We start from the raw sequence: 57671 nt of genomic DNA on the forward strand, positions 1-57671 counted from the left end.
ACCCATAGACCCCGTGGAACTCCACCCACTGTTAGCGTTTTTAGTACGCCATGTGACAGGGTTATTTGTTAACAAACGCTGTTCATTCTTATTCATACTAAGATGTTGCTGAACTAAGTCTTTGTTGCGTCCATACATTTGTACTGGAAAATCTTGTTTATTGGTAGCATGTGGTTTGTATGCACTTGGATCCCAAATACCATACACACTTTGCTGACTAGGTAGCCCATAACGATCGTTTTCTGTATAAAAACGCCCTGTCCCAAATAGAACCATTAAACCTAAGCGACTAGGATGTCGTGTCACTGTTGGTGCAACAGTAATAGGTTGAGCATTCCCTTTAGCGTCTGTTGCTGTAAATAGTGGTCTTCCTCCAAAAGCAACAGCAAACTCAGCAGACTCTTGGCCTGTCTGGCGAGTAAAGTCGGTAGCCGCACTATTTAAATCAAAGCGCCAAATGTTGCCTTGCAAGTCACCCGCATAAGCAAAGTCTGCAACCCCATTACCATTCATATCAATTAACTTAGGTGTGGATAGCCCATTTTCAATACCTGCGGTGCCCTGTACTTCTAAATTAGCAACAACAGCACCACTGCTAATATCTAAAATAATCAGTGAAGCAGCACCGTTTAAGCTTGTACTAGCGGCATAACCATTACCCATAACCACGCCCCACTGACCCGAGTGCAACCTCGCTATGCTAGGTTGGACAGGGCCATACCCCAAGCCAACTTTATACTTTGCCAAATCATCTTGATCTAACTCCCACAACAACGAAATGCGCTTAGGATCTGTAATATCTAAGGCAAAAAGGCCTTTAGCACCAGCGCCTAAAGAGCTCACTAACACGGTGCGCCATTGATTTTTTATATATACATCAGCAATTTGTGGGGAGCCATCAACATAGTAAAAGTGTTTTCCCATGCCATAGTCTTTGGCAGTGAGTTGATTGAGCTTAGAAAACAGCATGCTAGGCACATAAGCAAAGATTTCTTCACCTGTATTAGCATTAAATCCATGCAACATGCCGTCGTTAGCCCCCACGTAAACTACAGGCGTTCTCTGTTCTACTTGTTTAATAAAACTTGCATAAGAACCTGATGGGGCTTTAGGTTCTAATAGCTCACCTCGACTACGTAGATAGCGAGCACCTCTCACTACTACAGGTTTAGAAGAAACAATATCACCAAGCACACTGGTTCTAAGACGGAAAGCTTTACCTTCTTGGCTACGATCACCCAAGATAAAATTTAAGCGTGCTTGTCCTAAACCATCTTCAGTACCACCAAAATGAGGCGCTGTGTTCAACTGACGCTGCTGGGTGTTAGATAGCGCTGACCAGTCTAATTTAGTTAACGTATCTGACTTATTAAAGTAAACATGAGCCGCACGCTGCCCCCAAGAAAGATGGTCCAACTTCTGCCTAGCTGACCATAGTTCTCGCTCTAATGGCGTATTATTAGTGATTGAAACAGCTTTAGCCTTTAAATCGCCTGACCAATTTTCATTTGGATAAAACAAGGCTTGGTAAGAGTAACCATTGCCATCATCTGAGCCAGAGGTAATGGCAGGACTAACAGTGATCTTATTATTAGTCGAAATAATATTAAATATTTTATTAAAGACCCCTTGCAGGCTTTGAGGGTCTTCAATACTAAAATATTCTCCACGTGAGTTGACTGCCATGTGCCAAATATCATAAGCATTTTCAGTCCAACTATTACCAATACCAGGCCAGTTTTTCCCATTAGTCCCTAGATTAAGCAGTTCATCTATATGGGCATAACTGGGATTTTCAGCATTGGCATCCCATGTTGGTGCGTTTTTTAGTTTAAGCGACCCACTAAGCCCTAAGCCTATAGTGTAGTTGACCATATGCAACCAAGTAGCAGGATCATTTCTTGGGTCCCAATACTGTGCTTCTGGATCATCATTCACATAATTAATTCTAGGTAAAACCTCATGCCCACCGTTATTGCCAAGCAAAGGTGTCGACCAATAATAAAAGGCCATATCAGCTAAAGAGCCTATATTTTTCTCGACATAAGGTCTTGTATAAGCGCTATTTGGATCAAACAGAGTGCCATCTGGCAGACGTTTTGAGTGTTTTAATGTTTCACCCTTTTCTGGCAACTTGCTCATTTGGGGCCATTCATTCCAGACACCATCTGTCATAAAAATATGATAGTTTGACTGGCACCTTGAAGGGCGACCTTTATCATCTAAAACATATGAACTTGGATTTTGCAGAAGTTTGCCTGCTCTATCTACAGCAGCATGTGAGGGTGTTCCACCTTGCCAGTTGACCTGCTCTATCCATTTGAAAAAATTATACCTATGTTTTCCAGAGAACTCTTGCAGCTTATTATTAAAACAACTTTTACTATTGGACCCAATATCACACTGGTAAAAAGCGCCCCAGGTCAACCTTATATTAGATTCTAGCTCTGCGAAGGAAAGAATGGCTGTTGTTTTAGAGGATAATAATCGTGTCCTATAAAAAGAGTACCAAATAGCAAAGTTCTCTTCTTGTTCTTTAGGAATTTCTTTAAATATATAGCAACTATCATGCGTATTAATATTTGTTTGATCACAGCTTTTTGAATACTCATAATAATAGGCGCGGTTATAGTATATTTTTGTGCCATCTTCCATAGAGAAGTAGTCATCACTACAATTCTCTAAACATTTTGCTGGCCCCCATTGGTCATATCCCCAAGAGACAAGATAGTTTTTTGACAAATCCAACCTTTCTTTAGGGTTGAATCCATCTTTTGGTGCATTGTAGAAAGAGGGCGTAGGATAATCAGATACTTCTATTTTGCCATTTTTATAATCTACCTTCTTAGGAACTATATATTTAGCTTTTGGATTATAATACTGTTTATTATATACATATGAACGGCCTGCTTTAATACTGTGCATGCCTGACATACTATCGGGTATAAAGCCCCAAGCCATAGATCCTGAATTATCCAGCGTAAATAGCACATTAGGTGCTACGCCTTCTTGCAAGTCCAATGGCATTTGCGCGGGATCTTTAATATCTGCAGCATAGGCTACTGAGTTTATTAACAAGTAACTGGTCAGTAATAAAAATCGTTCTTTATTATTCATAATAGACACCATTAGTTGTTAATTCCAACATATACATTGCTCAAAGTAGACTGCACTGCTACTTGGCCATTAGATTGCCCTGTAATCAAATAATAGTAAGTCCCTTTGCCTTCTAGCGAGGCTCCGTATTCAGGGTTAACATTAGCGTCATCGTCTTCATTCGATTTTACAAGATAGGCATTCCAATAGCCCTTATAAGCTACTTTTGAAGAATCTATTGGATCATATAAGTGGAGCGGATCTGTACCTACATAGGGCATCCATGCGATATTACGCATATTGTCAGCGTGGTCAATTGCGTCTACCTCTGCCACACCAAAACGATTGCTATTATTAATTAAAAAAGATATGGGGTTTAAGTAATATTCTGCGAGTTCGTTGTCTGTCATCTCTGTAAGCAAACATGGTTTATTTAAGTAACCATCTTTCAAGGTGTTATCTTTACGGCAGTGACTAAATTCTTTACTGGCAGGAATATCAATTTTATCTCGCAAATAAGATGGGCCGTAAAATCTGAACTCTGCCTCACGCAAACTTGAGTTCGCAATATCAATCATCTTTTCAAATTCAACACGATCATTAGTTACTTTTTGCTCTAGTAAAAAAGAACTCATGCCAGAAATAACGGTTAAAGAAACTAACAGTAATATTACAATAACAACAAAAAGTGAAACACCTTTATGATATGCTTTGTTCATGGAATTTTATTCCTCAAAACTTGTGCACCACTAGCCACTTGATAAATTCTTTTATTATCATTATTTAGCAAACGCTGCCTAGCTTGATTATTACTTACAAAATTATTCAACCAGTCGTCCAAGGCTTTAGATCTTTGGTTGCTCATATTTTTACTGCTCGCAAATAATAAATAAAAGTTAACACCTAAAATATCAGGCTTAGATGCTAATTTCTTATAGTCTGAAAATGAAATAAAGCGGTCAACTGAGCTGCCTGTGTCATCGCCCTCAGATACCCAAAATTGTAGTTTCCCGTCAGCTACATTACTAATAATAGGCGTGTACTCAGTTACACCTATACTTGAATTTAGATTTTTGCAAAGAATACTACCCTTATCTAAATCATTTTCTGGTTTAAACTTAATCGCTAGTATGACTAGCTCTGAGGTATCTGTTGGGACAAATGGAGTATCTATGCTTGAGTTTTCATTTACTTTAACCAAATTACCTTGGCAGTCACGCTCTAATCGAGAGGCTGGCTGATAACGAATACAAACTCCAATCCCAACTCCATTTTCAAATAACGGGGTAACTACTTGGTTTTCAGAAAACTCTTGGCATTCTTGGTTAGCAGCCGCATATGGGAATGCATACTTTGCTAGTTGGTCTGGTGCTCGCATATAGCCTGCTTGCCCTAGTAGGTCGCCAAACAGCAACTCTGATAAGCGTACACCAGATTGATTATTTAAACGCTCATCTTGAAACTTAGCAATAGCTTTAGTATTTATAAAGATAGAGACAACGCCCAGTATAATAAACACACCTAATAATAAAGCTACCATTAGCTCTACAATAGAAATACCTAATTGATGAACTTTAGTTTTCATAACTCTATCCTTGCACTGTAACGACATACATTATCTGCGCCACAAGTATCCTTTTCAGTTGCTTGCCAGACTAAAGTAATTTCTACCATCGAGCCTGTATAGTCGTCACCAGCACAGGTTCCAGACTTAAAACTTGGACAAATTTTTATTTCGTTTTTTAATTCCCTGGCACCAGGTAATTGCTCATACACACGATTAAGCCAACAGCTGGCTTGCGCTTTACCTTTTAATGGCTGGTTAAACGCTGGGCATTCTGATTCTGTAAATCTAATTTTTCCATTACGGTCAAAATAAATAGTTTCTGTTTTGATATCATCATAAAAAGGCTTAATTGGCGGATATATCTCAAAAATATTTTCTTTGTCTGCCGATAGTATTTCAAACATTTCATCAATTAATGAAACTGCTGTATTTCGATTGGTTATTTCATGTGTATACTTAATACTTTTTGCCTGTAACAGCATTAGACCGACAAGACCTATAGATACAATAATAATGGCAACCAATACTTCAATTAAGGAAAATCCTTTAGCTTTCATTTATCCTCCTAAAACTGGCAACTCGTAATGGCTTCACCCAGCTTATTTTTACCTGCCTCATGGGTATTAATTATACCTGTCTGCTCAAGGCTTATATAAATAGCTGATTGAACATCATTTTCTTTACATATTAAGAAATCAACATTACTAGTTACCCTTCCGCTATTAATAAAAGTAATATGATCAGCAGATAGATTATGGCTATATGTTAAATCATCCATTGTAATGAGACGCTCAACCGTATCACCTAACTTTACTTGCCATGCAGATTTGTCAAAAACTACAGTAATATTTTTCTTCTTAGTCAGGCTTTCTGTTCGCGCATAGCGTAGAAGAGCTACTAGCTCATCTGCTTTAGCTTTGACACTGTTAGCACGAATACTGTGTAAAAAGCTTGGAACAGCAATAGCAACAAGTACACCCAGCAGTATTACTACCACCAGAAGCTCAACTAAAGTAAATCCTTTTTTCGTTTTCATGATATCTATTTTTATCTAACTCTTTTTAAGGATAGATGCCCAGACAGAAACAACAATTTAGTGAGTAATTTTTTTATATTTCCGGCCTAGATTCAAGAAAAAAAGTCATACTCCCTACATCATATAGGGTTTTAATTATCAAGATATTTCCATTCAGCTTATATTCAGTGGATCATGTCTCATATATGCAAAATTTCTAAAATAAATAGCCCTAAATTGATGGTTAGCACCGAAATCACTGTAGTTAATGCAATAATACTTGCTGCCAATTGATGATTTGAACCTACTGCTTGCGCCATGACAAAGCTGGCGGCGGCTGTTGGGCTGGCAAAGTATAAAAATAAAATGCCCAGATCTTTACCCTCAAATCCATACAACCAAGCACCTGTAGTCGCTATTACAGGTAACCAGAGGACTTTCATTAAGCTTGAGCTAATAGCAAGCCTTCCCCCTTCTTTTAGTTGTCGCCAAGTTAATGCTGCGCCAATACAAATCAAAGCTAAAGGTAATGACATTTGTGCAAAACTTTTTGCTGAACTCATCAGCCATTCAGGAAACCCTACCTGAAAATAGGCAAAAGGAATAGCGCTAACCACCCCTATAATTAAAGGGTTTTTGCCAATACTTAAAGCAATACTCTTAAAACTTGTTGTATTTTTAGGGCTATAGATCTCTAAGATAATAGCTGAAAGTGTGTTATACAGCAGAATTACAATTCCTGCTAAAACTCCGCCAACAGATAAGCCATAATCACCATATAGGCTAGTGGCGAGCGCCAATCCAACAATGCCGTTATTCCCCCTAAAAGCACCTTGCACATAAACCCCTCGATCTACTTGAGGACAACGCCATAACGCCCAGCCCCAAGCAATAGTAAAGGTTGCCAGAGTCGCCAAACTAAAATAAATAATAAATGAAGGATTAAGTGCAACTGACAAATCGGCTTTGAGAATGGCTAAAAATAATAAGACTGGCAAGGTGCCTTTAAAAACCAGTTTAGACACACTCATTACAAAGACATCGTCAATCCAACGCCAGCGTTTGAGCAACACCCCTAATAACAGCATCATAAACACAGGTGCTGTTACATTCATCGTTTGGATAAATAAAGCAAACATCATTACTACCTTAGGCCTGAACTAACGATTCATGGGTATTTAAATCATCCCAAAGCAGCTTACGTTCGCTGTTAGGAAAATCATCATCTGTTATTTCAATAGTTACTTTTTGTTGATAAAAGTCCTTTGGCTGAAAAACCTGCTCTGGTGTGCTGCCTAGTCGATAAGTAACTTGATAAGGCTGAAACTTGCCATAAATAATAGGAATTTGCATAGTGGTAAAGCTATTAAAAATTCCGCCACTACCTAATATGCTAGTTTCTAGCTCCGTGAGTGAAGCAAAAGAGCGCAACTGTATTTCAGGAATATGACCACAATAATCTAATAATAAAAAGTCGCCCAGTACTGACTCATTACCTGTAAGCAACTGATTACGAGGTGTTATAAATGTACAGCTAGGCTCATGGTAAGTTGAGTAGTCATTGAGGGCATCATTGACCATACAAAAGCAAAGCGTTTTATAAATAAACGCTAAGTCGTAATCATGATCATCGTACAGCGCCATAACTCCACTTATTATCTGTTGTGTCACATCAGACAATAAGTACATGCTAATACGCCTGTAAATGATGTAGCGCTAAGGGCAACTCAGTGAGTGCCGTAATTTCAGCTGTAGGCTTCTGCTGCCCAGACCATAGTTGCTGTTGTGGGTTGTACCAAATATTGAACCAACCAGCTTGCTGTGCACCTAGAATATCATCTTGAATTTGGTCACCTACATGCACAATTTCATGCGCATCTACCGCTAAAGCACGCTGTACCAACTCAAAAGCACAAGGATCAGGTTTGCCAAAACCTATATTCTCGGCATTAAACGAATCAGTAAAATAAGCCCCCAATTCGGTAGTGTAAATATTGGCATTTCCATTACTAAAGGCCACTAATTTATAGTCCTCAGCTAGCTTACTTAACACGCTAGCAGCATCAGCAAAAGGTTGAACTTTTTGGCGCTGTGCAAAGTAGACCTGAAAGCCTTGCTTAGCTAAATCTACCGCCTCATTGTGACTATAACCTGCTTTTTCTAAACAGATTCTCAGCAAGGTACGCCGCATATCACTGACACGAAATGACAAGCTTTGATCGTCATTGAGTAGCTGTTGGCGAACATCTTGATACCAAAGGCTCCAATTACGCGCAAGCAAAGGGGCGTTTTCAACTAACCAAGATTGCAAAACCCACTCAGCGTTGGTTAACACAGGCTTAACTGCCCAAAGGGTGTCATCTAAATCGAAACTAACTACTTTAATGCTCATGATTTACGTTTTGCACGTGGATGGGCTTGATCATACACTTGCGCCAAATGTTGAAAATCAAGATGGGTGTATATTTGTGTAGTGCTGATATCAGCATGGCCTAACAATTCTTGCACTGCCCTTAAGTCATGCGATGATTCTAATACATGACTAGCAAAGGAATGACGTAACATATGCGGGTGAACATGTTGTCCTAAATTATTCACCCCTGCAAGACGGACGCGCTCGCGTACCAATTGTGGGCTAATACGCTTGCCCCGCACACCAATAAACAGCGCCTGCTCATCACCGGCTATATGTGCTAAGCGTAAAGGCAGCCATTGTTCAATCGCGTTAATGGCTTTGGTGCCTACAGGAACTATTCGCATTTTTTTACCTTTACCCAAAACTGTCGCCAGCCCTGCTTTTAAATCAATATCATGCAGATTTAATTGTGTCAGTTCAGATAAACGCAAGCCTGAGGAGTAAAACAACTCCAAGATGGCATGGTCACGAATGCCATTAAAGTCTTGCTCTAGAGGTGTATCTAATAGCTGCTGAGCTCTATCAACATCAAGCACTTTAGGCAGTTTGCGCGAGCTTTTCGGGGCTTTTACCCCTGTTGTAGGATCATGTTCGCATTGGTTTTCACGAATCAGATAATTAAATAAACCACGCAACGCTGAGAGTAGCCTTGCGAGGCTGCGGCTAGATAAGCCTTCTCGGTGCAATTGTGCAATAAGCACTCGTACTGTTGCCGTTTGCACTTCCTGCCAATGTTCGATGCCTTGCGTTAGCAAAATAGCTAAAATCTTTTCTAAATCTGACGCATAGGCTTCTAGGGTATGTTCAGAAACCTGTTTTTCATTTCGAAGATAACGCATATAAAGCGTTAGCTGATTATAAAGATGCTCGTCATTCATTATTTTACAATACGAACGGTAGCGCACAATTCAGGCAATAGGCGCGCAAAAACTTGGGCAATATAGCGTAAAAACAAAGTATCAACTTGACTGTTATAGTGGTTAGGATCAGCACTACCAATAGCAATCACACCATAAAGCTGCTGATACTCGATGGCAACCACTGCTGCAGAGCCTACCTCTTTGCCTTGCTCTTTACCAAATAAAAACTCTAGCTCTACTGGGCGCAGCAAACCGCACATACTTTTTTCCGTGCTATTAAGCACACTATTTATTGCCGCTTTTGCTTTCGCTAAACTTTCTGTACGCCCAACGGCCACCGGCTGTTCAGCAAATAAAATCAAACTAAAAAAGGGGACTTTAAAGATATGACGCATATGTTCATCAATGCAGCCTATCGCATCTTCTATACTTTGCGCATCCAGCATCTCTAACAATAAGCGGCGGGTTTTATCAAATAAGCGATCATTGTCACGTGCAACACGCATCAAATGGCTTAAACGCTTACGCATTTCATCATTGCGCTGTCGCAGTACTGTTAACTGGCGCTCTACCAAAGACACTGAGGTGCCACGCACATGTGGAATTTGCAGGTTCGCTAAGACGTCATCATGCTCAGCAAAAAAATGAGGATTTTGCAGTAGGTATTCGGCTACTTGCTCTGCGGTTAATGCCTTACTCATAAGCGAATATGCCCTTCATAAACTCGAGTTGCTGGGCCTGTCATATAAACAGCTTGCCCTTCTCCTTGCCACTCAATAGTTAGCCGCCCACCTGGCAGCTCAATATCAACTGGAGATTGCATCCAGCCTTGTTTAATGGCAACCACTGCAGCAGCACAAGCGCCGCTTCCACAGGCTTGGGTCTCACCTACGCCACGCTCCCACACGCGTAACTGAGCGCTATGCATACTATCGACCTGCAAAAAGCCTACATTCACTTTTTTAGGGAAAACTGGGTGTGTTTCCACTTGCGGCCCAATATGCGTTACAGCCGCTAATTCAATATTATCAACACGCATAACCGCATGTGGATTCCCCATAGACAACGCGCTAAAGGCAATGCTTTGCTGTGCTAGTTGTAAATGGTAGTTTGCCTGACGTGCGGGCATATTAAGAGGAATTTCCTCTAATTCAAAACGCGGCAGCCCCATGTTGACGCGAACATAACCATCGGCTCGTACGTGCAGTTCAAGAATGCCGCTTTTCGTTTCAACACGAATCTGTTGTTTAGTGGTTAAGCGCTTATCTAAAACAAAACGAGCAAAGCAACGTGCACCGTTACCACATTGCTCTACTTCAGTTCCATCCGCATTAAAAATACGATAACGAAAATCAACATCAGGGCGCGTAGGCACTTCAACCACGAGTAGCTGATCAAAGCCAACACCCGTATGGCGATTGCTCCATTGACGGATTAGACGGCTAGATAGGTGCGCATATTGCGTCACCAAATCTATCACCATAAAGTCATTACCTAAGCCATGCATTTTGCTAAAGCGCAACAGCATTGTTTTACTCCGGCAAGAGGCTCTCGTGAGTGAATAATTCTTCTAATTGTTCACGACGACGTACTTCGTACACTTTATCAGCATCAACCATGACTTCTGCCGCACGAGTACGCGTATTGTAGTTAGAGCTCATCACAAAACCATAAGCGCCTGCGGAACACACGGCTAAAAGGTCGCCTGCGGCCAAGGTTAAACTTCTGTCTTTAGCAATAAAATCGCCAGTTTCACAAATAGGTCCCACTACATCGTAGTTCTCTGCTGCGCCTTCCCGTTCAGCTACAGGCACTACATCCTGCCAAGCTTCATACAATGCTGGACGAATTAAGTCATTCATTGCGGCATCAATAATGGCAAAGTTTTTATGCTGGTTTTTTTTCAGATACTCAACCTTGGTTAATAACACCCCCGCATTGGCGCAGATATACCGTCCTGGTTCAAATATCAAGGAAAGATTACGTCCTGCAATACGCTCACGTACTTTGGCCATATATTCTGAAGCGCAAGGTGGCTGTTCATCACTGTAGCGCACGCCTAAACCGCCACCCAAATCCAGATGCTCAAGCATTATGCCTTGCTCAGCTAAACGATCAACTAACAGCAAAACGCGATCAAGTGCGTCTAAAAATGGGGCTAAACTGGTGAGCTGTGAGCCAATATGGCAGTCCACTCCAATAATTTTTAAGTTGGGCATTTTGGCTGCTTTCTCATAAACAGCGAGTGCCTTATCAATTTCAATGCCAAACTTGTTCTCTTTTAAACCTGTAGAAATATAAGGGTGGGTTCCAGCGTCAACATCAGGATTAACACGTAAAGAAATAGACGCTTTTAGTTGCATTTGGGCGGCAATGTCCTGCAAGCGTTCAAGCTCTGCTTCAGATTCTACGTTAAAGCAATGCACTCCGACTTCAAGCGCACGGCGCATATCATCCACTGTTTTACCTACACCAGAAAAGACTACGCGCTCTGGCTTACCACCAGCGGCTAAGACTCGCTCTAGCTCACCACGAGAGACAATATCAAAACCTGAACCTAAACGCGCTAGCACATTTAGTACTGCAAGGTTTGAGTTGGCTTTTACTGAAAAACAAACCATGGCCGATACACCTTCAAGTGAGTCGGCATAGGTTTTATATTGCTGTTCTAAATGCGCACGAGAATACACATAGGTTGGCGTACCAAACTCAGCTGCAATTTGGCTTAAAGCAACCTGCTCTACAAATAACTGCCCATTACGTCTTGAAAATACTTGCATAAATCTTAGCACCCTTAAAGTCCGTAGCGGTCTTTCTTATGTTTTTGTGCAGCTTCAGGATCATTAGGATCGTATAAATCGCCTTTTTGACCACAAGCCGTGATAGAACCAAACGCAATAATCAGGAGTAAAAATGGAAGCAAGATGCGCTTCATAATAAAATCCTTTGACTTAGCAAATAATTAACCGAGTATAACCAGCACTCATTCTCTTGCCTATGTGTAACTTGCATTGGTTACACACAAGTTGGCAAAAATCAGATAAGGAAACACCATGAGCCTCAGCGAAGCACAATTTCATGCACTAGTTGATAACGTTCAAACCACTATTGAAGACACCTTCGATGATAGCGGTATTGATGTTGATCTAATTAACAGCGGCGGAATTTTAACTGTTGTTTTTGCCAACAACTCGCAACTCATTATTTCTCGCCAAGAGCCATTAAAACAGATTTGGGTGGCCGCACGCAGTGGTGGATTTCATTTTGACTATAACTTACAAGAACAGCAGTGGTTTTGCTCTAATGCCAATGCAGACTTAGCGAGTTTTCTCAGTAAAGCAACGCAAGAACAAGCCAGTGAAACTATCCTATTTTATGATCTGTAACGGATTTACAGTTTTTTTGATCTACACCACTTGCTTATTTAAGCCGCTATGATAGTTTGTTGATTATCGAATTTAAACTTATCTGCAAAACCCCGTCTTTTTGGCGGGGTTTTGTCTTTTTTACTATTCAAACTTAGACATAAGTTTATAGGAGTCATACCTATGAGCGATAAACCAGCTATTACTATTACACGGCTAGACATGCAGCGCTTAGAAAAACTACTTGATAGCCTAGAGGATTTCACCCCAGCGGCCGAAGCACTAGAACAAGAGCTCGCACGTGCCAATGTGGTCAGCCATCAAGAGATTCCAGCAGGCATTGTAACGATGAACTCGCGTGTACATTGCCGTGAAGAAGCCAGCGGAAAAGATTACACACTCACTGTAGTCTATCCACAAGATGCTGGTAAAGAAGGCACTGTTTCGATTTTAGCCCCTATTGGCAGCGCCTTATTAGGTTTAGCGGTAGGCCAACAAATTGACTGGAACACGCCAGGTGGAAAGGTCATTAAGCTCACCTTGCTAAATGTTGAATATCAACCTGAAGCAGCTGGTGATTTTACCCTCTAACAAAAATGGCGCTTGATTAAGTTCAGCGCCATTTTTTGTTAGTGACTATCGCCAATAACTATTAAAAGCTGTACTACCAGCGCACAGGTTCACTGGGTTTAAAACGCGATCGGGTCACACACTTATCAGCAAATTCTGTTCGAATTCGCTTATCCATTTTTTCAATTTTTGCGGTTTCACAGTTTTCATCATTCACTTCTGGTGGTACTGGCTCAGCACAACCTACAAAGAATAAAGCACCTAAACTAAGTAAAATAATTTTTTGCATTTTTTAAGCATCCTTGCCTGAGACAGTATTTAAAAAAGTAAACGCCCAGATCAAACTGGGCGTTTAATAGGATTATTTTAGAATCTGGAGTAATGCGTGTACATGCTCTACCGCTTCAATCCCCAAGCTGGTTAACGTGCCGCCATCCACTTGATTAATAAGCCCTTTATCAAACAAACGCTGAGCCGCTGCTACAGTATCAGCGCCAGCGCTAGAGTGAACCTTAATACCATCTTGTACGCTATCAAGCCCGTATTGACTCAAAACTTCTAGTTCAGCCAAATATTCTGCCTTCCAGTTCATAAGATTCGCCTCAGTGATTACAGTAGATGCAGTAAAACACGTTTACTTCATTTACAGCAATCGCTTAATTCTGTGTTAGGTCAAGGCTTTAAACAATTACACCTTGTTAGCTAAGTACAGAATATTGGTAAGATAAGATGTCAGCTCATCCGTAACCTTATTTATCACATAATTCTCTAAATAAGACTGCGATTTTAGCTGTGCTTTTTGATTACTCAGGCCGCTCGGCACTGCTCCTGAATAACTAATAGACTGGTCTGATGAGTCCTTACTACGCAGAAAGTTTCTTGAATGCCTAACTTCACCAAAGGTATCTAAATTCAAAAAGAAGTCAGCTTGTTGTGTGAAATACTGTGTTACTTGCGTATAACTACGTGTCTTGCCTTGTTCATCAACATAGCTTTGCACTGTCGTTTGTGGGCTATTTCTACTTTCCTTATAACTTATGCCATACCTAATATCTAATGTAATATCACCACGCGAATTAGGCCGTAAGAGAAAATAACTTTCACTAAACGTAGCTGAAATTACTTTTTCTATTTGGCTGTGGGCTGTTGCATTACTTTTATTCACATCTGCTTCTATGATGTAGCCCACAGTAATGACGCCTCGCGCCCAGGATTGCTTCGCTAATTCAAGGGCATTGGCATTGCCGCCATAAGGTTTGTAGATATCATCGGCATAGATATACCACGCGCTAGCTTTGCGGTAATTAGCTTTTGTGGATGATGGCTGAGATAAGCTTCCTGCCGTTTGCAGTGCTTTATTCATTTCCTCCCCACGCCATGCTTTATCGTTCTTAATAAAACGGGCGTGACTGTCTTTATACTCGCCAAACTCTTTAAAAATTTCCTTTACTTTTGCTAGATGCTCTGCGGCTAACTTATAGTTTTTAGCCCGCTCACTGGCTAATGCATTTTGATATTCAATTTCTGCTGCCGCTAAAGCATATTTTTTCGCATATTCTTGGCTAAGCGCCTGCATATTGTTGTAATTAAAATACTTAGCTCCTGTTGCTAGCAAAAGTGCTTTTTCCTTGTATGCATAATGGCTGGTTTCAGGAACTTCCATTGCTTGCTGGTAATAGCCTTTAGCCACACTAGTTCGCAATCCCATTACGTCATAACTTTGCAAGAATATTTTAAATTCTGAGCTAAAAAATTTATTAGCTAACAGCGGATAAGCCTGTAATAACTGCTCATAACGAATAGTAGTTTGGCGCGCGGTTACACTGGGTAAGCCTTCAATGTGATCCAATGCGGTTTGCATAATGGCAACTGTTTTTTCTCGATGACGCTCTGAAGTAAAGCGCCCCTTTTTAGTTAGATCTGTCGCCATCACCTGTAGGCTATTGACATAGTTACCTTTTTCGATTTGCCGTTTGGCTGTGTAAGATGCACAACCACTACTCAGCAGCACCACTATAAACAGTAAAATAATGGTAAAAGGCTGTTTTAACTGTTGCATCACTTCATCCTTGAAAAAAGATAAGCGTTAACTAGGAAGCTCCGGTAGAGCCCTTAACGCAGCCTCATAAACAGCAAGATCAAAACTACGTTTCTGTTCTAGCATACTCGCAATTTCCCAGGCCAATACCTGCGACATCAATGAAATGCTTTCTTCTCGCTCATAGCCTACCAATGTCAATTTATTCAAGGTTGCTTGTACAAATTCAGGCTCGCCAGCAGCGAGTTGGTTTTCAATAGCCTGTATCAGCTCTTGTTCAACACCTTCGTCAGTATCTATCTCTGTTTGATTCATGCTAATTTGCCCTTCATCCAGTTGGCAGAGTACGCATTCACCGTCTGCCATTTGACTAGTTTCAACATAACGCACCCGACGAGAAGCATTTTGCCTGTCAGCAGTTATTTGAAAACGAGCATGACGCGATTGATTGCTCACTCTACCTCCTTGTTTTAACGTTCAGCGATGAGTTTACGGCCACGTTCAACCGCAAGACGTACTTGACGCGGCGCTGTTCCACCAATGTGGTCACGCGCATTCACTGAGCCTTCCAAAGTGAGTACTTGAAACACATCCTGCTCAATTTTATCGCTAAATTGACGTAATTCTTCCAAACTCATTTCTGCTAAGTCTTTGATGTTATCAACACCATACTTCACCGCATGCCCCACAATTTCATGGCAGTCACGGAAAGGTAAGCCTTTACCAACTAAATAATCGGCTAAGTCAGTTGCAGTTGAAAATCCACGTAAGGCGGCTTCACGCATAAAGTCTTTCTTTGGCTTAATTGCTGGCACCATATCCGCAAAAGCTCGCAGGCTATCACGTAAAGTATCAGCCGCATCAAACAAAGGCTCTTTATCTTCTTGATTGTCTTTGTTATATGCCAATGGCTGACCTTTCATTAAGGTTAATAAGCCCATTAAAGCACCAAACACACGCCCAGTTTTACCACGGACTAATTCAGGTACATCGGGATTTTTCTTTTGCGGCATGATGGAACTACCAGTGCAAAAACGATCAGGTAGATCAATAAAGCGAAACTGAGCTGAAGTCCATAACACCAATTCTTCTGAGAAGCGTGAAAGATGCATCATGGCCAAGCTAGCCGCAGAACAAAATTCAATGGCGAAATCCCTGTCTGAAACGCCATCTAATGAGTTACCTGAAATAGCTTCAAATCCAAGTAAATCACAAGTAACTGCTCGATCAATGGGGTAGGTTGTACCTGCCAATGCAGCACTACCCAAAGGCATACGATTTACACGTTTGCGACAATCTACTAAACGCTCATAATCGCGCGACAACATTTCAAACCACGCCAATAAATGATGCCCAAAGGTAACGGGTTGCGCTGTTTGTAAATGTGTAAAACCAGGCATTATTGTTTCAGCATTGGCCTCTGCCACATCAAGCAAACCTTGCTGTAAGCGTGTAATTTCAGCAAGAATAAGGTCAATTTCATCGCGTAACCATAAGCGAATATCAGTAGCCACTTGATCGTTACGACTACGACCTGTATGCAGTTTTTTACCGACAATACCAATACGTTCAGTTAAAACCGCTTCGATATTCATATGCACGTCTTCTAAATCAACGCGCCAATTAAACTTTCCAGCTTCAATTTCTTCACGAATAGCGTTCAAGCCTTGAACTATGCTGTCTCGTTCAGCATTTGTTAACACACCCACTTTAGCGAGCATGGTGGCATGCGCAATAGATCCCATAATGTCATGCTTATACATGCGCTTATCAAAATCTACAGAAGCTGTAAAACGGGCAACAAAAGCATCAACTGGCTCGCTAAAACGTCCACCCCATGACTGGTTAGTTTTTTCGCTACTCATGAATCAAGCTCTATTAAATGAAAGATAGCGCACATAATAACAAGCAAATGATGAAGAATCTTGTGCAAAATGCGATTTAGCCCATGCCACGTCTTGTCCTAGAAATAAAACAGCTTGAAGCTGTTTTACTAGGGGCATGCTCTATTTTTTTAATCTATTTATTTTCCTATTGCGCAAATACAACTAAGCTGTAAATTAGCTCACTTAAACCCAGCAAATATTATGACTTACAGCAAACCTACTCTAGCCTTTACGCTACCTGAGCTAGTCATTAGTTTAAGCATTATTATGTTAGTCGTAGTTTTAGCTACTTCAGCCATTAGTCAGTTAGTAGCAAACAAGCAAACTACTAACAGTATTGCTCGCCTTCAACACAGTATTTGGCAGGCTCGAACCTTAGCTGTTAAGCATCGCCAAACTATCGTACTCTGCCCCTCTGTAATAGAGAATACCTGCTCAACAACCACTAGTTGGGAGCAAGGCTGGATTGTAACCGATCTTAATAATAGCAAAGTTTATTGGAAAGAACGGGCACTACCTAAAACACAAAAACTAACATGGCGTGGGTTCTCCAAGCACATTAGCTTCCAACCAGATGGCCTCGCCAGTATCAGTAATGGTCATTTCATATTATGCCGCTCAAACAACATCAGCTACCAAGCTACTGTCAATCGCCAAGGCCGACTAAAGCAAATATCGAAGAGATCAACAGAAAACTGTTGATCTAGTTCGGTAAAGCATAAAAAATAAATAAAAACTTGATTTATTATCTTGTCAGAGCGCCACTAAAACGTAACATATACTGATATGAATAAGTACGAAAACCAGATCAATACTCAAGATGATTTTTTTGTTCCAGAACTTTGTGAGAATAAAGCGCTGCTATCTCTTATTCTTGTAGCCCAACTTATTGTTATTGTTTTAATTCTTGCAGAAAATAACCTTATTACCTTTAACTGGGAACGCTTTGCTTTAGTCTCTTTCTTTGTGCAGTGGAATGTTCTCTTAAGTGCAGCGCTTATCTGTACAATGCGCCCTTTATTAAAGAAGCTAACTATATTTGTTTCTAGTATCTCATGCTTAACACTGATTGTTGGGATAACACTAGTCTGCACATATGTTGCAGCTCACCTACCCATGACAAACTATGAAAACACTATAGAAATTCAGCAGGTATATATCAAACATGGACTCATTAGCCTAATTATTTCAGCTATCTTATTGCGCCATTTCTACTTACAAAGCCAATGGAAAAAAGAAAAACAAGCCGAGCTAAAAGCACGCTTAGCCGCACTACGCGCCCGTATTGACCCTCATTTTTTATTTAACAGCTTAAACAGCATTGCGAGTTTAATTGCAACCAACCCTGACTCAGCTGAAAAGGCGGTACTGGATTTATCTGATTTATTTCGCGCCAGCTTAAGCGATCAAAACAATAATCTTACTACTTGGAGCAAAGAAATTAGGCTAGCAAAACACTATATTGATATTGAGAAACTACGTTTTGCTGAACGTTTAAATGTTACTTGGGATTGTAGTAATATCCCTGATAACTTGCCTATCGCTCCGCTAACATTACAACCTCTGCTAGAAAATGCGATAGTACATGGTATACAAGCTTCACCTTCTGGCGGATTAATTCATATTCAAGCCAGTTGCCAACAAGGTTTTTTTGAACTAATGATAAGTAACCCAATGCCACAACAGGCTGTGGTTACATCAAAACGCGGAACGCAGATTGCCATAAAGAATATTCAGGCTCGATTTACTGCATTGTTTGGAGAGAATGCTACTTTATCAGCAAGCCAGCAGCATGATCGTTATATCACACGTCTACGCTACCCTTGCGCAAAACCTTCACTTGAGGCAAAGCAAACGCCATGAAAATATTAATCGCTGATGATGAATCCTTGGCCCGCGAGCGCTTAATGCGACTCATTAATAATATTGCAGGCCATCAACTCACCCCTGAAGCAGCGACTAATGGGTTACAGGTATTAGAGTTTGTTGAGCGCTACCAACCTGATATTATTTTGTTAGATATTCAAATGCCTTTGCTAGATGGGTTACAAGTAGCTGCACGCCTTAGTGGATTACCAACGCCACCTGCGATTATTTTCTGTACCGCCCATAATGAGTTTGCACTCCAAGCCTTTGATGTAAGTGCCGTAGGTTACTTAGTAAAACCTGTGCGCGCTGAGCAACTAGAAGCGGCGTTAAAAAATGCCAGTAAAATCAATCGTACGCAATTAAATCAACTAGCTAAAGCCTCTAGCCAAGCAGAGCAAAAAGGCCGCAGCCACTTAACCGCACGAACACATCGTGGTTTAGAGCTGATCCCAGTACAGGAAATTATCTGCCTACAAGCTGACCATAAATACGTCACCTTAAAACACCTTGATGGTGAAACTCTGATTGATGACTCATTAAAAACATTAGAAGAAGAGTTTCCTGAGTTATTTGTGCGTATTCACAGAAATGCGTTAGTTAATCGTAATTTCATCGAAGGTCTGCAACGTAACGCTGTGGGGCAAGTACAAATTCGTCTAAAACAATTGGATGAGCTACTGATCGTTAGCCGGCGCCATGTACCCAGTGTGCGCAAGTTAATGGATGAACTCTAACAATTACCTTTAGACGGGACTAAGCTCAGCGAGCCTGTTATTATGCTGTCATTTAAAAGAAAAGCCGATGCGTTAAAAAGGCTTTATACAGCTTACTGAACTGGTATCTATCTATGTCTTCTCGCGAAATTCGAATTGCTACACGTAAAAGTGCCTTAGCTTTATGGCAAGCCGAATATGTAAAGGCTCAGCTTGAGTTAGCCCATCCTCATATTAGTGTCAGCCTAGTACCTATGACTAGTCGTGGTGATAAACTACTGGATTCACCTCTTGCTAAAATTGGCGGCAAAGGTTTATTCGTAAAAGAGCTGGAAACAGCCCTATTAGAAGACCAAGCTGATATTGCTGTGCACTCAATGAAAGATGTACCTATGAGCTTCCCTGATGGCCTTGACTTATATTGCATCTGTGAGCGCGAAGACCCTCGCGATGCTTTTGTATCCAACACCTATGATAACTTAGACGCACTTCCCAATGGCAGCATTGTGGGCACATCCAGCTTACGCCGCCAAGCGCAGCTTCTAACCCTACGCCCTGACTTAGAAATCCGCTTCTTGCGCGGCAATGTAAATACCCGTTTAGCCAAATTAGACGCAGGTGAATATGACGCTATTATTCTTGCCTCTGCTGGTTTAATTCGCCTTGGTTTTGCTGAGCGCATCCGTAGCGCACTCCCTGTTGCTGCTAGCCTACCTGCTGGCGGACAAGGCGCTGTGGGCATCGAATGCCGCACAGCTGATACTGAACTACATAAACTACTAGCGCCTTTACACCATCAAGACACTGCAGATCGCGTAACTGCTGAACGCGCACTCAATACCCACCTTAATGGTGGCTGCCAAGTCCCTATTGCGTGCTACGCCGAACTTGAAGGTGATCAACTGTGGTTACGCGGACTGGTTGGTCAACCTGATGGCAGTCAATTGCTACGTGCCGAACAACGCTTACCGCGCGCGCAAGCCAGACAGCTTGGAATAGCTGTTGCAGAGGCTCTCTTAGCTCAAGGTGCTGGAGAAATACTCAAAGCAGTTTACGCACCAGAGAACCATTCGTGAGCAACTGGCGACTATTAATAACCCGCCCTGAGCAAGACTGCCAAGTGCTTGCTCAGCAGCTACAAGAAATACAGATATTCAGCACCAGCATGCCGTTATTGGCCTTTCATGAAATAGCTGAAACAGCCTCTGCACGTGAAACAGTATTAAATCTTGACCGCTACAGTGCAGTTGTGGTCGTGAGTAAACCGGCTGCGCGTATTGCTGTGGAACGCATTGACCAGTATTGGGCACAACCTTTACTTGAACAGCCATGGTTTACTGTGGGCGCTGCTAGCGCGGCAATATTGCAGGACTATGGTATTTCTTGTAGTTACCCGCAATCAGGAGATGACAGCGAAGCCTTACTGGCCCATCCGGCTTTTATTACGGCAATTGAATCGGCCTTTACACCTCGCGTACTTATTCTACGCGGTACAACGGGAAGAGACTTTCTAGCACAAGAATTACGTCAAAAAGGTGTAGAAGTCGACTTTTTAGCACTTTATGAACGCTACTTACCTGATTATCCTAGTCAGTACTTATTTCAATGTATTAATGACAACCAACTAAATGGTATTAGTATCAGTAGTGAACAAAGCTTGCAGCATCTACAACAACTTGCAGGTGATCGTTGGCCAGAGTTACACCATTTACCCTTGTTCGTGCCTAGCCCACGTGTTGCAAAAGCAGCGCAGCAAGCTGGAGCAAGCTATGTTATTGATTGTGCAGGCGCCAGCAACCAAGCCTTGATTAATGCGCTTCACCAGCACAGCCCATTACCAAATAAGGATTGAGCAATGAGCCAAAACGCAAAAGAACCTAATACAGATACTGAAAAAGAGCATGCTCAAACAGAGAGCCCAGCCACGACTGACGCTAAAGTAACAGCAACTCAATCAGCAGCAAAAACTAGTTTGGGTAAAAAATCAAAAGAACCTAAAAACCCAAGCTTAAACAATAAAATTGCACCCATTGCTTTAGTCATTGGTTTGTTAGGTCTTGGCTTTGGTGCTTATAGTACGGTGCAGCTACATCTCTTTAAGAGCACACTAAGTGCACAACCTGAGCAAGTACAGAGTCAAACTGAACCTACCTTTGATAGCGCAGCGTTAGAGCAACGTATTACTGCGCAACTTGAGCAACGTATCCAACAGATTTCTCAGCCGCCAGCAGAAAACACAAACTGGCAAGAACAGATTACCCGTTTAGCAAAGCAGCAAGATCAGTTAAATCAGCGGATTAATAGTGCGCTTAGCCAAAGCCGTCAAGATTGGAGCTTAACTGAAGCGCAGCAATTACTACGTATGGCGGCACTGCGCTTAACCATTTTGCAAGATACGGATAGTGCCCTGCTTTTGTTAAATAATGTTGATCGCATTTTAAGCCAGCAAAATGATGATATTGGTTTAAAAGATGCACGTGTTGCACTAAGTGACATCATCACCAATATCACTCAGCAAGGCCGTGTGGATCGCACGGGTATTTATATTCGGCTAAACTCTTTGCGTCTGAATGCCAATAAGCTCGAAACATTTATTCCTTCATTTAAAGGCGATGAAACCCCTATTGATCCTGATGCGGAAGGCTGGGATAGCTGGACGCAAGAAATGAGCAAATATGTTCGCATTCAAACAGGCAATACAGAAAAAATTAAACCTATTCTTTCTGGTAAAAGCCTATTAGAAGTGCGCCTGGCTATTAACCTGTCATTAGAACAAGCTCAGTGGGCTGCTTTTAACGGTGAAACCGAAGTTTATACTGCCGCACTCAATCAAGCCATTGATACTATTCAGAGCTTCTTTAAACAAAGCAACCCAGAAGCTGCCAACCTTATTTCCCAGCTAGAAGAACTGAAAAAACAGCCTATTAGCGCTAAAATTCCGGACTTAGCGCCTGCTATGGATGAGCTAAACGCTTACATCAACAAGCGCACTCCACAAACTAAAGCGGATAAGGAGGCGCGTTAATTATGAAGCGCACCTACTTACTTTTACTTTGCGTTGTTGTTATTGCAGGTTTGATTGGTATTGGAATCGCCAAAGACTCGGGCTATGTATTTATTGCTTGGAAAGATTTTCGTTATGAATCAACCTTCTGGATTTTTATTGCTATTGTTAGCGCCATTATCGCCATCGTCTACCTAGTACGTAAACTTATTGTGATGACACTGGTTTCATATGGCGTAATTAACCCTTGGTCGCAACTTAATAAAGATCGCCGCCTACGCTCCGCTGCTGAAGTGGGCTTATTAGACTTGGCTGAAGGACGTTGGGATCGTGCCCTGCGCCACCTTACTCGTGTTGCCAAAAATGAAGAAAAACCAATGATTTATTTGATTGGCGCGGCAAAAGCAGCGCAAGAAATTGGCAATATTGAATTATCTGATCAACTATTAAACGAAGCCCTTGAACGTCAGCCAGAGGCTGAGTTGGCAATTGGCTTAGCCCATGCAGAAATTCTATGGAAACGGGCAGATCTAGTAGAAGCTAAAAAAACCTTAAAAGTAATGCATGAGCATCATCCACAAAGCAAGGAAGTATTGATTCGCTTACAAGCCTTAATGCGCCAACTGCAAGACTGGTCTGGTCTATTGGGCTTATTACCAGCCCTACGTAAACAACATGTATTACCAGATTCAGCTATGCAGCAGTTAGAACAACAAGCATGGGCAGGCCGTTTAACTAACGCCAGCAGCAATAAAGCCGAATCTAAAGAACAAGCACTACAATCATTAGCCAATACTTGGCAGCATTTATCTAAAAATCTACGCCATGATAAAAGCATGATTGAAGCCTATGCACGCGAATTACGCCGTTTAGGTGCTGAAGCAGCTGCTGAAGAATTGTTACGTAAAGCACTCAAACATGGGCTAGATGATCAGCTATTAGAGCTGTACGGTAAGGTTGCTGGTGCTGATTTAGCTCGTCAGCTACAGCTCGCTGAGAGCTGGTTGCCGCAGGCACCAAAAAATCCCGCTTTACTGCGCGCACTCGGTCGTATTTGCATTAAAAACCAATTATGGGGCAAGGCCCGTGATTACTTAGAATCTAGCTTAAAATTTGAAGTACAAGTGGAAAGCTGTGTTCTGCTCGCTCGCTTACTACGCCAGCAAGGCGACATTGAGCGCAGTAACCAGCTTTTTGAGAAAAGTCTTGTTTTGTTAGAAAACCAGAAATTTGAAGTCAAACGAATTCATTAAACACTGAAATAAGCGCAGCAATAATAATGTTGCGCTAACATTTTGTATTAATAATCAACGCGTGAGCTCTGGAGATTGCTATGCGTTTACCCTCAACCCGTATTTTATTCCTAATTGCTTTTTTAGGTTCAGCTGCTTTACTTGGCGCGGCTTATTATCTTGAACACTTTGAAGGATTAAACCCCTGCCCACTCTGCTTAGTTCAGCGTGCTGAAGTAGCACTTTTTGGCCTAGTTTGCTTAATAGCGGCTCTGCATGGTCCCAAATCGCTGGGCCAACGTATCTATGCTTTCTTTGCTTTATTCTTTGCAGGCACAGGTGTTGCCTCCGCAGGACGTCAAATATGGCTACAAGGCTTGCCTGAAGATCAACTGCCCGCCTGTCTTCCTCCATTAGATTTTCTACTACAAACCAATCCACTGGTTGAAGTCATCAAAAAAATGATGTCTGGCACCGCAGATTGCGCGGAAGTTACTTGGTCTTTATTTGGTTTAAACCTTGCTGAATTAAGCATGATTAGTTTTGTGATTATGGCGCTGTACAGCTTATTTATTCTATTTCGCCCTCGTCCAAAACCTCGTTTTTAAAGCAGGATAAAGGCAATAGTTGCTCAATAGGTATATTGGGCAACAATGCCCCCAACCAGCGCTGTGGTTGGCTGCTAATTTCCCAACTCTCGGCCATTTCTTGTAAGTCTTTGATATATAGCTGTTCTGCTTGCAACTCTAATGCTTTTAATGACTGTCTCCACAGCGCTAATGAGCTATTTTCTTCAGCCAGCTTTTTGGTATTTATTCGCGCATTACGAATAGACGCAATTATTTTAGATTGCCATAGCTCACTTTGCGCGTGTAACTGGTTAATATAGTCAGCAGAACATTTAACCGAGCGCTGCTCCAGCCAAGCAGCAAACAGAATTAAACAAACATCCACCCCTTGATCTTGTAGCGCTAAACAGAGCTGTTCAATGCCTGTTTGCTGATAGCGCTGAAGGATAAAATGCCAAGCATCTTGCGGTGGGTTTTTCATTTAAGTTACCTATGATCCAAATTCAAGAACTCACATTACAACGCGGCCCTTTGCGCTTACTTGAAGACGCCGCCGTCACCTTACACCCAGGGCATAAAGTAGGCCTAGTGGGCGCCAATGGTGCTGGAAAATCAAGCCTATTTGCATTATTGCAAGGCCAACTCACTGCTGACGCTGGCGATTGTTTTATTCCGCCTGACTGGCGTATTTCACACATGAAGCAAGAGGTGGAAACACTCAATTGCAAAGCAGTTGACTATGTACTAGATGGTGATAAAAATCTACGCCACATCCAACAGGAACTAGTACAAGCAGAAGCTGCACAGGATGGTAACGCACTCGCCCGCTTACACCATGACTTCGATACAGCTGACGGCTACACCGCCGATTCACGAGCGCGCAAACTATTAACAGGTCTTGGTTTCCATGAAAGCCAAATGGAACTGCCTGTTTCTAGCTTTTCAGGTGGTTGGCGCATGCGCTTAAACCTTGCCCAAGCCTTAATGTGCCCATCCGACTTACTATTACTGGATGAACCTACCAACCACTTAGATTTAGATGCCATCTTATGGTTAGAAAGTTGGCTACAAGGTTATCAAGGCACTCTTTTGCTGATCTCACATGACCGTGACTTTCTGGATGCTGTCGTCAACCACATTGTGCATTTTGAACGACAAAAGTTAGTACTGTATCGTGGCGGCTATACTGCCTATGAACGAGCACGTGCTGAGCGTATTGTGCAGCAACAAATCGCCTATGAGCGCCAGCAAGAGCAGCGAGCACATATGGAAGACTTTATTCGCCGCTTTAAAGCCAAAGCCAGCAAAGCGCGCCAAGCACAAAGCCGAGTCAAAGCCTTAGAGCGCATGGAAGAGCTAGCACCAGCCCATCTGGACTCTCCTTTTCACTTTCGTTTTCGTGAAGCTAATAAAATTTCCAGCCCTTTATTGAGCATGGACAAAGCCGTGCTAGGACATGGCGATAAAACCATTCTCAGTAATGTACGCCTATCCTTAGAGCCTGGCGCCCGCATTGCATTATTGGGACCTAATGGTGCGGGTAAATCAACACTGATAAAAACGCTAGTCGGTGATGTGCCTTTGCTTGCTGGCGAGCTGATTCGTGGTGAAAACCTAACTATTGGCTATTTCGCCCAACACCAGTTAGATGCCCTGGACGTAAAAGCCAGCCCCTTGTTGCACCTACAGCGCTTAGCCCCCACTGAAAAAGAACAAACATTGCGTGATTTTCTTGGTGGGTTTGATTTTCGCGGCGATCGTTGTGATCAACCCGTGCTTAAATTTTCAGGTGGTGAAAAAGCTCGTTTAGCCTTGGCACTCATTGCATGGGGTAAACCCAACTTGTTATTACTAGATGAGCCAACTAACCACCTTGATCTTGAAATGCGCCAAGCATTGAGCATGGCACTACAAATATTTGAAGGTGCTATGTTGCTGGTTTCGCATGACCGTCATTTACTCAAAAGCACCATTGACCACCTCTATCTCGTAGCCGATGGAAAAGTGCAAGAGTTTGATGGTGACCTTGACGATTACAGCCGCTGGCTAAGTGATTACCGCCAACAGTCACCAGAAAGCGCCAGTGATACTGTGGCCGAAAAAACAGACAAACGCGCTCAACGTCAAGCTGCTGCTGCACTTCGACAGCAATTGGCGCCCTTTAAGAAAGAAGCTGACAAACTTGAGAAACAATTAGAAATAATTCAGCAAGAACTAAATAAAATTGATCAGCAACTAAGCGATGCTGACCTCTATGAGGCCTCGCGTAAAGATCAACTTAAGCAGCTTTTAGCACAGCAAGCCGAACTAAAGAGCAAACAAAGTCTAGTTGAAGAACACTGGTTTGAATGCTTAGAAAAACTAGAAACATTACAGAATGATTTGGAGAATGGGGTATGACAGCGCCTCAACAAAATACACAACCAAGCTATGAAGGCATAGTCGCTGAATGGGTACAAAAATCAGCTCAAGAATGGGCCGAGTTTTTATTCCCTGGCGTGCAAATACTTTTAATAGCACTCATTGCTTGGTTTATTCAACGCATGTTAACTCGCGGCTTTACCAGCTTAGCTGAGCGCTACCACATGCCACCTAGCATGATGTTACCACTCCGTGGTGCTATTCGCTGGGTGATAATTGGTAGCGCCTGCATGTTCATTTTAGAACGACTAGGGGTTAGTGCTACCTCGCTATGGGCAGCCTTAACCGGCTTTGTAGCCGTTGCCGCTATCGCGTTTTTTGCCGCTTGGAGTGTGCTGTCCAACCTTTTATGCTCAGCGTTAATCTTTACCGTTGGTCCCTTCCGTATTGGTGACCATGTGGAGCTATTAGACGCAGCCGATAAACCCGGTGTACGTGGACGAGTCATTAGTATCAACACCCTCTATACCACTCTTGAAGATACCAGTGAGGAAAATAAAGGCGCCTTATTACAGATTCCCAACAACATGTTTTTCCAAAAAATCTTACGCCGTTGGCGTAATGTGCACGGTCCTAGACCACTACCTACCTCTGAAGAGAACTAATAAATGGAATGGCTTGCTAGCCCCGAAATTTGGGTCGCTTTTTTTACTTTAGCCGCATTAGAAATTGTACTTGGCATTGATAACATTATCTTTATCTCGATTCTCGTGAGTCGCCTGCCAAAACATCAACAAGCTGCTGGGCGCTTCTTTGGCTTAGCCTTAGCTATGGTTACGCGCATCATGCTGTTGTTATCCATTACATGGGTAATGGGATTAACCAAAGATTTATTCACTGTCTTTGAGAAAGGCATTTCTGGTCGAGACCTTATTTTACTTGGCGGCGGTGCATTCTTATTATTTAAAAGTACTATGGAAATTTGGCATAGCGTTGAAGGGCCAGAAGAACACAGTGGCGAACGCAAGTCCTTCGGCTCAAGTTTTGCCATGATTATTATCCAAATTGCCATTATTGATATTGTCTTCTCGCTTGACTCCGTCATTACTGCCGTTGGTTTAGTGAAGCATGTACCCGTAATGGTTGCTGCCATTATTTGCTCAGTGATAGTGATGATGCTTTGTGCTGGAACTATTAGTCGTTTTATTGAGAAACACCCATCACTTAAAGTTTTGGCCTTATCATTTTTGATTGTTGTAGGTACATTACTTATTGCAGAGTCCTTTGATGTGCATGTGCCAAAAGGCTATATCTATTTTGCCATGGCCTTTTCATTGGGCGTAGAAATGCTCAACATCACCATGCGCCAACGTGCGCAACGTAAAAGAGACCAACAAGGAAGCTAAATTATGAGTATCGCCTATCGTTATCAAGATAATAAAAGCGACAAGTTTTGGTGGGCTGAACAGCTTGATAATGAAATGGTGGTCAACTTTGGCAAAACCGGCAGCATTGGGCGTTATCAGCTTAAAGAATTTGATGATGAGCAAAGCTGCCGTATAGCGTTAGAAAAGCTGGTTGCCAGTAAAATCAAATCAGGCTATCAAGTAGATACCAGTTTTGATTTTAACCAGCATATCTATCTTGATGATGTTGAAATGGGTATTAGCCCATTAACCTCTCACCCTGCTTTTCGTAAACACTTTTCTGATGACTTCTACTATTGCTGTGCTGATGAGGAAGCGCCCTTTGGTAGCGATGAAGGACATGACACGCTTGGCGAAATTAGCGAGCAAATACGTAAAAGCAAGAGCAAAACACTGGATTTTAGCACCCTTGTTAAATACCTAAACGAAAGTGTTTGGGGCATAGCCTATCTTCCCGTTGAAAGCCTTGATCTAGAAGACGTACGTGAACTTTATACAGCTAAGCCTATTGAAATGGTACAAAGTGATATGTCAGCTTATGCCTGCGCTTTTGCACAAATCAAAATGACAGGCAAATTAAATAGCCAATTAAAACAACAAGGTATTTTAGGCTTAAAACGCTATATGATGATTGGCCAATTTCATAACCAGCCTGACATTTCCCCTATTGCGGAACAAATGTTACGCGAGTTAGAAGCTTTTCCGGCTGGCAACTAAGCGCTCATTAACCGTGTTAAAAGACGATCAAGCGCATTAGCAAAGGCTTGTTTGTCTTTTTCACCGTAAGCCGCCTGCCCTCCGCCCATTTGTCCCTGATCACGCAGATCCGTCATCAGGTTACGCATAGCTAAACGCTCCCCCATATTTCGCTCATCAAACTCTTGCCCACGCGGACTTAGCGCCACCACCTGCTTTTTAACCAAACGTGCAGCTAATGGAATGTCGCTACAAATCACTAAATCACCTGCTTGAGCATTATCTACAATGTAATCGTCAGCTGCATCCATACCAGCAGGTACTACTATCAGCTGGACACATGCAAAATTAGGTTTAGCTTGAGCACTCCCCGCTACCATAATTACTGAAAATTTACGCTTTAATGCAAATTTAATCACCTGATCTCGAGCTAAACGAGGGCAAGCATCAGCATCAATCCAAAGTTTCATATAATTCCTTCAAAAATATAAATAAAAATAAATATATAATTTTAATAACTATTATAACAATAAGGTTATTAAACGCAGTTAGCAAAATATATTATTGCTTACAAAAAAAACTTTATCCCTCAATTTAACTCAGGTATTTTATTAAGCAATAAGCTAGAAGATAGACCAACTATACTGTATATATCACGGTTTATCACAGCTTTTAACCACAACATAATTGTGGGAACTCTAGCTTAAGTAATCCATAAGTGACCTCTTTAAAGGTACTCTATTCGTGAAAAAGTTATTCAAAGTTATTTTCAGCTTATTAATTCTTATAAGCATTGCAGGTCTTATTTTCTTATTTCGACCTATTGCATCTAGTCCGATAGCCACAACAGATAGCGAGCCTATTACAGACGTTGTATTAATTGGCGGCGGTATTATGAGTGCTACATTAGGCACGTATTTAACTGAGCTAGAACCTAACTGGAAAATCAGCATGTTTGAACGCTTAGAACAAGTGGCTGATGAAAGCTCAAATGGTTGGAATAATGCGGGAACAGGTCACTCAGGCTTTATGGAAATGAACTATACGCCTGAAAAAAATGGCCAAATAGACATTAGCAAAGCAGTTGCTATTGCCCAGCAGTTTGAAGTAGCTAAGCAGTTTTGGAGTTACCAAGTTAAGCATGGCTTAATGAGCGACCCTAAAGAATTTATTAATCCTGTTCCTCATATTGCTTTTGTCTGGGACAAAGATGTTGACTTCTTAACTAAGCGCTACGCTGCCATGCGTCAAAATCCTATGTTTTATGGCATGCAGTTCTCTAATAACCCTACAGAAATTAGCAGCTGGGCGCCATTGATTATTGAAGGCCGTAAAGCTGATCAACCTATAGCAGCAACACGCATGATGATTGGCGCCGATGTGAACTACGGAGAAGTTACACGTCAGCTGGTTACAGGTCTAAAGAAATCTAATAATTTCGACTTACAGCTCAATACTGAAGTTACTGCAATCAGCCGCAATAATGATGGTACTTGGAGCGTTGGTTTTACTAATTTAAAAACAGGTAAAGAAGACCATATCAAAACGCGCTTTGTCTTTATTGGCGCAGGCGGGGCTGCCATTAAACTCTTACAGTACACTGGTTTACCTGAAGTTGATCAGTATGCAGGTTTCCCTGTTGGTGGGCAGTTTTTAGTCACCAACAACCCTGAAGTGGTTAAAAATCACACCGTTAAAGTCTATGGTAAAGCGGCTGTAGGTGCCCCGCCTATGTCTGTACCTCATATAGATACTCGTTATCTAGATGGTGAGAAACACGTACTATTCGGACCTTTTGCTACCTACTCCAATAAGTTTTTAAAGCATGGCTCACAAACAGATCTTCTTGCTGCAACACATAAGGGTAATGTGCTCGCCATGTTGGCCGTGGGCGCTGAAAATCTCAGCCTTGTTAAATACTTAATCAGCCAAGTAATGCTTACTGAAAACGACCGTTTTACAGCTTTGCAAGAATATTATCCAAAAGCTAAAGCAGAAGATTGGCATTTAGTAACTGCCGGCCAACGGGTTCAAATCATTAAAAAGCCAGAAGGCGGCGCTGCCAGCTTACAATTTGGCACCGAAATTTTTGCATCAAAAGATGGCTCTATAACGGCACTGCTAGGTGCATCACCAGGCGCCTCTACTTCGCCTTATATCATGCTTGAGTTATTAGAAAAAGCATTTCCAGAGCAAACAAAAAATCAATGGAAGCCAAAACTGCAGGCTATTATTCCTTCTTATGGACAAAGCTTAGAGAAAAACCCACAGCTACTGGATAGCATCCGTCGTGACACTAGTGCTGTGCTAGGTTTAATTTACAATCCAGAGCCAAAGGCGCAAGCGAACAATACTGAGGCGACCTCAGCCACAGCGCAGTAACCTAACCACAGAGAGATCCTAGGATCTCTCTTGTTAACCAACCAAATAAGTGCCAGTACCTGTGGCTATCAAGTCACCAGACTCATTGTGCAGCTCGCTACGCACCACTGCTACCTTATTACCACTACGTAATAAAGTAGCCCTCGCTGTAAATAACTGTCCCCGCCCTGGCCTTAAATAGTCAACGCGCAAATCAATAGTGCCAATACGGGCTAACTTCATTAGTTCCTCAACAGCTGGTTCTGCTGGCAATTTTTGAAAAACGCTCATCAGCGCCATACCACCACCCGCCACATCCAAAATAGTTGAAATAGCGCCACCATGTAAAATGCCTTGTAGATGGTTACCTACCAGCTCATCACGCATAGGCAGATGCATCACTACCTGCTCGCTGGAAATTTCGTCCAGTTGAATGCCTAACAATCTATTAAAAGGTATTTTATCAATAAACTGCTGTGCAAGCTGAATCATTTGCGGGGTTACAGGCATTATTGTCATTGTTTTTCTCTGCGAGCTATCAATGCCTATACTTAATAATGATTAGCTACTCTTGTCAAACGGCCACAGCTCCACTGTTGCCATCAATTTGTCATAATTAACAATTAGCATTAACGCAATTACATCTTTGAAAACTGAGCAGTCTAAGGGCTAATTAAGATGAAACGCGCATTACTGATTCTTAATGCACAGCGTGAATACTCACGTGCAGGTAGTTTTCCTTTATGGAATATTGAAGCTACTGTTACGGCTATTGAAGCTAAGATTGCAGAGTTTAATGAGAGCAATGAATTAGTTATTTTTGCTCAACAAATCTCACCTAAAGGCTCGGTGCTATTTGCAGCTGACAGCCCCGAAATAGCATTATTTGACCAACTCACGTTAATGGCGAATAACCCGCAAGTTATTCATAAGCATTTCCCCAACGCTTTTGAGCAAAGCGCTCTGTTAGCGTTGCTTAATCAACAAGATATTGAGTGCCTAGAAATTTGTGGAATGATGACACAAAACTGTGTGCTGTTTACCGCTATCTCTGAGCAGGCAAAGCATTTTCAGGTTAAGGTGCTGGCCAATTATTGCACCAGTGTTTCGCAGGTTATCCATGAAAGCGCACTATCAGGTTTAACCCGAATGGCAATGATTGCCTAACTCTCATGCCAACGAAAGCTAGGCTAAATGTTATGCTAGCCTCAAGACTTCGTGCACTAAGGCTTCAATACCTTTGGCTGACTGCGAAATAGATTCAGCCAACATATAGGCTGGAGTTGTCACTAATTTGTGCTGAGTATCAACCACGATAGCATCTACTGCGCAGTCTTTATGCTGCGCGCCCATGCTTTGCAGCACTTCAGCTGTTGCTTTATCAGTTCCAATAGTACAGCTTACACCTGCACCATACACAGCAGCCGCTAACGCTGGAGCAATACAAATGAGACCTACGGGCTTGCCAGCATTTTTAAACGACTTAAGCGCTGCCAATACCTCTAGGTTAACACTGCAATCTGCGCCTTTGAGAGCAAAGTCTGAGAGGTTTTTTGCCACACCAAAACCACCTGGCACCACCAACGCATCAAAGTTCTCAACTTTTAATTGGCTAAGATCTTGTATTTTGCCTCGTACAATGCGCGCCGACTCTGTTAGGACGTTACGCTGCTCTTGGGTGGCTTCACCTGTTAGATGATCAACCACATGTAATTGCTTAATATTAGGGGCAAAGCTTTGTACCTGAGCACCTGCTAAATCAAGATAGAGCAGACTTAATACAGCTTCATTAATTTCTGCGCCATCTAAATACCCACAGCCTGATAGAATTACTGCAACTTTCTTGCTCATTACATATTCCCCTTAAGGTGGAAAAATAAAACTGGATTCAAGATTAAGAATTTACGCGATAGATTGCCAACAATTATTAGTATAAGGCTAGTACACTAGTCACATTGCTAGCCATCACTGATCCCCAAATAACTCAACGTGGAAAGGTATTTTTGTGTCTGAGCTGTATTTACGTATTGCCCTGCCTACGCCCTTACGCCGCTTATTTGACTATTTAGCACCCTCTTGTGTTTCTAGCACTCAACTACAAGCAGGCATACGCGTACAAGTTCCTTTTGGCAAACGTAATATCATTGGTATTTTAGTTGAAACCTGCCAGCACACGGATGTACCCAAAGAGAAACTGAAAACTGCCATTGCCATTTTAGACAATCAGCCACTCTTACCCGAGCCTATTTTTAAGCTGTGCCAATGGACAGCTAACTATTACCAACATGGTTTAGGTGATACGTTTAACTGGGCCTTACCTGCATTACTTCGCCAAGGTGAAGCGCCAGCACACAAGGCACAATACTTTTGGCATGCAGCCAAAGAAGCTGACCTTGAAGATCCTCGATTAAAACGTGCGCCACGGCAGCGCCAAGCACTGCAAGTATTAGCTCAACACCCTAACGGTTTAGCTGATGAGTTATTAAGTGCAGTCAGCATTAACCGCGAAAGCCTAAAACTCTTAGAAGAAAAAGGGCTGGCTTACCAACAGCAACGCACCCCAAAAAACACCACTGCTAGTAAAAATATTTTGGCTAAAGCGCCGTTATCTTTTAATCCTGAACAGCAAACAGCATTTGATGCTATTGCCAGCAACTTACATCGTTTTAACTGCTATTTACTGGCCGGCGTTACAGGTAGTGGTAAAACAGAAGTCTATTTACAACTGATTCAGCGTTGCCTTGAACAAGGCAAACAAGCTTTGGTTTTAATTCCTGAAATTAATTTAGGGCCGCAAACAGTTAATCGTTTTACTCAACGCTTTAACGCACGTATTGCCTTATTGCATTCCCATGTAAATGATCGCCAACGACTTGATGCCTGGATTAATGCCCGTGAAGGCAACGCAGATATTGTGATAGGTACGCGCTCTGCATTGTTCACGCCAATGCCTAAGCTGGGCTTGATTATTATTGATGAGGAGCACGACGCCTCCTACAAACAACAAGAAGGCTTACGCTACCACGCGCGTGATGTGGCGATTGTTAGAGCGCGCCAAGCCAATATTCCTATTGTGCTAGGCTCTGCCACTCCGGCCTTAGAAAGTTTACAAAATGCTGAGCAAGGTCGCTATGCTTTACTCAAGCTCAATCAGCGTGCTGGTGGCGCAACAGTGCCTAGTTTCATTCGTATGGATACTCAAAGTTTGCCCTTAACGGCCGGCATTGCAGCACCTACTCAAAAAGAAATCGAACGTACGCTCGCGCTTGGTCAACAAGTCTTGGTTTTTATTAACCGACGAGGCTTCGCTCCAGTGCTTATGTGCAATGAGTGTGGCTGGACAAGCCGCTGCCCTCGCTGTGATGCGTTTACCACCTACCACCAGCGTAGCAATGAGTTACGCTGTCATCATTGTGGTGAACAGCAAGCACATCCTAGGCAATGCCCGCAATGCCAATCTGTTGATTTACGGCCTATTGGCGCTGGTACTGAGCGCACAGAAGAACGCTTACAAGTGATATTTAAAAAAACACCTGTGCTGCGTATTGACCGTGACAGTACCCAGCGCAAAGGCTCGCTTGATGAAATGCTGGGCATAATAAATAGCGGTAAAGCCTGCATTTTAGTTGGCACGCAAATGTTAGCCAAAGGTCATCACTTTCCCAAAGTAACCTTAGTGATCATTTTAGATGTTGATGGCGGTCTGTACTCGGCTGACTTTCGCGCCAGTGAACGCATGGCACAGCAAATCATACAAGTAGCTGGCCGTGCTGGTCGTGCTGGCGATCGTGGCAGAGTGATTATTCAAAGCCAACTGGCAGACCATCCGCTATTAGTACAGCTGACTGAATCGGGCTACTTTGCCTTTGCCCAACAAGCATTAAGTGAACGCCGCAGCATGGCGCTACCGCCTTTTAGTTTTTTAGCTTTACTGCGTGCCGATGGTTTTAAATCCGAGCAAGTGAACTTATTTTTAGATGATGCCTTAACACTGGCCGAGCAAATTCATCAACAGAATAATAGCAGCGTTGAACTACTTGGCCCTGTGCCGGCCCCCATGGAACGCAAAGCTGGCCGCTATCGCGCACAATTACTGCTACAAAGCAATGACCGAAAACAGCTACATCAACTGCTAAATCAATTAATCTTCAACCTTGAAAAGTTACCCAGTGGCCGCAGTATTCGCTGGTCAATCGACGTTGATCCTATTGATCTATTCTAAACGGACTTGATGCGCAGCCTCATCTGCACCGATAATAGACGGTTTATGCCTATCGACATTCAAGTCGTATTTTAAGAGTTAATTATGAAAGACATTATTCGCCACCTCGTTCAACAAGCTCTGCATCAGCTAATCACTGACGGCGTTCTGCCCGAGGATACTGCGCCGAATATTCAAGTCGAAAATACCCGTGATAAAACTCATGGTGATTTTGCCTGTAACATTGCCATGATGCTGTCTAAACCTGCCAAAATGAAGCCACGTGATTTAGCTGAAAAAATCATTGCGACATTACCCGCAAATAGCAACATCAGCAAGGTTGAAATTGCTGGCCCGGGCTTTTTAAACTTCTTTCAAAATACCGACGCCCTTGCCTCACGTTTAGACGCTGCTTTAGCCGACGCACACCTAGGTGTTCCTCATAAAACACCACAGCGTGTTGTGATTGATATTTCCTCACCTAACCTTGCAAAAGAAATGCATGTGGGGCATTTACGCTCAACTATTATTGGTGATGCAGTGGCCCGTGTCCTTGAATACCTAGGCGATACTGTCATTCGCCAAAACCACGTAGGGGATTGGGGCACACAGTTTGGAATGCTGCTAGCCTTCATGGAAGAAAATACAGTAAACAGCCAAGCCGACCTAGCGGACCTTGAAGGTTTCTATCGCGCTGCGAAAAAACGCTTTGATGAAGATGAAGCTTTCGCTAACCGAGCACGTGAATTAGTTGTTGCATTGCAAGCAGGCGATGACAACTGTTTAAGCCTATGGCAGCGCTTTAAAGATATCTCTCTAAGCCACTGTCAAGAAGTTTATGACCGCTTAGGCGTTAAGCTGAGTATGCAAGATGTACGCGGCGAAAGTTCATACAACCATGATCTACCTAAGGTCATTGCTGACTTAACAGCACAAGGCTTACTGGTTGAGGATAACGGTGCTCAATGCGTATTTATGGATGAGTTTAAAAACGCAGAAGGCGAAACCTTACCTATTATCGTACAAAAAGCTGGCGGTGGTTATTTGTACTCCACCACCGACCTTGCCTCCATGCGCTACCGTAGCCGCGAGTTAAAAGCTGATCGTGCTTTGTACTTTGTCGACCAACGCCAAGGTCTGCACTTCCAAATGGTCTTTGCCTTAGCGCGCAAAGCCGGTTTTGTGCATCCAGAAATGGAACTCGACCACATGGGCTTTGGCACCATGAACGGCCCAGATGGTCGCCCGTTCAAAACACGTGATGGCGGCACTGTTAAATTAGCTGACTTAATTACTGAAGCTGAAGAACGCGCCTATGTCTTAGTCAAAGCTAAAAACCCTGACTTAGATGAGCAAGAGTTAAAACAAATTGCCCATGCTGTAGGTATTAGTGCTGTTAAATACGCCGACCTGAGCAAAACGCGCACCAGTGATTATTCATTTAACTTTGAACAAATGCTCAGCTTTGAAGGCAATACAGCACCTTACTTGCTTTATGCCTATACCCGCGTAGCCAGCGTATTTCGCAAAACAGACTTCACTATGGATGGCAACATTCCTGGACAAATTCATCTGCACGCCGAGCAAGAACAGGTATTAGCAGCCAGCCTTGCGCGCTTTGCTGAAGTACTTAACAACGTTGCACTAAAAGGCACACCTCATGTGCTTTGTACTTATCTATATGATTTAGCAGGACAGTTCTCTAGTTTTTATGAAAACTGCCCTATCCTCACTGCTGAAGACCAAGCCACTCGCTATAGCCGTTTGCGCTTAGCTGCTTTAGCAGGTCGCACCTTAAAGCAAGGTTTAGAACTACTTGGTTTACAAACATTGGAGCGTATGTAAATGGCGGCAAGAAAAAAGCCCGCAGCTCGTCGCGGTGCTAGCAGAGCGCCCGCAGCAACAGCCGCGCGCAAACCTGTGCATCCTATTATTTGGTTAGTGGTAGGTGCGCTTATTGCAGTATTTGCAATGACATTAATGGATATAGGGCCTGGTAAAAAAACAAGCTCTACTCCAGAGCGCGTACAAAACACTAACAAAACGACCAAACCAGCAGATAACAACCAAACCAAACCTAAGTTTGAGTTTTACACTATTCTGCCAGAGTCAGAAGTGATAGTTCCGCCCACTCCTGAGGTAGCACCAACGCAAACACCTGCAGAAGTAGCTAAGGCAAAAGAGCTGCAACGCCAGCAAGAGGCTGCTCGTGCGCAGGCTATTCTTGAAGGACAAACACCACCACCTCGCGCAACTCAGCCGGAAGCACCAACTACAGTAGCCAGTGCTCCTAGTGCTAATGTGCAGTACTTCTTACAGGCGGGTTCTTTTCCTACGCATGACCAAGCACAAACAGTGCGCGCTAAACTCTTAATGAGTGGGCAAAATGTACGTATTGAGCAAGGTGTTGTCGGTAATAAAACATGGCATCGCGTCATGGTAGGCCCTTTTAGCAGTCAAGAGCAGCTCAAAAGTGCACAAAGTCAACTTTCCGCAAACGGCTTTAACAATCTCTTACCGCAACAACGTAAAGGCAGTTAATGACAAAAGGCACAGCTTTCCCCTGTGCCTTTTTAGTTTTTCCAATCGTTTCCTTGAATTCTTTGTCTTTCACCCTCATATCTTTCCACTATAGGCAATACCGCCTTATAGTTTGGAGATATTTCCCTTGACTACTATTGTTTCTGTACGCCGTGATGGCAAAGTCGTCATGGGCGGCGACGGCCAAGTTTCTTTAGGTAATACCGTTATGAAAGGTAATGCCAAAAAAGTGCGCCGTCTCTATCACGGTCAAGTCCTAGCAGGTTTCGCAGGCGCCACTGCGGATGCTTTTACTCTATTTGAACGTTTTGAAGGGCAGTTGGAAAAACACCAAGGTCATCTGGTGCGCGCTGCTGTTGAATTAGCCAAAGACTGGCGTACTGATCGCTCTCTTAGCCGCCTAGAAGCTATGTTAGCAGTAGCCAATAAAGATGCTTCGTTAATCATTACAGGTAATGGCGATGTGGTTGAACCTGAACATGGTTTAATTGCAATGGGTTCAGGTGGTAATTTTGCCCAGTCGGCTGCCATTGCCTTATTAGAAAACACAGCCTTAGGCGCACGCGAAATTGCAGAAAAATCGCTAATGATCGCTGGCTCAATTTGTGTTTTTACCAACCAGAATTTAACTATTGAAGAGCTAGACAGCGCTGTTTAACGCCTGCTCTGGAGACTTGTTATGTCTATGACTCCACGTGAGATTGTTCACGAACTCAATCGCCACATTGTTGGCCAAGAAGCGGCTAAACGTGCAGTCGCTATTGCATTACGTAACCGCTGGCGCCGCATGCAGCTGCCACACGACTTACGCCAAGAAGTAACACCAAAAAACATCTTAATGATCGGCCCTACTGGAGTTGGTAAAACTGAAATTGCACGCCGTTTAGCTCGCTTGGCAAATGCACCTTTCATTAAGGTCGAAGCCACTAAGTTTACCGAAGTGGGCTATGTTGGTCGCGATGTAGAGTCAATCATCCGTGATCTTGCTGATGCAGCAGTAAAAATGCTGCGTGAACAAGAAATTCAAAAGAACCAACATAGAGCTGAAGATGCTGCCGAGGAGCGTATTCTTGACGCCCTATTACCGCCAGCGCGTGGCGGCATGGAAGGTGAACCTGTGCGCGAAGATAACAGCACTCGCCAATTATTCCGCAAGCGTTTACGCGAAGGACAGCTTGACGATAAAGAAATTGAAATTGAAGTAGCCGAAGCGCCAATGGGTGTGGAGATCATGTCTCCACCTGGCATGGAAGAAATGACCAGCCAGCTAAAAGACTTATTTTCCGGCATGAATAAAGGCCGTAGCAAAAAACGTAAACTCCGTGTTGCTGACGCCCTAAAACTAGTGCGTGATGAAGAAGCAGCGCGCTTAGTTAACGAAGAAGATATTAAAGCACGCGCACTAGAAAGCGTTGAGCAAAACGGCATCGTCTTTATTGACGAAATTGACAAAATTGCCAAACGTGGCAATACCTCTGGGGCTGACGTTTCACGCGAAGGTGTACAGCGCGACTTACTCCCATTGATTGAAGGCTGCACTGTTAACACTAAACTAGGCATGGTTAAAACGGATCATATCCTGTTTATCGCCTCAGGGGCTTTTCACCTAAGCAAACCAAGTGATCTGGTACCAGAACTGCAAGGTCGTCTACCTATTCGAGTAGAGCTACAAGCCTTAACCCCAGATGATTTCAAGCGCATACTAAGCGAGCCTCACGCTTCACTCACTGAGCAATACACTGCCCTGTTACAAACAGAAGGCTTGCGTATCCAATTTGTGGAAAGTGGCATTGAGCGTTTAGCCCATATTGCTTGGCAGGTAAACGAAAAGACAGAAAATATTGGCGCCCGTCGTTTACATACGCTGCTAGAACGCCTGCTTGAAGAGCTTTCGTTTGCAGCAACAGATATGGCCAGCCAGCAAGGTGATCAGCCACTAAGCATTGATGCCAAATATGTTGATGAGCATTTAGGTGAACTAGCGCAAGACGAAGACCTATCACGTTATATCTTATGATCGTACAATCGGTGCTAGTTGTTTTTTAGGCTAGCGCCGATTGCATTTGAGGTCATTTATGTCTATCCCCAAGACCATTAAGTTAGATAAAGCTAACAACAGCCTAAATTTAACCTATCACGATGGTAGCCATTTTCAGCTTCCTGCTGAATTCTTACGTGTTTACTCACCCTCAGCCGAAGTGCAAGGTCACGGTAATTACGTACTGCAATATGGCAAAATGCAGGTTAAACTGAGCAACATTGAAGCCTCTGGCAATTACGCCGTTAAACTCACCTTTGATGATGGGCATGACAGCGGGCTTTATACATGGGTTTATTTGCAGCAACTAGCTACTCGCCAAGCTGAGCTTTGGCAAGACTATTTAAGCGATCTGGAAAAAGCTGGAAAATCCCGTGATCCGCATGAATCTGTTGTAAAATTTATGCTGTAACCTTGTAAGCTGTGCCACGTATCAAGACAAACGCACCTTAGCCGATTAGAATAAGGGGCAATTAGATTTAGGTGAGCGACCATGAACGATCAACAGCACAACTCAGATGACCAAAATAGCACTACCCACTTTGGTTACAAGACAGTGAGCGAAAACGAGAAAGCACATAAAGTGGCCGAAGTTTTCCATTCTGTTGCCTCACGTTACGACCTAATGAACGATGTGCTTTCAGGTGGTATGCATCGCTTATGGAAACGCTTTACGATTGAAACCTCTGGCGCTCGCAAAGGCAACAAAGTACTCGATATTGCAGGCGGAACCGGTGATTTAACACGCAAGTTTTCAGCCATTGTAGGCTCTGAAGGTGAAGTGGTGTTAGCTGATATCAATGACTCTATGCTTAAAGTAGGTCGTGATAAATTAATGGACAAAGGCGTTGTCAACAACGTACGTTTTGTTCAAGCAGATGCTGAAAAACTACCTTTCCCTGACAACTATTTTGACATTGTTACCATCTCTTTTGGCTTGCGCAATGTCACCCACAAAGACGCTGCCATTCGTTCTATGCTACGCGTACTAAAGCCAGGCGGACGTTTGTTGATCTTAGAGTTCTCTAAGCCCACCAATAGTTTCTTCTCTAAAGTCTATGACGCCTACTCTTTTAGTTTCTTACCCGTAGCTGGTCGTTTAATCACTAATGACGCTGAAAGCTATCGCTATCTTGCTGAATCTATCCGCATGCATCCAGATCAAGAAACGCTCAAAGGCATGATGGAAGAAGCTGGCTTTGTGCAAACCAAATACCACAATATGACAGGTGGTATCGTTGCACTACACCGTGGAGTCAAACCTTAATGCTGCGCCAAGCAATTTTTGCAACAGCTGAAAAAGGGCTAAATCAAACCTTAGCTTTAGATAGCACGGCTTTGTCAAAAATTGCCCAGCTTTCAGGTTCTGTTATCCAAATTCACTGCTTAGAACCTGCGTTTAACCTTTTTCTGATCCCTACGGATAACGGACTAACCCTTGCACCAGACTGGCAAGGGGAAAGTGACTGCTGCCTCACGGCTCCGCTATCACTGTTAATGCAACTGGCCTATAGCAAGAATAAAACGCAAATTTTGCATGCTGAGGCAGTAGATTTAACAGGTAATACCAGTTCATTAATGCAACTTGCCGAAACTCTACAAGCGCTCGAACTTGACTGGGAATACGCCCTATCACGCTGGCTTGGCCCTGTAGCTACAGGTTTAATTGCAGGGCATCTACGCAGTCGTGGGCAATGGGTAAAGCAAACCGCCCAGAGTTTAGAACACGCCATTGCTGAATACCTTACCGAGGAATCTCGTGATTTAGTGGGTAACAATGAAGCTAACATCCGCTTCAACCAACTAGATCAGCTAAAAATTGATCTTGATCGCTTAGAAGCGCGTTTAGCGCGCTTGCTGTCAACGGACGCCTAAGTTCTATGAAACTGCTTGCCCTACGCCGCCTTATCCGTATTATTCAAGTGGCTGTACGCTACCGTCTTGACGACTTTCTCTTTGCCTTACCCTTACCTTGGTATTTAAAGCTCTTTGGCAAATTATTACCTTGGCGCTGGTTTCCACGCAAAAACAGCCAAATCACACGTGGCCAAGCCTTGCGCCTCACTATGGAAAATCTAGGCCCTGTATTTATTAAATTTGGCCAGATTCTGTCTACCCGTCGCGACTTACTGCCGCCTGATATTATTGATGAATTAGAGCAGTTGCAGGACAATGTGCCACCTTTTCCAACAGATCAAGCACGCCTTGTTATTGAAGATCAGTTGGGCATGCCCATTGATCAAATATTTCGCAACTTTTCAGCAACACCGTTAGCCTCCGCCTCCATTGCGCAGGTCTATACCGCTCAATTACGTACTGGTGAAGAAGTCGTTGTTAAAGTTATTCGTCCTAATTTACGACCTATTATTAAGCAGGATATTGCATGGCTTTATAGTTTAGCCAGCCTTGCTGAAAGCCTATCTAGCGAAGCGCGTCGCCTACACCCTAAAGAGGTGATCAGTGACTACGAAAAAACCATTTACGATGAGCTAGACCTACTACGCGAGGCCGCTAATAGCAGCCAGCTACGTCGAAACTTCATTGACTCTGATTTGCTCTATGTACCGCAGATTTATTGGCAATATAGCCGTACTCAAGTGTTAGTAATGGAACGTATTTATGGCATTCCAGTTACGGACGTACAAGCGCTGCATGATCAAGGCACTAATATGAAGCGCCTAGCAGAGCGCGGTGTGGAAATATTTTTCACCCAAGTATTTCGCGATAGTTTTTTCCATGCTGATATGCATCCAGGCAATATTTTTGTTAGCACCAAAACACCCTGGGAACCGAGCTATATTGGCATTGACTGCGGAATTATCGGATCGCTCACCCCAGAAGATCAGGACTATTTAGCACGCAACTTACTGGCGTTCTTTAAGCGTGATTACCACAAAGTGGCACAGTTGCATATCGACTCAGGCTGGGTTCCACGTGATACCAAAGTCAACGAATTAGAGGCGGCCATACGCACTGTTTGCGAACCTATTTTTGAACGCCCAATTAAAGATATTTCCTTTGCTCAACTGCTGCTACGGTTATTCCAAACCGCTCGTCGCTTCAATATGGAAGTGCAGCCCCAGTTAGTACTACTGCAAAAAACCTTATTAAATATTGAAGGCTTAGGCCGCCAGCTTTACCCAGATTTAGACTTATGGAGCACAGCCAAGCCTTACCTTGAACGCTGGATGCGTCAACGTATGATGCCTAAACATGTATTAGGCCAAGTGTGCCAACAGCTTGAGCAAATTCCTCAGCTTGCTCGTTCTGCCCGTACACAAATTGAACGCTTTAGTCATAATTTTGATCAGCAAAGCAAGCAGAAAACTCATACAGCATTGTTTAATATTGCCTTAGGTAGTGCTTTAGTGATTGGTAGCGCCTATATCGGTTTAGATATGAATATACAAAACTGGCCCACTTGGACTATGTTAGGCGCTGGGCTTTACCTATTAATTCGTCGTTAATAGCAGCAACCTATTATTTGCGAATAGCGTTTTTGGATAACTTATGACTGATTGGCTTAAACACCTAAAATGGGATGAGACTGGTTTAATTCCAGCCATAGCGCAAGATGTGCATACGAAGCGTATTTTAATGATGGCATGGATGAATGCAGAATCATTAGCACTCACGGCCAAAGAAGGTAGGGCCGTTTATTGGTCACGTTCGCGTGCTAAACTATGGCGCAAAGGCGAAGAATCTGGACATGTACAGCAAGTCCACAAAATCCAGCTTGACTGTGATGGTGATGTGATTATTTTACTCGTAGAACAGCTTGGCGGTATTGCCTGTCATACAGGGCGTGAAAGTTGCTTTTATCGAGAGCTAGATAAGGATCTGAATTGGCAAACAGTAGAAGCTGTTATCAAAGATCCACATGAAATTTATCAAGGCACACAACATGAGTAACGATACATTAAGCCGCGTTGCGCAAGTTATTGAGGAACGTAAGCAAGCTGATCCTAGCTCATCCTACGTCGCCAGCTTGTACCAAAAAGGTATCAATAAAATTTTAGAAAAAATCGGCGAAGAAGCAACTGAAACCATTCTTGCCGCGAAAGACTGTGCAAATGGCGCCAGTGCTGAAGATGTTATTTATGAAACGGCTGATCTTTGGTTCCACAGTTTGGTAATGCTGGCGGCTTTGGGGCAGAAACCTCAAGCCGTTTTAGATGAACTTGAACGTCGCTTTGGCTTATCAGGTATTACTGAAAAAGCTTCGCGCACAGAAAAATAGTAACAGGAGATAATTATGGGCATTAGCATGTGGCAGTTGCTAGTTATTCTAGCCATCGTAGTATTGTTATTCGGTACTAAGCGCTTAAAAAATATCGGCTCTGATTTAGGCGGTGCGCTTAAAGGCTTTCGCAAAGCGATGAACGAAGACGGCGAGGAACAAAAAGCCAAGCCACAAGATAATCTTCAACAGAACCAAAGCCAAACCATTGATGGCCAAGTGCAACATAACAAAGTTGAAGAGCCTGTTCGCAAGGATTAATCCACATCATGTTTGATATTGGCTTTTCTGAACTGGTCGTTATTGGCTTGGTTGCCCTAGTGGTGTTAGGCCCAGAACGTTTGCCCAAAGCTGCGCGTACTGTCGGTATTTTGGTAGGTCGTTTACGCAATAGCTTTAACTCTATTAAAGCTGACGTTGAGCGTGAATTAGGGGCCCAAGAACTACGCTTACAACTACGTAACGAAGAAATTTTACGTAAAGAACGCGAAATGCTTGAAAAAACAGCCCTAGAAACTAAAGAGGCGCTCAACACCCTTTCAGAACACAGGCAACAGGAGTCAGAATCAGCTCAGGTAACAGAACAACCAACACCAGCCGCTGAAGATGATCCTACGACAGCTACCCCTACTTCTACGGAAAAGACAGTTAACAAGCATGAGTAACCCAGAATATAATGATCAAGAGATGCCATTAGTTGCGCATCTCACTGAGCTACGTAGCCGCCTACTACGCTGCATTATTGTAGTATTTCTTCTATTCTTAGGTTTATTCCCTTTTTCCCAAGAACTCTATGCTTTAGTCGCTGCTCCTGTGCGGGAGCTTTTGCCTGCTGGCTCAACTATGATTGCCACTGGCTTACCTTCTACCTTTTTTGCGCCCTTAAAGCTCATTGGCTATTTGGCTGTTTTTATTGCTGTACCTTATTTGCTCTACCAAGTTTGGAGCTTTATAGCGCCAGGCTTATATAAGCATGAAAAACGTATTGCAGTGCCAGTGCTGATATCAAGTATTTTATTATTCTATATTGGTATGGCTTTCGCTTATTTTGTTGTTTTCCCTATTATGGTTGCCTTTTTAACAGGGGTTAGCCCTGAAGGCGTGGTAGTAATGCCTGAAATCAGTCAATACTTAGACTTGGTTTTAGCACTCTTCTTTGCCTTTGGTTTTGCTTTTGAAGTACCTGTTGCTACCTTCTTGTTAATTTTTGTAGGCGTGGTTGATGCTGACTCAGTAAGCAAATCACGTCCCTATGTGATTGTCGGCTGCTTTATTGTGGGCATGTTGTTAACCCCACCTGATGTTCTATCACAGATTTTGCTGGCTGTACCTATGTGGATTCTCTTTGAATTAGGCTTGTTACTAGGCCGTATCATGACCAAAAGAGCGGCTGAATCCACATCCACTGACCTTGTTGAATGAACCTACTCCTGTTAACAGCAGATGATTTCATTAATGAACACGAAGTTATCATTAGTGATCGTCGTTTGCAGCACCTGCAACAAGTTCACCAAGCCCAAATAGGCGACCAGTTACGCGCTGGCAAACTTAATGGCTTGCAAGGCACGGCTATGCTTACTCAATTAAGTTCAACCCAAGCGCGTTTTACGGTTAACTTAAATCAACCTAGCCCAGCCAAACTCCCCCTTACTTTAATTCTGGCATTACCGCGCCCTAAAATGCTCAAGCGCACCTTGCAAACAGTTGCTAGCATGGGCGTAGCCCATTTAGTGTTGGTTAATAGCTACCGCGTTGAGAAAAGCTTTTGGCAAACACCTTTTCTGCAAGAACAGGCTATTTACGAGCAACTAGTGCTAGGGCTAGAGCAAGCAAGAGATACTTATTTGCCAAAAGTCAGTATTGAAAAGCGCTTTAAGCCCTTTGTGCAAGATCGCTTACCCGAACTTAGCCAAAACACACGCAAGCTGGTGGCGCACCCTGGTGATTTTGCTGAGTGCCCTCGCGCGCTCAACGAACCCGTCACCCTAGCTATTGGTCCAGAAGGTGGCTGGATTCCTTATGAAGTTGAACTGCTACAGCAAGCCGCCTTTGAGCCTATTCAATTAGGCCCACGTATATTGCGCGTAGAAACAGCCGTGCCTGTGTTACTTGCGCGTTTATTTTGAATGTACCCCATGTACGCCTGAAATATGTCCAACTCCACCCTGAGCCGCCTCTACTGCACCGCTAGATAACTCCTGCAAAATACCGCAATGCTCTGCTGGCTTAGCGCTTAAACAACGATCTCGCAACACGTGCAACTGTTGTGCTAAGGCTTGCAACTCGGCAATACGCTGTTCTACATGCTGCACATGATCATCCACTAATTGATTAACATCGCCACATTCAGCACTGGGAGAGTCTTTAATCAACAATAAACGGCGAATCTCATCTAAAGACATATCCAACGAACGGCATTGACGAATAAAGTTTAAGCGTTCCTCATGCAAGGCGTGGTATTCACGAAAATTGCCTTCACTACGTGGTGGTTCTGGGAGTAAGCCTTGTTTCTCGTAATACCTTATTGTCTCAATCTGAGTGGCGGTCTTTTTTGCCAATTCACCAATACGCATAAAACATCCTCTTGATTATTGTTCCTTACCTATTGACTCTGTAGTTACTACAGGGTTTTTAATGCTAGCCACTATATGAAAAGGGGCTGGATATGTCGAATAAAAACCAGTGCTGCCATCAAGATGCCGAAAAGCTGAATTGTGCAACACAAAGCTTACATGAGCATGAGCATGAGCATGAGCATGAGCATGAGCATGAGCATGAGCATGAGCATGAGCATGAGCATTCAAATTGTGGTGGGCAGCATCAAAGCTCACCAGTAGAAAAACCTATTAGACTGCAAAAAGGGCACATAGCAACAGAGCTACGTATTGAGCAAATGGATTGCCCTACCGAAGAGCGCCTAATACGCCAGAAGCTTGAACCTATGGTGGCGGTAAGTGCACTGCAATTTAATATTATGCAACGTCGTTTGACAGTACATCACAATGCCAGTGTTTATGAGCAAATCATTCAAGCCTTGCACGATGTTGGTTTAGAGGCCGTGCCTTATGCACAAGAAAAACCCAATAATGCTGCAAGCGCTCAAGCGAAACAGCGCTTAATTTGGCGTTTAACTTGTGCTGGCGTATTTGCCATTGGTGCAGAAATTTTGCACCAAATATTTAGCTTTGAATGGCTCAGCCTTGCAGCAGCCTTAGTTAGCCTTGCTTTAGTAGGCCCACATGTTTTCAAAAAAGGCTGGATTGCTGTACGCAATTTAAATTTCAATATAAATGCCTTGATGTCAATTGCGGTAACAGGTGCCGTCATTATTGGACAATGGCCTGAAGCGGCCATGGTTATGTGGTTGTTTGCTATTGCAGAGGAGATAGAAGCCAGATCCTTAGATCGTGCACGCAATGCGGTGCAAGGTTTAATGGCAATGACACCAGAAACAGCTTTAGTCCAACAGGGAAGTAACTGGGTAGAAACGCCTGCTCAAGATATCCCTTTAGGCGCTATTATTCGCCTGCGCCCTGGTGAACGTGTTGCACTGGATGGCGAAGTTGTGCAGGGACAATCTAGTGTAAATCAGGCGGCTATTACTGGGGAAAGTATCCCAGTAGAAAAACAGCTAGGCGATAAATTATTTGCTGGCACTATTAACACCTCCAATGAGCTACTCTATCGTTCCAGTGCATTAGCCAATAACAGCATGCTGGCACGTATTATTCATTTAGTTGAAGAAGCTCAAGGCAGCAAAGCCCCGACCCAACGTTTTATCGATAATTTTTCTCGCTATTACACTCCGGCAGCCATGCTACTGGCTTTGCTGATTGCATTAGTTCCGCCGCTATTTTTTGCAGGAGCTTGGTTAGATTGGATTTATAAGGCGCTAGTTATTTTGGTTATCGCCTGTCCTTGCGCTTTGGTTATTTCTACCCCTGTCGCTGTTGTTAGCGCATTAACCAGCGCGGCGCGCCAAGGTATTTTAATCAAAGGCGGCGCCTACTTAGAACAAGGCCGCCATCTTAAAACCATTGCCTTTGATAAAACAGGAACCTTAACTGTTGGCAAACCTTCTCTCACAGACAGTCTATTTTTAGCAGAAGATAAACAAGCAGCAACTGACATTGCTTACAGCCTTAGCCAGCGTTCTGATCACCCTGTTTCACTGGCAGTCAGCCAAGGCTTAGCAGAGCAATCTCCCACTCAATTTTCAGTAACTGACTTTGAAGCGCTACTGGGTTTAGGCAGCAAAGGTATTATTGAAGGTAAAACCTATTGGCTTGGCAACTTGCGTTTAATGCAGCAGTTAAAACTGGCCGACAGCCGCTTAACTGATCAAATTTTGGCCTTTGAACAGCAAGGAAAAACCTGCGTTAGTCTGGCCTCTGAAACGGGTGTACTGGCTATTTTTGCGGTATCAGATCGCATTCGAAGCAGTACAAAAGAAGCCATGCAAGCGCTAAAAGCCTTAGGCGTGGACAGCTTAATGCTCAGTGGTGACAACCAATACGCTGCCAATACTATTGCGCAGCAAGCAGGCATCACACAAGCGCGCGGCGAACTATTGCCGAATGACAAACTAGCGACTATTACCCAGTTACAAACTAAACAAGTCGTAGGTATGGTAGGTGATGGCATTAATGATGCGCCTGCACTGGCTAAAGCAGATATTGGTTTTGCGATGGGCGCAGCAGGAACAGATACAGCAATAGAAACGGCTGATGTTGCGTTAATGGATGATGATTTAAATAAGCTGCCGCAATTTATTCGTATATCCAAACGTACTTTCAGCATTCTTGTGCAAAATATTAGTTTTGCCTTATTCATTAAGCTGGTTTTTTTAGCCCTAGCTTTAGCAGGTAGTGCCACTATGTGGATGGCTGTTTTTGCCGATATGGGTGCCAGCATGTTAGTCATCTTAAACAGCTTACGCTTGCTGAAAAAAGAGAAATAACCTCTCACTTAAAAGCTCAAGCTGACAACTTGAGCTTTTAAACTTCCAATAAAAATGTCACAGGCCCATCATTAACTAAACTCACTTGCATATCTGCCGCAAATTGCCCTGTTGCTACTTGTTGATGCTGTTGTTGAGCTTTATTTACCAAACTATTAAACAATTGTTCAGCTAGCTGAGGGCTAGCCGCACTAGAAAAGCTAGGGCGCATGCCAGACTGAGTATTAGCGGCTAAGGTAAATTGAGACACCAACAATAGCCCGCCTTGAATATCTTTTACTGAAAGATTCATCTTGCCATTTGCATCACTAAAAACACGGTAACCTAATAGCTTATGCAACATTTTATCAACATGCTGCTCGCTATCTTGTGGCTCAACCGCTAGCAATACCAATAAGCCTTGGCCAATTTCGCCTAGCGTTTTTTCAGCAACCTCTACACGGGCTTGAGTTACGCGTTGAATTAATGCCTTCATCTTTTCTCCTTAGCTAAAAATGCCGAGCTAAGCTCGGCATTATCAACACAGTAATTTATTACTTTTGCGCATCAATATGGTATTGCGTAATGCGCTTAACTTCTTCTTTAGAACCTAAGAATACGGCAATACGCTCATGCAAGCTTTGAGGCTGAACCTCTAAAATGCGTTGGTAGCCATTGGTTGAAGCGCCACCTGCCTGCTCAACAATAAATGACATAGGGTTGGCTTCATACAATAAACGTAATTTGCCTGGTTTTTCTGGCTCTCGGGCATCACGTGGATACATGAATACGCCACCGCGCGTCAAAATACGATGCACATCCGCCACCATAGAGGCAATCCAGCGCATATTATAATTTTTCTTTAACTCGCCAGTTTCACCCGCCAACATCTGATCAACATAGCCTTTTACTGGTGCTTCCCAGTGGCGCATATTAGACATATTAATAGCAAATTCAGCCGTTGTTTCAGGGATACGCATATTTTCGTGGGTTAACACAAAAGATCCCATTTCACTATCCAGTGTAAACCCATAAACGCCATCACCTAAGGTCAGCACCAACATAGTTTGCGGACCATAAATCGCATAGCCTGCCGCTGCCTGTTCTGTACCTGGTTGCAAGAAAGCATCTTCGCTAAGATCACCGCCTGCGGCATTTTTATCTGGGCAACGCAGCACCGAGAAAATAGTACCTACGGAAACGTTGACATCAATATTACTTGAGCCATCAAGTGGGTCAAAAACTAATAAATATGAACCTTTCGGATATTTTCCTGGAATTTGATAGGCTTTTTCCATCTCCTCAGAAGCCATAGCTGCTAAGTGGCCACCCCACTCATTAGCTTCTAGCAAAATTTCATTCGATAAAATATCTAATTTTTTCTGTACTTCACCCTGTACGTTTTCGGTTCCCATGCTACCTAACACTCCACCTAAGGCACCTTTTGCTACTTGGTGGCTAATCATTTTGCAAGCACGTGCTACTACTTCAATCAAAAAGCGCAATTCAGCAGGAGTTTGACGAGCGCGAGTTTGCTCAATAAGAAAACGGCTAAGGCTGGTACGAGACATGGAAGGCTCCAAAAGAATAATCTGCGGGCATTTTACTCTTTTACGCAACAGAATGCTTGGTTAGCTAGATATTTATTAAAATATTGATCTAAGCACAGATTAGATAATTAAAAATCGCCATGATTAATCGGCTTTACATACTGCCACGACTAATCTTTGTGACAACTTCATAAAAAGTTCCGCAAAAATTATTCAAAGTCTTGCCATCTTGAGCTATGTCAAATCTTATTGCTCAGCACACGGCAAACTAAGGCGACACACACCAAGAACGCTACCAAAAGGGAGCATTAATATGCGTAAGTCTTTATTCACAGCGTCTCTGCTAGCTCTAGCAGTTGCTACTCCAGCCGCTTTTGCTCACCAAGCAGGCGACATCATTGTTCGTGCAGGTGCTGTAACTGTTACTACTAATGAAGATAGTAGCAAAATCAAAGTTAATGGCGCTAAAATTGATGGCACCAAAGCTAAACTTAATGATAATACTCAGCTAGGTTTAAACTTTGCCTACATGGTAACTGATAACATTGGTATTGAGTTACTTGCAGCAACTCCATTTAAACACACTGCAAAAGTAGCTGGGCTTGATGCTGCCACTGGCATTGATGGCTTAGATGGTAAGTTAGGTACATTCAAACACTTACCACCTACTTTAAGTGCTGTTTGGTACCCAATGGATGGCTCTTGGAAATTCCAACCTTATGTTGGCCTAGGTGTTAACTACACTTGGTTCTTTGATGAAAAAGTTTCAAGCAGCGCAAAAAATGGTCCAGGTGAGTATCGTAAACTAAAAGTTAAAGACTCTTGGGGTTGGGCAGCACAAATTGGTGCTGACTATATGCTAACTGACAACCTCTTAATTAACGGCCAAATTCGTTATATTGATATCAACACTGATGCTTCTGTGCAAACAGCATTAGGCAAAGCCAAAGTTGGTATCGACGTTAAACCATGGGTTTACATGGTTGGCCTAGGCTACAAATTCTAAGATTTGTTAGCTAACAAAATGGGCGCTTTAAGCGCCCATTTTTATTGCCTAGCAAAAACTAAGCTACTAATTAGCATTACGATAATAGCTATGCAGCAAATCAGACATACTAGCCCGCCAAGATCTTGGTTTAATGCCAAAAGTATGGGTGATTTTTCGGCAATCTAAAACACCATGCTGAGGTTCAATAATAGCATCACCAAAACTGGCATGCCCTCGCGCATCAACGGCTTGCTCTATAGAAGGCACCCAGTATTTCGCTTCTGCTAAAATTGCCTGCCCCACACTCAATGAGGTGGCTGCCTCTTGCGCCCCATAATGGTAAGTTCCCCATAATTGAGCACCGCAGTCTAGCTGCTTAAGCATAGCTAAAATGACACGAGCAGCATCCTCAACAGGCGTAGGATTACCACGCCTATCATCAGCCAACTCTAATGCAATATGTTCTTGCGCCCGCTGTAAAACGCGCCCTAATAAGCTTGAATGACTATCATCTAATAACCAGCCAAAACGTAGAATCAGATGTTTCGCAGAATGCTCACGAACAGACTGCTCCATACGCAGCAGCGCTTTACCACGCTCGCTTAACGGCCTGCATTCATCTTCTTCGGTATAAGCAGTAGTGCGAGAGCCATCAAATACACGATAACTTGATGGCTGCAACAGCGCACAATTATGCTGTGCACACAGCTTAGCTAAGGCGGTGACTACATTTTCCTGCTCAGGAAACACCGCAGGATCAATAGCGCCGGCTTGAAACCAGTCGTAGTAATAGGCAAGATTAATAACCACATCCGGCTTCACTTGCTGCAGGACATCAGCTAGACCTTGTACATCCCATGTATGTCCGTCTGGCCTAGGCGATACGAAACTAATGTCATCCTCTGCCCCCAAACGCATAACAGCCCGCCCAAGCGCATTTCCACCACCTAGTAATACCAAACGTGAACGCATAGCTATTGTTGCTCCTTAAAACGGCAGTTCACATAAAGCAGCAAACAAACCATTCAACCCATTGAAAATATTGGCTTTTATCATAAAGAAAGCCAAAGCTGTTAAGTTAAGCCCAATATTGTCAACTTCCTGGGCAGGTACTGTGGAAGTATTAGCCGCCAAGCGTAAAGATAGAATCTTGACACTTTCAGCGACAGCACCTGATCAACTCAGGCGGCTCCAACACCCAAAATCAAAAAGGCGGGTATTGGAAGGCTGGTTGTTTCTACCGAACATTGAATCGCATTTTAGCAAGATCTCGGCGAAATAAAATCCATTTCCCGCTCTTGCCATCAACTCTATGTCAAACCTTGGTATTTACACCCGCTTTCAAGCCGTCACCGACTAAGAGCTCATTAGACCAAGGCACCATCCGGCAGGTAACCGGCCTATTTTAGGTTTGGGATAGAGTTGCCTCAAATTACGCATCATATGCGTAATTACGCAAACCATGCGTAACTCCGCGTAATTCTTCACCCATAAATGGGCGATGGCAGTTCGGGGTACGCCCGATATATGTGAAGAAACACCCTTTCAGTGATATCTGAAATCTCATTTTCTTCATATTGCTCAACGGGTAACCCTGTTCTTTCATCATAAAGAAAATCAAATATCTGCTGCTTAACTGCGTCGCGCGTCGATTCTTTCTGCTGCCAGTTCGCAACTTTCAGCCGCTCTGCCTTTAGCGTTGCCAACAACGTAGTGGCGACTTGTTTGATCTTGGCAATCTCTTTTGGCTGCAAATTCGGCTTACTAAGGAGATCAAACAATACCAAAGACTCCTCGTCCAAGCATTCCCTGATTGCGCGCTTCTCTTCATGAGAAAGCTCTTCATTCAGTTTTAACAGTGCCTCAAAGGTTTTTTCAATAACAACGCGATCCTTTTCCTGGTTATATTCCTTAACCAATTTTTCGTAGTGCTCTTGATAATCGGTACGTAACGGGTTCTGCATCATGAGCCTGGCTAGCTTCTTCTCAACCGCATGCTTGAGCGATTGCACTGTAGTATTCTTTCGCTCTGATCTAGAAAACTCCTGGCGGAGCCGTTCAAAATCGATCTTGCTGATATCGTAAATTCGATCACCATCCGGTTTCGGTTCTTTGACTTTATGGGTGGTATCGATGCTACCGTCAACAATCTCGTACAGCTCCTTCATGATGTCGGAGATGTCGGCTTTTTCTTTGTCTGCCTGCAAACTCTTATAAAGTACGTTGATGGCATCGCGCAAATCACGATAACCATTAACGCCCGGCACGTTTATGCAGGCTTTAAACTTATTGAATACCTCTCGTGCCATTACCTCGAAACGTTTCCGTGTTTCGTCATTTTGATTGATGATTTCCTTGGCTTGAGCGATCGCTGCATTTTTAGCAAAACCTGTTTCTGTAATAATCCGGCTTAGTTCAAAATCATACTTTCGTAAAAACTCAGCAACAAAACTGATCGACTCGTTCAGACTTTCCAACAACTCTTCATTGGGCTTGGCGGGTTCATTTTCGCCCTCACCTCCGCCATGACCCTCATCTCCAGCACCGGCGAAGGTTGCCAATGCTTTACGCAGGTTTTTCAGTATCCCGCAGTAATCCACGATCAAACCGTTATTCTTGCCTTCCGCTACTCGGTTAGCCCTGGCGATAGCTTGCATCAACGTATGCGCCTTCAAAGGCTTGTCCAAATAGAGGGTAGAAAGTGTGGGCACATCAAATCCGGTCAGCCACATGGCACAGACAACGGCGACTCTAAAAGGGTGTTCGCTGGATTTAAAGGCTTCTTCCATGTCCAGTCGAGAGCCATCAGCCAGTTCAAATCCTGCTTTAAGCAACTGGCGGTGAGGCTTGATATCCAGCCCCCATTTTTCAAACTTGGCGACTTCACCTTGCTCTTCACTGACCACAACCGCCATCAGCGTTTCTTTCATCCACGCCAATTGCCGCTCTCGCCAAGCTAGATCCTGCTCATCCGTAGCCGACAAAAGTGCTTTTTCTTTGGTTTTAATTTCCTGTTGCCAGTAAAAATCGATCAATTTGTGCATCCGTACACAAGTGATCTTGTCGAGGCACACAAACATCGCCTTGCCGGTTTCCCAAGCGTTGGCATAATGAGCCACAAAGTCACGTGCTATCTGATCCAGTCGGCTGGTTGCAGTGATAATGTGATAATCACGCTTCAGCTCTCGCTCCAACCTTTGCTGAACGTCTACATCCTCAATTTCCAACTCATCCAGCTTTTCCGCTATGCGCTCATTGATGCCTTTGGGGTCCGCAACCGTATGCTCGTTGCCATCTTCATCGGTAAATACCAATTCTTCACCACGGGCATCGTAGTACAAGGGCACTGTCGCTTTATCCTCGACAGCCCGCTGAAAGTCATAGGTAGAGATGTAATCACCAAAAACCTTCTTGGTTATCTCATCATCTTTAAATAATGGAGTTCCGGTGAAGCCGATAAAACTGGCATTGGGCAAGGCGTTGCGCATGTTTAACGACAAGGTGCCATATTGCGTGCGGTGAGCTTCGTCGGTGATGACGATAATGTCGTCGCGCTCGGAATAAGGCTTTTTAGGGTCGACTTTTTCGTTAAATTTTTGAATGAGGGTGAACACAAAGGCTTTTTGCTGGCCGATCAGCTCTTTCAGGTCTTTACCACTATCGGCGCGGCACGGGTCTTTATCGTTGTCGACCAAGCCACAGCCTGCAAAGGTTTTATAAATCTGTGTATCGAGATCTTCTCGGTCAGTCAGCACCACAAAGGTATAGTTCCCACCCAGTTTTCGATGCACCATCTGAGCGAAAAAGACAATCGAATAGGACTTTCCAGAGCCCTGGGTATGCCAGAAAACTCCCAACTTACCCATCCGCTCGCCACGATTAATCACGGCATCAATGGCACGGCTGACACCAAGATATTGGTGATTGCGGGCAATAATCTTTACCAGGCGGCCCGAGCTCTGGTCAAACAGAGTGAAGTTCTCAAAAATGTTCATGAGATTGGCTTTGGAGCAGGTACCTTTCAACAAGGTTTCCATATCCACCACACCAGGCTCACTTTCGTTCAAACGTTTCCAGTCATTAAAATGTTCAAATTTGCTGGAGACCGAGCCGATCTTGGCATCAATGCCATTGCCCAGAATAATGAAGGCATTGTGGTAAAAGAGGTGCGGGACGGTGTCTTTGTAATCGGCAAGATTTTGCTCATAGGCAGCACGAATATCCTTGTGAACGTTTTTCACCTCCATAAACAGCAGCGGAATACCATTCACAAAGCCAACAAGGTCTGCTCTGCGACGATAAATATCGCCTTTGATCCAAAACTCTCTGACCAGCAAGAAATGATTATTTTCGTAGTTGTCAAAATCAAACAGGCGAAGCCGTTTCTTTACCCGCTCACCTTTTTCGTTATGGAAGCTCACCTCTACGCCATTCTTATGAAGGGAGTATTTCTCCTTATTCACAGCAACAATATTAATGGATGTTGGCATCTCACAAACCACGCGCAGCGCCTCCTGATAGGCGACATCCGGCAAGCCAGGGTTGAGTTCTATCAGTTTCTCGCCCAAATAGCGCGTTAACACAACCTCTTGCTCTGAAAGCCGGCCTAAATCACCTTCCTTGCCCAGCTTTTCATACATGCCAAAAATAGACTCATCCCACTGCAACTGATTCAACAAATAATTTGCAGTGACTTCCTGAACCTGGGTTTCTTCTGTCATGGCCATGAGCAAATCCTTCTATTTCTTGTTCTTGACTTGAAAACGTACAGGGCGATTGAGCTTCTTCACTACCCCGTCATCAACAGCACATTTCAGCCACTCAGTTAACTGAGACTTATGAAGCTGTGTGCTTTCAATCAGCGCATCAACGGTTACTGGCTTTTCAGCCAAGTGTTGAAGTTCGGAGATGAACATCTGATAGAAATCGACAGGGCTTGATGGGGCAGCTTCGCTTTCGGTGGCCTGCTCTGGAACAGCCTCAATCTCTGTCTGGCCTTCGCTAACGAGTATCTCGCGTACTGACTGGATAACGTCTTCTTTAGGCCCAGCTTCTGGCTCAGGATTAGACTCAGTCTCGGCAAACAATTCGGGCTGTGCAGGCATGGAAAAGAGATCGCCCATTTGTTCCTTCACCTGATTTACACGCCCCCTTTCATTGCACATTAATTCCGCAATCTTGAAGGCTTGAGTATTATCAGCCTCCAGCCAACGGCCACCTTTGGTGACCAAATCGGCATTGGCGGCATCCTTGTCCGTCGTGTGTTTAACCCACAGCGGCACCCATCCCTTTTTCAGATTTTCTTCTGCTCCGTTGAGCGTGCCACCTTTTTTACCGGAGTGAATCACCAGAGAGCTGTCTGCCAGACAGTAGATATATTTATTACGAGCCATGGCATTACCCGCACTAAACCCCGCCTCGGGGTAGAAAGGCGATACCAGCACTGCATGGCCATCCAACAGACCTTTACGCCACTTGCTGCTGGTCGCTGCTTTTAGCAGGCTATCGGCCATTACGCCGATCACCACACCGCCTTGTTTCATAGCCCCCTGCATTGCCGCTTCATCGACACCCCGAGCACCACCAGAGACAATGGCAATACCCTCTGCCGCTGCTTTAGCCCCCACTTCGTCGGTGAAAGCCAAATCAGCTTCGCTGGCATTGCGCGACCCAATAACCGCCAAGCCACCGGCATTCAACAAGGCTTTGTTACCACAACCAAACAGCACTGGCGGAGAGTCCGTTTTCAACCGCTGCTTTAAACGCCTTGGATATTCCGGGTCGGAACGGGTGACCACCCACAGGCCTGCCCGTTGCCATTTTTCCATGGCCAGTGCGAGGCTATGACCACGGCTCAGCAACTCAATGATTCGCTCGGCACTGATACGCACATCATGCCAGCCTTGCAGCAACGCTTTCGGATCGGCAACCAACAAGTCGGCCGGTGTGGTGGACTTTTCTTTTAACCATAAGGCAAAGCGCCCCCACTCTGCGTTAGTAAGCGGCTTGGCGCTTTCGCTGCTGGCTTTCGAAAAGTAACTGGTCAGCAGCAAGGTCGCTTGCGCCATGGGCGACAAAGAGCCGTTAGCTGGTAAAGAGCCATCAGCTGATGAAAAGCGGGATACATTC

General features: G+C 43.4%; 62 protein-coding genes (3 of these 62 running past the window's edge). 33 read left to right on the plus strand and 29 right to left on the minus strand.

Annotated elements, in window-relative coordinates; genetic code table 11:
- The 13 genes from VQ643_RS01795 to lptM form a co-directional block, all read right to left on the minus strand.
- Positions 1–3117 carry the 5' portion of a pilus assembly protein gene (locus tag VQ643_RS01795; RefSeq protein ID WP_414197552.1) on the minus strand. The gene continues 363 nt to the left of window position 1, outside the view, so only the first 3117 of its 3480 coding nucleotides appear in the window; it begins with the start codon at positions 3115–3117; its stop codon lies off the left edge, out of view.
- An 11-nt stretch (positions 3118–3128) separates the two neighbouring features.
- Positions 3129–3815 carry a pilus assembly protein PilX gene (locus tag VQ643_RS01800; RefSeq protein ID WP_414197553.1) on the minus strand — a complete coding sequence of 229 codons (687 nt, stop codon included), beginning with the start codon at positions 3813–3815 and terminating at the stop codon, positions 3129–3131.
- Entirely contained in the window at positions 3812–4681 is an 870-nt protein-coding gene (locus VQ643_RS01805) for a PilW family protein (RefSeq protein WP_414197554.1), read from the minus strand. Before VQ643_RS01805 ends, VQ643_RS01800 begins: the two co-directional genes overlap by 4 nt.
- The gene (gene pilV / locus VQ643_RS01810) at positions 4678–5220 is read right to left on the minus strand and encodes a type IV pilus modification protein PilV (protein ID WP_414197555.1); all 543 of its coding nucleotides are present in this window, start codon (positions 5218–5220) and stop codon (positions 4678–4680) included. The genes VQ643_RS01805 and pilV overlap by 4 nt, the downstream gene beginning before the upstream one ends.
- Positions 5221–5228: 8 nt before the next feature.
- The gene (locus VQ643_RS01815; protein WP_414197556.1) at positions 5229–5699 is read right to left on the minus strand and encodes a GspH/FimT family pseudopilin; all 471 of its coding nucleotides are present in this window, start codon (positions 5697–5699) and stop codon (positions 5229–5231) included.
- Positions 5700–5878: 179 nt separating this feature from the next.
- Positions 5879–6817: an AEC family transporter gene (locus VQ643_RS01820; protein WP_414197657.1), complete on the minus strand. Its 939-nt coding sequence runs from the start codon at positions 6815–6817 to the stop codon at positions 5879–5881.
- Between the two features lie 10 nt (positions 6818–6827).
- A complete protein-coding gene (locus VQ643_RS01825) occupies positions 6828–7367 on the minus strand; it encodes a hypothetical protein (protein WP_414197557.1) in 540 nt (179 codons plus the stop codon).
- A gap of 1 nt (position 7368) precedes the next feature.
- Positions 7369–8070 (minus strand): HAD family hydrolase, encoded by a 702-nt coding sequence (locus VQ643_RS01830; protein WP_414197558.1) that lies wholly within the window; start codon positions 8068–8070, stop codon positions 7369–7371.
- Positions 8067–8972, minus strand: coding sequence for a tyrosine recombinase XerC (xerC, locus tag VQ643_RS01835; RefSeq protein WP_414197559.1), 906 nt, complete (start codon positions 8970–8972; stop codon positions 8067–8069). Before xerC ends, VQ643_RS01830 begins: the two co-directional genes overlap by 4 nt.
- On the minus strand, positions 8972–9655 hold the full coding sequence (locus VQ643_RS01840; RefSeq protein ID WP_414197560.1) for a DUF484 family protein: 684 nt from the start codon (positions 9653–9655) through the stop codon (positions 8972–8974). Before VQ643_RS01840 ends, xerC begins: the two co-directional genes overlap by 1 nt.
- The gene (gene dapF / locus VQ643_RS01845) at positions 9652–10482 is read right to left on the minus strand and encodes a diaminopimelate epimerase (protein ID WP_414197561.1); all 831 of its coding nucleotides are present in this window, start codon (positions 10480–10482) and stop codon (positions 9652–9654) included. The genes VQ643_RS01840 and dapF overlap by 4 nt, the downstream gene beginning before the upstream one ends.
- A 4-nt stretch (positions 10483–10486) precedes the next feature.
- The gene (lysA, locus tag VQ643_RS01850; RefSeq protein ID WP_414197562.1) at positions 10487–11734 is read right to left on the minus strand and encodes a diaminopimelate decarboxylase; all 1248 of its coding nucleotides are present in this window, start codon (positions 11732–11734) and stop codon (positions 10487–10489) included.
- Between the two features lie 14 nt (positions 11735–11748).
- Positions 11749–11889 (minus strand): LPS translocon maturation chaperone LptM, encoded by a 141-nt coding sequence (lptM, locus tag VQ643_RS01855; protein WP_414197563.1) that lies wholly within the window; start codon positions 11887–11889, stop codon positions 11749–11751.
- 118 nt (positions 11890–12007) lie between these two features.
- Between lptM and cyaY the strand changes: the two genes are divergently transcribed.
- Both cyaY and rnk read left to right on the plus strand, forming a co-directional pair.
- A complete protein-coding gene (cyaY, locus tag VQ643_RS01860; protein WP_414197564.1) occupies positions 12008–12340 on the plus strand; it encodes an iron donor protein CyaY in 333 nt (110 codons plus the stop codon).
- Between the two features lie 162 nt (positions 12341–12502).
- Positions 12503–12910, plus strand: coding sequence for a nucleoside diphosphate kinase regulator (gene rnk / locus VQ643_RS01865; protein ID WP_414197565.1), 408 nt, complete (start codon positions 12503–12505; stop codon positions 12908–12910).
- Positions 12911–12983: 73 nt separating this feature from the next.
- Here rnk and trbK read toward each other — a convergent pair whose 3' ends face one another.
- From trbK to argH, 5 genes are all read right to left on the minus strand, one after another.
- Positions 12984–13178: an entry exclusion lipoprotein TrbK gene (gene trbK, locus VQ643_RS01870; protein WP_414197566.1), complete on the minus strand. Its 195-nt coding sequence runs from the start codon at positions 13176–13178 to the stop codon at positions 12984–12986.
- 72 nt (positions 13179–13250) lie between these two features.
- Positions 13251–13481, minus strand: a complete 231-nt coding sequence (locus tag VQ643_RS01875; RefSeq protein WP_414197567.1) for a TIGR02647 family protein — start codon at positions 13479–13481, stop codon at positions 13251–13253.
- A 96-nt stretch (positions 13482–13577) separates the two neighbouring features.
- A complete protein-coding gene (locus tag VQ643_RS01880) occupies positions 13578–14948 on the minus strand; it encodes a hypothetical protein (protein ID WP_414197568.1) in 1371 nt (456 codons plus the stop codon).
- Between the two features lie 27 nt (positions 14949–14975).
- On the minus strand, positions 14976–15383 hold the full coding sequence (locus tag VQ643_RS01885; protein WP_414197569.1) for a hypothetical protein: 408 nt from the start codon (positions 15381–15383) through the stop codon (positions 14976–14978).
- A gap of 14 nt (positions 15384–15397) precedes the next feature.
- On the minus strand, positions 15398–16792 hold the full coding sequence (gene argH / locus VQ643_RS01890; RefSeq protein WP_414197570.1) for an argininosuccinate lyase: 1395 nt from the start codon (positions 16790–16792) through the stop codon (positions 15398–15400).
- Between the two features lie 222 nt (positions 16793–17014).
- On the opposite strand from argH, the gene VQ643_RS01895 reads away from it, so the two are divergent.
- The 8 genes from VQ643_RS01895 to VQ643_RS01930 all read left to right on the plus strand — a co-directional run bounded on the left by VQ643_RS01895 (position 17015) and on the right by VQ643_RS01930 (position 24239).
- Positions 17015–17515 carry a GspH/FimT family pseudopilin gene (locus VQ643_RS01895; protein ID WP_414197571.1) on the plus strand — a complete coding sequence of 167 codons (501 nt, stop codon included), beginning with the start codon at positions 17015–17017 and terminating at the stop codon, positions 17513–17515.
- Between the two features lie 84 nt (positions 17516–17599).
- Positions 17600–18676, plus strand: a complete 1077-nt coding sequence (locus tag VQ643_RS01900; RefSeq protein ID WP_414197572.1) for a sensor histidine kinase — start codon at positions 17600–17602, stop codon at positions 18674–18676.
- Entirely contained in the window at positions 18673–19416 is a 744-nt protein-coding gene (locus tag VQ643_RS01905; protein WP_414197573.1) for a LytR/AlgR family response regulator transcription factor, read from the plus strand. The genes VQ643_RS01900 and VQ643_RS01905 overlap by 4 nt, the downstream gene beginning before the upstream one ends.
- A 113-nt stretch (positions 19417–19529) precedes the next feature.
- On the plus strand, positions 19530–20471 hold the full coding sequence (gene hemC / locus VQ643_RS01910; RefSeq protein WP_414197574.1) for a hydroxymethylbilane synthase: 942 nt from the start codon (positions 19530–19532) through the stop codon (positions 20469–20471).
- On the plus strand, positions 20468–21247 hold the full coding sequence (locus VQ643_RS01915; RefSeq protein WP_414197575.1) for a uroporphyrinogen-III synthase: 780 nt from the start codon (positions 20468–20470) through the stop codon (positions 21245–21247). Before hemC ends, VQ643_RS01915 begins: the two co-directional genes overlap by 4 nt.
- A 3-nt stretch (positions 21248–21250) precedes the next feature.
- A complete protein-coding gene (locus tag VQ643_RS01920; RefSeq protein WP_414197576.1) occupies positions 21251–22420 on the plus strand; it encodes a uroporphyrinogen-III C-methyltransferase in 1170 nt (389 codons plus the stop codon).
- Between the two features lie 2 nt (positions 22421–22422).
- The gene (locus VQ643_RS01925) at positions 22423–23652 is read left to right on the plus strand and encodes a heme biosynthesis HemY N-terminal domain-containing protein (protein ID WP_414197577.1); all 1230 of its coding nucleotides are present in this window, start codon (positions 22423–22425) and stop codon (positions 23650–23652) included.
- Positions 23653–23732: 80 nt separating this feature from the next.
- A complete protein-coding gene (locus VQ643_RS01930; RefSeq protein WP_414197578.1) occupies positions 23733–24239 on the plus strand; it encodes a disulfide bond formation protein B in 507 nt (168 codons plus the stop codon).
- On the opposite strand, the gene VQ643_RS01935 is transcribed toward VQ643_RS01930, so the two are convergent.
- Positions 24202–24681 (minus strand): TIGR02444 family protein, encoded by a 480-nt coding sequence (locus VQ643_RS01935; protein WP_414197579.1) that lies wholly within the window; start codon positions 24679–24681, stop codon positions 24202–24204. The two genes, VQ643_RS01930 and VQ643_RS01935, sit on opposite strands and share 38 nt — an antisense overlap.
- Positions 24682–24692: 11 nt before the next feature.
- Between VQ643_RS01935 and VQ643_RS01940 the strand changes: the two genes are divergently transcribed.
- From VQ643_RS01940 to VQ643_RS01955, 4 genes are read left to right on the plus strand one after another with little or no spacing between them, the layout of a single operon-like run.
- Positions 24693–26600 carry an ATP-binding cassette domain-containing protein gene (locus tag VQ643_RS01940; protein WP_414197580.1) on the plus strand — a complete coding sequence of 636 codons (1908 nt, stop codon included), beginning with the start codon at positions 24693–24695 and terminating at the stop codon, positions 26598–26600.
- Positions 26597–27226 carry a mechanosensitive ion channel family protein gene (locus VQ643_RS01945; RefSeq protein ID WP_414197581.1) on the plus strand — a complete coding sequence of 210 codons (630 nt, stop codon included), beginning with the start codon at positions 26597–26599 and terminating at the stop codon, positions 27224–27226. The genes VQ643_RS01940 and VQ643_RS01945 overlap by 4 nt, the downstream gene beginning before the upstream one ends.
- Before the next feature lie 3 nt (positions 27227–27229).
- Complete coding sequence (locus tag VQ643_RS01950) at positions 27230–27967, plus strand: TerC family protein (RefSeq protein ID WP_414197582.1); 738 nt, start codon at positions 27230–27232, stop codon at positions 27965–27967.
- Positions 27968–27970: 3 nt separating this feature from the next.
- A complete protein-coding gene (locus tag VQ643_RS01955) occupies positions 27971–28705 on the plus strand; it encodes a WGR domain-containing protein (RefSeq protein WP_414197583.1) in 735 nt (244 codons plus the stop codon).
- Here the strand turns inward: VQ643_RS01955 and VQ643_RS01960 are convergent.
- The gene (locus VQ643_RS01960; RefSeq protein WP_414197584.1) at positions 28702–29154 is read right to left on the minus strand and encodes a YaiI/YqxD family protein; all 453 of its coding nucleotides are present in this window, start codon (positions 29152–29154) and stop codon (positions 28702–28704) included. The two genes, VQ643_RS01955 and VQ643_RS01960, sit on opposite strands and share 4 nt — an antisense overlap.
- A gap of 322 nt (positions 29155–29476) precedes the next feature.
- On the opposite strand from VQ643_RS01960, the gene mqo reads away from it, so the two are divergent.
- Positions 29477–31066 (plus strand): malate dehydrogenase (quinone), encoded by a 1590-nt coding sequence (gene mqo / locus VQ643_RS01965; RefSeq protein WP_414197658.1) that lies wholly within the window; start codon positions 29477–29479, stop codon positions 31064–31066.
- A gap of 33 nt (positions 31067–31099) precedes the next feature.
- On the opposite strand, the gene VQ643_RS01970 is transcribed toward mqo, so the two are convergent.
- Positions 31100–31564 carry a thioesterase family protein gene (locus tag VQ643_RS01970; RefSeq protein ID WP_414197585.1) on the minus strand — a complete coding sequence of 155 codons (465 nt, stop codon included), beginning with the start codon at positions 31562–31564 and terminating at the stop codon, positions 31100–31102.
- A gap of 159 nt (positions 31565–31723) precedes the next feature.
- Between VQ643_RS01970 and VQ643_RS01975 the strand changes: the two genes are divergently transcribed.
- Positions 31724–32212, plus strand: coding sequence for a cysteine hydrolase family protein (locus tag VQ643_RS01975; protein WP_414197586.1), 489 nt, complete (start codon positions 31724–31726; stop codon positions 32210–32212).
- Between the two features lie 30 nt (positions 32213–32242).
- On the opposite strand, the gene elbB is transcribed toward VQ643_RS01975, so the two are convergent.
- Complete coding sequence (gene elbB / locus VQ643_RS01980) at positions 32243–32896, minus strand: isoprenoid biosynthesis glyoxalase ElbB (RefSeq protein ID WP_414197587.1); 654 nt, start codon at positions 32894–32896, stop codon at positions 32243–32245.
- 154 nt (positions 32897–33050) lie between these two features.
- Here elbB and VQ643_RS01985 point away from each other — a divergent pair, with 154 nt between their 5' ends.
- The 15 genes from VQ643_RS01985 (at position 33051) to VQ643_RS02055 (ending at position 46191) form a co-directional block, all read left to right on the plus strand.
- Positions 33051–35267, plus strand: coding sequence for a primosomal protein N' (locus VQ643_RS01985; protein ID WP_414197588.1), 2217 nt, complete (start codon positions 33051–33053; stop codon positions 35265–35267).
- A gap of 84 nt (positions 35268–35351) precedes the next feature.
- Positions 35352–37091, plus strand: a complete 1740-nt coding sequence (argS, locus tag VQ643_RS01990) for an arginine--tRNA ligase (protein WP_414197589.1) — start codon at positions 35352–35354, stop codon at positions 37089–37091.
- Entirely contained in the window at positions 37092–37787 is a 696-nt protein-coding gene (locus VQ643_RS01995; protein WP_414197590.1) for an SPOR domain-containing protein, read from the plus strand.
- Positions 37788–37914: 127 nt separating this feature from the next.
- Positions 37915–38445: an ATP-dependent protease subunit HslV gene (hslV, locus tag VQ643_RS02000; protein ID WP_414197591.1), complete on the plus strand. Its 531-nt coding sequence runs from the start codon at positions 37915–37917 to the stop codon at positions 38443–38445.
- A gap of 21 nt (positions 38446–38466) precedes the next feature.
- Positions 38467–39804, plus strand: a complete 1338-nt coding sequence (gene hslU / locus VQ643_RS02005; protein WP_414197592.1) for an ATP-dependent protease ATPase subunit HslU — start codon at positions 38467–38469, stop codon at positions 39802–39804.
- A 58-nt stretch (positions 39805–39862) separates the two neighbouring features.
- Positions 39863–40237, plus strand: coding sequence for a gamma-butyrobetaine hydroxylase-like domain-containing protein (locus VQ643_RS02010; RefSeq protein WP_414197593.1), 375 nt, complete (start codon positions 39863–39865; stop codon positions 40235–40237).
- A gap of 81 nt (positions 40238–40318) precedes the next feature.
- A complete protein-coding gene (gene ubiE / locus VQ643_RS02015) occupies positions 40319–41092 on the plus strand; it encodes a bifunctional demethylmenaquinone methyltransferase/2-methoxy-6-polyprenyl-1,4-benzoquinol methylase UbiE (RefSeq protein ID WP_414197594.1) in 774 nt (257 codons plus the stop codon).
- Positions 41092–41700: an SCP2 domain-containing protein gene (locus tag VQ643_RS02020; RefSeq protein WP_414197595.1), complete on the plus strand. Its 609-nt coding sequence runs from the start codon at positions 41092–41094 to the stop codon at positions 41698–41700. Before ubiE ends, VQ643_RS02020 begins: the two co-directional genes overlap by 1 nt.
- A gap of 5 nt (positions 41701–41705) precedes the next feature.
- On the plus strand, positions 41706–43292 hold the full coding sequence (gene ubiB, locus VQ643_RS02025) for a ubiquinone biosynthesis regulatory protein kinase UbiB (protein WP_414197596.1): 1587 nt from the start codon (positions 41706–41708) through the stop codon (positions 43290–43292).
- 43 nt (positions 43293–43335) lie between these two features.
- Positions 43336–43737: a phosphoribosyl-AMP cyclohydrolase gene (gene hisI, locus VQ643_RS02030; protein WP_414197597.1), complete on the plus strand. Its 402-nt coding sequence runs from the start codon at positions 43336–43338 to the stop codon at positions 43735–43737.
- On the plus strand, positions 43730–44065 hold the full coding sequence (locus tag VQ643_RS02035) for a phosphoribosyl-ATP diphosphatase (protein ID WP_414197598.1): 336 nt from the start codon (positions 43730–43732) through the stop codon (positions 44063–44065). Before hisI ends, VQ643_RS02035 begins: the two co-directional genes overlap by 8 nt.
- A gap of 15 nt (positions 44066–44080) precedes the next feature.
- Entirely contained in the window at positions 44081–44326 is a 246-nt protein-coding gene (tatA, locus tag VQ643_RS02040) for a Sec-independent protein translocase subunit TatA (RefSeq protein ID WP_414197599.1), read from the plus strand.
- A gap of 8 nt (positions 44327–44334) precedes the next feature.
- On the plus strand, positions 44335–44730 hold the full coding sequence (gene tatB, locus VQ643_RS02045; protein ID WP_414197600.1) for a Sec-independent protein translocase protein TatB: 396 nt from the start codon (positions 44335–44337) through the stop codon (positions 44728–44730).
- Positions 44723–45487: a twin-arginine translocase subunit TatC gene (gene tatC / locus VQ643_RS02050; RefSeq protein ID WP_414197601.1), complete on the plus strand. Its 765-nt coding sequence runs from the start codon at positions 44723–44725 to the stop codon at positions 45485–45487. The genes tatB and tatC overlap by 8 nt, the downstream gene beginning before the upstream one ends.
- On the plus strand, positions 45484–46191 hold the full coding sequence (locus VQ643_RS02055) for a 16S rRNA (uracil(1498)-N(3))-methyltransferase (RefSeq protein WP_414197602.1): 708 nt from the start codon (positions 45484–45486) through the stop codon (positions 46189–46191). The genes tatC and VQ643_RS02055 overlap by 4 nt, the downstream gene beginning before the upstream one ends.
- On the opposite strand, the gene cadR is transcribed toward VQ643_RS02055, so the two are convergent.
- Entirely contained in the window at positions 46183–46638 is a 456-nt protein-coding gene (gene cadR, locus VQ643_RS02060; RefSeq protein ID WP_414197603.1) for a Cd(II)/Pb(II)-responsive transcriptional regulator, read from the minus strand. The genes VQ643_RS02055 and cadR overlap by 9 nt on opposite strands.
- 92 nt (positions 46639–46730) lie before the next feature.
- Here cadR and VQ643_RS02065 point away from each other — a divergent pair, with 92 nt between their 5' ends.
- On the plus strand, positions 46731–49025 hold the full coding sequence (locus VQ643_RS02065) for a heavy metal translocating P-type ATPase (RefSeq protein ID WP_414197604.1): 2295 nt from the start codon (positions 46731–46733) through the stop codon (positions 49023–49025).
- 37 nt (positions 49026–49062) lie between these two features.
- On the opposite strand, the gene dtd is transcribed toward VQ643_RS02065, so the two are convergent.
- Together dtd and VQ643_RS02075 are read right to left on the minus strand one after the other, a co-directional pair.
- Complete coding sequence (gene dtd / locus VQ643_RS02070; protein WP_414197605.1) at positions 49063–49500, minus strand: D-aminoacyl-tRNA deacylase; 438 nt, start codon at positions 49498–49500, stop codon at positions 49063–49065.
- 58 nt (positions 49501–49558) lie between these two features.
- Complete coding sequence (locus VQ643_RS02075; RefSeq protein ID WP_414197606.1) at positions 49559–50575, minus strand: class 1 fructose-bisphosphatase; 1017 nt, start codon at positions 50573–50575, stop codon at positions 49559–49561.
- Between the two features lie 292 nt (positions 50576–50867).
- Here VQ643_RS02075 and VQ643_RS02080 point away from each other — a divergent pair, with 292 nt between their 5' ends.
- Positions 50868–51560: an OmpW/AlkL family protein gene (locus VQ643_RS02080; protein WP_414197607.1), complete on the plus strand. Its 693-nt coding sequence runs from the start codon at positions 50868–50870 to the stop codon at positions 51558–51560.
- Positions 51561–51626: 66 nt separating this feature from the next.
- Here VQ643_RS02080 and VQ643_RS02085 read toward each other — a convergent pair whose 3' ends face one another.
- Positions 51627–52514 carry a sugar nucleotide-binding protein gene (locus VQ643_RS02085; RefSeq protein WP_414197608.1) on the minus strand — a complete coding sequence of 296 codons (888 nt, stop codon included), beginning with the start codon at positions 52512–52514 and terminating at the stop codon, positions 51627–51629.
- A gap of 512 nt (positions 52515–53026) precedes the next feature.
- Positions 53027–56269, minus strand: a complete 3243-nt coding sequence (locus VQ643_RS02090) for a type I restriction endonuclease subunit R (protein ID WP_414197609.1) — start codon at positions 56267–56269, stop codon at positions 53027–53029.
- Positions 56270–56281: 12 nt separating this feature from the next.
- Positions 56282–57671, minus strand: partial view of a DNA-processing protein DprA gene (locus VQ643_RS02095; RefSeq protein WP_414197610.1) — the 3' portion only. It continues 2 nt past the right edge of the window; only the last 1390 of its 1392 coding nucleotides appear in the window; the start codon is cut by the window's right edge — 1 of its three bases falls inside, at position 57671; the stop codon is at positions 56282–56284.
- Positions 57670–57671 carry a 2-nt sliver of a RecQ family ATP-dependent DNA helicase gene (locus VQ643_RS02100; RefSeq protein ID WP_414197611.1) on the minus strand. 2098 nt of this gene lie beyond the right edge of the window, so just 2 of its 2100 coding nucleotides fall inside the window; its start codon lies beyond the right edge, outside the window — the gene reads right to left on this strand; only part of the stop codon is in view: it crosses the right edge, with 2 bases visible at positions 57670–57671. Before VQ643_RS02100 ends, VQ643_RS02095 begins: the two co-directional genes overlap by 4 nt.

The organism is Pseudomonas sp. F1_0610 (genome assembly GCF_047470865.1).
Taxonomy (GTDB): domain Bacteria; phylum Pseudomonadota; class Gammaproteobacteria; order Pseudomonadales; family Pseudomonadaceae; genus JAZDRH01.

Bases quoted from the DNA above. Each gene is read 5' to 3' on its own strand.
- VQ643_RS01800 (WP_414197553.1), bottom strand. From the start codon at position 3,815: ATGAACAAAGCATATCATAAAGGTGTTTCACTTTTTGTTGTTATTGTA.
- VQ643_RS01805 (WP_414197554.1), bottom strand. From the start codon at position 4,681: ATGAAAACTAAAGTTCATCAATTAGGTATTTCTATTGTAGAGCTAATG.
- pilV (WP_414197555.1), bottom strand. From the start codon at position 5,220: ATGAAAGCTAAAGGATTTTCCTTAATTGAAGTATTGGTTGCCATTATT.
- VQ643_RS01815 (WP_414197556.1), bottom strand. From the start codon at position 5,699: ATGAAAACGAAAAAAGGATTTACTTTAGTTGAGCTTCTGGTGGTAGTA.
- VQ643_RS01820 (WP_414197657.1), bottom strand. From the start codon at position 6,817: ATGTTTGCTTTATTTATCCAAACGATGAATGTAACAGCACCTGTGTTT.
- VQ643_RS01825 (WP_414197557.1), bottom strand. From the start codon at position 7,367: ATGTACTTATTGTCTGATGTGACACAACAGATAATAAGTGGAGTTATG.
- VQ643_RS01830 (WP_414197558.1), bottom strand. From the start codon at position 8,070: ATGAGCATTAAAGTAGTTAGTTTCGATTTAGATGACACCCTTTGGGCA.
- xerC (WP_414197559.1), bottom strand. From the start codon at position 8,972: ATGAATGACGAGCATCTTTATAATCAGCTAACGCTTTATATGCGTTAT.
- VQ643_RS01840 (WP_414197560.1), bottom strand. From the start codon at position 9,655: ATGAGTAAGGCATTAACCGCAGAGCAAGTAGCCGAATACCTACTGCAA.
- dapF (WP_414197561.1), bottom strand. From the start codon at position 10,482: ATGCTGTTGCGCTTTAGCAAAATGCATGGCTTAGGTAATGACTTTATG.
- lysA (WP_414197562.1), bottom strand. From the start codon at position 11,734: ATGCAAGTATTTTCAAGACGTAATGGGCAGTTATTTGTAGAGCAGGTT.
- lptM (WP_414197563.1), bottom strand. From the start codon at position 11,889: ATGAAGCGCATCTTGCTTCCATTTTTACTCCTGATTATTGCGTTTGGT.
- cyaY (WP_414197564.1), top strand. From the start codon at position 12,008: ATGAGCCTCAGCGAAGCACAATTTCATGCACTAGTTGATAACGTTCAA.
- rnk (WP_414197565.1), top strand. From the start codon at position 12,503: ATGAGCGATAAACCAGCTATTACTATTACACGGCTAGACATGCAGCGC.
- trbK (WP_414197566.1), bottom strand. From the start codon at position 13,178: ATGCAAAAAATTATTTTACTTAGTTTAGGTGCTTTATTCTTTGTAGGT.
- VQ643_RS01875 (WP_414197567.1), bottom strand. From the start codon at position 13,481: ATGAACTGGAAGGCAGAATATTTGGCTGAACTAGAAGTTTTGAGTCAA.
- VQ643_RS01880 (WP_414197568.1), bottom strand. From the start codon at position 14,948: ATGCAACAGTTAAAACAGCCTTTTACCATTATTTTACTGTTTATAGTG.
- argH (WP_414197570.1), bottom strand. From the start codon at position 16,792: ATGAGTAGCGAAAAAACTAACCAGTCATGGGGTGGACGTTTTAGCGAG.
- VQ643_RS01895 (WP_414197571.1), top strand. From the start codon at position 17,015: ATGACTTACAGCAAACCTACTCTAGCCTTTACGCTACCTGAGCTAGTC.
- VQ643_RS01900 (WP_414197572.1), top strand. From the start codon at position 17,600: ATGAATAAGTACGAAAACCAGATCAATACTCAAGATGATTTTTTTGTT.
- VQ643_RS01905 (WP_414197573.1), top strand. From the start codon at position 18,673: ATGAAAATATTAATCGCTGATGATGAATCCTTGGCCCGCGAGCGCTTA.
- hemC (WP_414197574.1), top strand. From the start codon at position 19,530: ATGTCTTCTCGCGAAATTCGAATTGCTACACGTAAAAGTGCCTTAGCT.
- VQ643_RS01920 (WP_414197576.1), top strand. From the start codon at position 21,251: ATGAGCCAAAACGCAAAAGAACCTAATACAGATACTGAAAAAGAGCAT.
- VQ643_RS01925 (WP_414197577.1), top strand. From the start codon at position 22,423: ATGAAGCGCACCTACTTACTTTTACTTTGCGTTGTTGTTATTGCAGGT.
- VQ643_RS01930 (WP_414197578.1), top strand. From the start codon at position 23,733: ATGCGTTTACCCTCAACCCGTATTTTATTCCTAATTGCTTTTTTAGGT.
- VQ643_RS01935 (WP_414197579.1), bottom strand. From the start codon at position 24,681: ATGAAAAACCCACCGCAAGATGCTTGGCATTTTATCCTTCAGCGCTAT.
- VQ643_RS01940 (WP_414197580.1), top strand. From the start codon at position 24,693: ATGATCCAAATTCAAGAACTCACATTACAACGCGGCCCTTTGCGCTTA.
- VQ643_RS01945 (WP_414197581.1), top strand. From the start codon at position 26,597: ATGACAGCGCCTCAACAAAATACACAACCAAGCTATGAAGGCATAGTC.
- VQ643_RS01950 (WP_414197582.1), top strand. From the start codon at position 27,230: ATGGAATGGCTTGCTAGCCCCGAAATTTGGGTCGCTTTTTTTACTTTA.
- VQ643_RS01955 (WP_414197583.1), top strand. From the start codon at position 27,971: ATGAGTATCGCCTATCGTTATCAAGATAATAAAAGCGACAAGTTTTGG.
- VQ643_RS01960 (WP_414197584.1), bottom strand. From the start codon at position 29,154: ATGAAACTTTGGATTGATGCTGATGCTTGCCCTCGTTTAGCTCGAGAT.
- VQ643_RS01970 (WP_414197585.1), bottom strand. From the start codon at position 31,564: ATGACAATAATGCCTGTAACCCCGCAAATGATTCAGCTTGCACAGCAG.
- VQ643_RS01975 (WP_414197586.1), top strand. From the start codon at position 31,724: ATGAAACGCGCATTACTGATTCTTAATGCACAGCGTGAATACTCACGT.
- elbB (WP_414197587.1), bottom strand. From the start codon at position 32,896: ATGAGCAAGAAAGTTGCAGTAATTCTATCAGGCTGTGGGTATTTAGAT.
- argS (WP_414197589.1), top strand. From the start codon at position 35,352: ATGAAAGACATTATTCGCCACCTCGTTCAACAAGCTCTGCATCAGCTA.
- VQ643_RS01995 (WP_414197590.1), top strand. From the start codon at position 37,092: ATGGCGGCAAGAAAAAAGCCCGCAGCTCGTCGCGGTGCTAGCAGAGCG.
- hslU (WP_414197592.1), top strand. From the start codon at position 38,467: ATGTCTATGACTCCACGTGAGATTGTTCACGAACTCAATCGCCACATT.
- VQ643_RS02010 (WP_414197593.1), top strand. From the start codon at position 39,863: ATGTCTATCCCCAAGACCATTAAGTTAGATAAAGCTAACAACAGCCTA.
- ubiE (WP_414197594.1), top strand. From the start codon at position 40,319: ATGAACGATCAACAGCACAACTCAGATGACCAAAATAGCACTACCCAC.
- VQ643_RS02020 (WP_414197595.1), top strand. From the start codon at position 41,092: ATGCTGCGCCAAGCAATTTTTGCAACAGCTGAAAAAGGGCTAAATCAA.
- ubiB (WP_414197596.1), top strand. From the start codon at position 41,706: ATGAAACTGCTTGCCCTACGCCGCCTTATCCGTATTATTCAAGTGGCT.
- hisI (WP_414197597.1), top strand. From the start codon at position 43,336: ATGACTGATTGGCTTAAACACCTAAAATGGGATGAGACTGGTTTAATT.
- VQ643_RS02035 (WP_414197598.1), top strand. From the start codon at position 43,730: ATGAGTAACGATACATTAAGCCGCGTTGCGCAAGTTATTGAGGAACGT.
- tatA (WP_414197599.1), top strand. From the start codon at position 44,081: ATGGGCATTAGCATGTGGCAGTTGCTAGTTATTCTAGCCATCGTAGTA.
- tatB (WP_414197600.1), top strand. From the start codon at position 44,335: ATGTTTGATATTGGCTTTTCTGAACTGGTCGTTATTGGCTTGGTTGCC.
- tatC (WP_414197601.1), top strand. From the start codon at position 44,723: ATGAGTAACCCAGAATATAATGATCAAGAGATGCCATTAGTTGCGCAT.
- VQ643_RS02055 (WP_414197602.1), top strand. From the start codon at position 45,484: ATGAACCTACTCCTGTTAACAGCAGATGATTTCATTAATGAACACGAA.
- cadR (WP_414197603.1), bottom strand. From the start codon at position 46,638: ATGCGTATTGGTGAATTGGCAAAAAAGACCGCCACTCAGATTGAGACA.
- VQ643_RS02065 (WP_414197604.1), top strand. From the start codon at position 46,731: ATGTCGAATAAAAACCAGTGCTGCCATCAAGATGCCGAAAAGCTGAAT.
- dtd (WP_414197605.1), bottom strand. From the start codon at position 49,500: ATGAAGGCATTAATTCAACGCGTAACTCAAGCCCGTGTAGAGGTTGCT.
- VQ643_RS02075 (WP_414197606.1), bottom strand. From the start codon at position 50,575: ATGTCTCGTACCAGCCTTAGCCGTTTTCTTATTGAGCAAACTCGCGCT.
- VQ643_RS02080 (WP_414197607.1), top strand. From the start codon at position 50,868: ATGCGTAAGTCTTTATTCACAGCGTCTCTGCTAGCTCTAGCAGTTGCT.
- VQ643_RS02085 (WP_414197608.1), bottom strand. From the start codon at position 52,514: ATGCGTTCACGTTTGGTATTACTAGGTGGTGGAAATGCGCTTGGGCGG.
- VQ643_RS02090 (WP_414197609.1), bottom strand. From the start codon at position 56,269: ATGGCCATGACAGAAGAAACCCAGGTTCAGGAAGTCACTGCAAATTAT.